57 protein-coding genes and 2 pseudogenes (2 of these 59 only partly in view) are annotated in these 55246 nt (G+C 65.9%); 22 read left to right on the top strand and 37 right to left on the bottom strand.

Annotated elements, in window-relative coordinates; translation table 11 throughout:
* The 8 genes from GGR03_RS13225 to GGR03_RS13260 form a co-directional block, all read left to right on the top strand.
* A protein-coding gene (locus GGR03_RS13225) for a branched-chain amino acid ABC transporter substrate-binding protein (protein WP_183208747.1) crosses the window boundary here: on the top strand, positions 1–415 show its 3' portion. 818 nt of this gene lie to the left of the window's left edge; the window shows 415 of its 1233 coding nt (coding positions 819–1233); its start codon lies beyond the left edge, outside the window; the stop codon is at positions 413–415.
* Between the two features lie 75 nt (positions 416–490).
* Positions 491–1432, top strand: coding sequence for a branched-chain amino acid ABC transporter permease (locus GGR03_RS13230; protein WP_183208749.1), 942 nt, complete (start codon positions 491–493; stop codon positions 1430–1432).
* A 4-nt stretch (positions 1433–1436) separates the two neighbouring features.
* Positions 1437–2720 carry a branched-chain amino acid ABC transporter permease gene (locus tag GGR03_RS13235; RefSeq protein ID WP_425486718.1) on the top strand — a complete coding sequence of 428 codons (1284 nt, stop codon included), beginning with the start codon at positions 1437–1439 and terminating at the stop codon, positions 2718–2720.
* Positions 2717–3481 (top strand): ABC transporter ATP-binding protein, encoded by a 765-nt coding sequence (locus GGR03_RS13240; protein WP_183208753.1) that lies wholly within the window; start codon positions 2717–2719, stop codon positions 3479–3481. Before GGR03_RS13235 ends, GGR03_RS13240 begins: the two co-directional genes overlap by 4 nt.
* Entirely contained in the window at positions 3478–4188 is a 711-nt protein-coding gene (locus GGR03_RS13245; RefSeq protein WP_183208755.1) for an ABC transporter ATP-binding protein, read from the top strand. Before GGR03_RS13240 ends, GGR03_RS13245 begins: the two co-directional genes overlap by 4 nt.
* A 39-nt stretch (positions 4189–4227) precedes the next feature.
* Positions 4228–5016 carry an SDR family oxidoreductase gene (locus GGR03_RS13250; protein ID WP_183208757.1) on the top strand — a complete coding sequence of 263 codons (789 nt, stop codon included), beginning with the start codon at positions 4228–4230 and terminating at the stop codon, positions 5014–5016.
* A 23-nt stretch (positions 5017–5039) separates the two neighbouring features.
* A complete protein-coding gene (kce, locus tag GGR03_RS13255) occupies positions 5040–5975 on the top strand; it encodes a 3,5-dioxohexanoate:acetyl-CoA acetone transferase (RefSeq protein ID WP_183208759.1) in 936 nt (311 codons plus the stop codon).
* Positions 5976–5998: 23 nt separating this feature from the next.
* Complete coding sequence (locus tag GGR03_RS13260) at positions 5999–6907, top strand: SDR family NAD(P)-dependent oxidoreductase (RefSeq protein WP_183208761.1); 909 nt, start codon at positions 5999–6001, stop codon at positions 6905–6907.
* A gap of 84 nt (positions 6908–6991) precedes the next feature.
* Here the strand turns inward: GGR03_RS13260 and GGR03_RS13265 are convergent, their stop codons facing one another.
* Entirely contained in the window at positions 6992–7930 is a 939-nt protein-coding gene (locus GGR03_RS13265) for a 3-hydroxyacyl-CoA dehydrogenase NAD-binding domain-containing protein (RefSeq protein WP_246367941.1), read from the bottom strand.
* 272 nt (positions 7931–8202) lie between these two features.
* On the opposite strand from GGR03_RS13265, the pseudogene GGR03_RS13270 reads away from it, so the two are divergent.
* Positions 8203–8481, top strand: a pseudogene (locus GGR03_RS13270) (ThuA domain-containing protein); the annotation flags it as partial.
* 33 nt (positions 8482–8514) lie between these two features.
* On the opposite strand, the gene GGR03_RS13275 reads toward GGR03_RS13270, so the two are convergent.
* Together GGR03_RS13275 and GGR03_RS13280 are read right to left on the bottom strand one after the other, a co-directional pair.
* Positions 8515–9300: an SDR family oxidoreductase gene (locus GGR03_RS13275; RefSeq protein ID WP_183208768.1), complete on the bottom strand. Its 786-nt coding sequence runs from the start codon at positions 9298–9300 to the stop codon at positions 8515–8517.
* Positions 9300–9623, bottom strand: a complete 324-nt coding sequence (locus GGR03_RS13280) for a nuclear transport factor 2 family protein (protein WP_183208770.1) — start codon at positions 9621–9623, stop codon at positions 9300–9302. Before GGR03_RS13280 ends, GGR03_RS13275 begins: the two co-directional genes overlap by 1 nt.
* A gap of 55 nt (positions 9624–9678) precedes the next feature.
* Between GGR03_RS13280 and GGR03_RS13285 the strand changes: the two genes are divergently transcribed.
* Positions 9679–10062, top strand: coding sequence for a winged helix-turn-helix transcriptional regulator (locus GGR03_RS13285; protein ID WP_183208772.1), 384 nt, complete (start codon positions 9679–9681; stop codon positions 10060–10062).
* A gap of 6 nt (positions 10063–10068) precedes the next feature.
* On the opposite strand, the gene GGR03_RS13290 is transcribed toward GGR03_RS13285, so the two are convergent.
* From GGR03_RS13290 to GGR03_RS13315, 6 genes are all read right to left on the bottom strand, one after another.
* The gene (locus tag GGR03_RS13290) at positions 10069–10692 is read right to left on the bottom strand and encodes a phosphatase PAP2 family protein (RefSeq protein WP_183208774.1); all 624 of its coding nucleotides are present in this window, start codon (positions 10690–10692) and stop codon (positions 10069–10071) included.
* 3 nt (positions 10693–10695) lie between these two features.
* Entirely contained in the window at positions 10696–11808 is a 1113-nt protein-coding gene (locus GGR03_RS13295; RefSeq protein WP_183208776.1) for an FAD-dependent monooxygenase, read from the bottom strand.
* 229 nt (positions 11809–12037) lie between these two features.
* On the bottom strand, positions 12038–12262 hold the full coding sequence (locus GGR03_RS24080; RefSeq protein ID WP_183209242.1) for a DoxX family protein: 225 nt from the start codon (positions 12260–12262) through the stop codon (positions 12038–12040).
* Positions 12263–12530: 268 nt separating this feature from the next.
* Positions 12531–13256 (bottom strand): response regulator, encoded by a 726-nt coding sequence (locus tag GGR03_RS13305; protein ID WP_183208778.1) that lies wholly within the window; start codon positions 13254–13256, stop codon positions 12531–12533.
* Between the two features lie 71 nt (positions 13257–13327).
* Positions 13328–15826, bottom strand: coding sequence for a two-component system VirA-like sensor kinase (locus GGR03_RS13310; protein WP_183208780.1), 2499 nt, complete (start codon positions 15824–15826; stop codon positions 13328–13330).
* Positions 15823–17133, bottom strand: a complete 1311-nt coding sequence (locus GGR03_RS13315; protein ID WP_183208782.1) for a cytochrome-c peroxidase — start codon at positions 17131–17133, stop codon at positions 15823–15825. The genes GGR03_RS13310 and GGR03_RS13315 overlap by 4 nt, the downstream gene beginning before the upstream one ends.
* An 815-nt stretch (positions 17134–17948) precedes the next feature.
* Here GGR03_RS13315 and GGR03_RS13320 point away from each other — a divergent pair.
* The gene (locus GGR03_RS13320) at positions 17949–18266 is read left to right on the top strand and encodes a DUF1127 domain-containing protein (RefSeq protein ID WP_183208784.1); all 318 of its coding nucleotides are present in this window, start codon (positions 17949–17951) and stop codon (positions 18264–18266) included.
* A gap of 108 nt (positions 18267–18374) precedes the next feature.
* On the opposite strand, the gene GGR03_RS13325 is transcribed toward GGR03_RS13320, so the two are convergent.
* The gene (locus GGR03_RS13325) at positions 18375–18914 is read right to left on the bottom strand and encodes a MarR family winged helix-turn-helix transcriptional regulator (RefSeq protein WP_183208786.1); all 540 of its coding nucleotides are present in this window, start codon (positions 18912–18914) and stop codon (positions 18375–18377) included.
* Between the two features lie 141 nt (positions 18915–19055).
* Here GGR03_RS13325 and GGR03_RS13330 point away from each other — a divergent pair, with 141 nt between their 5' ends.
* On the top strand, positions 19056–19481 hold the full coding sequence (locus GGR03_RS13330; protein ID WP_183208788.1) for an organic hydroperoxide resistance protein: 426 nt from the start codon (positions 19056–19058) through the stop codon (positions 19479–19481).
* 34 nt (positions 19482–19515) lie between these two features.
* Positions 19516–20304: an alpha/beta fold hydrolase gene (locus tag GGR03_RS13335; protein WP_183208791.1), complete on the top strand. Its 789-nt coding sequence runs from the start codon at positions 19516–19518 to the stop codon at positions 20302–20304.
* A 169-nt stretch (positions 20305–20473) separates the two neighbouring features.
* Here the strand turns inward: GGR03_RS13335 and GGR03_RS13340 are convergent, their stop codons facing one another.
* The 3 genes from GGR03_RS13340 to GGR03_RS13350 form a co-directional block, all read right to left on the bottom strand.
* A complete protein-coding gene (locus GGR03_RS13340; RefSeq protein WP_183208793.1) occupies positions 20474–21352 on the bottom strand; it encodes an alpha/beta fold hydrolase in 879 nt (292 codons plus the stop codon).
* A 58-nt stretch (positions 21353–21410) separates the two neighbouring features.
* The gene (locus GGR03_RS13345; RefSeq protein WP_183208795.1) at positions 21411–22112 is read right to left on the bottom strand and encodes a hypothetical protein; all 702 of its coding nucleotides are present in this window, start codon (positions 22110–22112) and stop codon (positions 21411–21413) included.
* A 431-nt stretch (positions 22113–22543) separates the two neighbouring features.
* The gene (locus GGR03_RS13350; RefSeq protein ID WP_183209244.1) at positions 22544–24142 is read right to left on the bottom strand and encodes a GMC family oxidoreductase; all 1599 of its coding nucleotides are present in this window, start codon (positions 24140–24142) and stop codon (positions 22544–22546) included.
* Positions 24143–24212: 70 nt separating this feature from the next.
* Here GGR03_RS13350 and GGR03_RS13355 point away from each other — a divergent pair, with 70 nt between their 5' ends.
* Positions 24213–25538 carry a GAF domain-containing protein gene (locus tag GGR03_RS13355; RefSeq protein WP_246367947.1) on the top strand — a complete coding sequence of 442 codons (1326 nt, stop codon included), beginning with the start codon at positions 24213–24215 and terminating at the stop codon, positions 25536–25538.
* A 279-nt stretch (positions 25539–25817) separates the two neighbouring features.
* Here the strand turns inward: GGR03_RS13355 and GGR03_RS13360 are convergent, their stop codons facing one another.
* The gene (locus tag GGR03_RS13360) at positions 25818–27494 is read right to left on the bottom strand and encodes a BCCT family transporter (RefSeq protein WP_183208797.1); all 1677 of its coding nucleotides are present in this window, start codon (positions 27492–27494) and stop codon (positions 25818–25820) included.
* A 446-nt stretch (positions 27495–27940) separates the two neighbouring features.
* On the opposite strand from GGR03_RS13360, the gene GGR03_RS13365 reads away from it, so the two are divergent.
* Positions 27941–28174 carry a hypothetical protein gene (locus GGR03_RS13365; RefSeq protein WP_183208799.1) on the top strand — a complete coding sequence of 78 codons (234 nt, stop codon included), beginning with the start codon at positions 27941–27943 and terminating at the stop codon, positions 28172–28174.
* Here the strand turns inward: GGR03_RS13365 and GGR03_RS13370 are convergent.
* The gene (locus GGR03_RS13370) at positions 28171–29265 is read right to left on the bottom strand and encodes a LysR family transcriptional regulator (protein WP_183208801.1); all 1095 of its coding nucleotides are present in this window, start codon (positions 29263–29265) and stop codon (positions 28171–28173) included. The genes GGR03_RS13365 and GGR03_RS13370 overlap by 4 nt on opposite strands.
* Positions 29266–29363: 98 nt before the next feature.
* On the opposite strand from GGR03_RS13370, the gene GGR03_RS13375 reads away from it, so the two are divergent.
* Positions 29364–30212 carry an alpha/beta fold hydrolase gene (locus tag GGR03_RS13375; protein ID WP_183208803.1) on the top strand — a complete coding sequence of 283 codons (849 nt, stop codon included), beginning with the start codon at positions 29364–29366 and terminating at the stop codon, positions 30210–30212.
* A gap of 110 nt (positions 30213–30322) precedes the next feature.
* On the opposite strand, the gene GGR03_RS13380 is transcribed toward GGR03_RS13375, so the two are convergent.
* From GGR03_RS13380 to GGR03_RS13395, 4 genes are all read right to left on the bottom strand, one after another.
* Positions 30323–31081 (bottom strand): amino acid ABC transporter ATP-binding protein, encoded by a 759-nt coding sequence (locus GGR03_RS13380; RefSeq protein WP_183208805.1) that lies wholly within the window; start codon positions 31079–31081, stop codon positions 30323–30325.
* Positions 31078–31737 carry an amino acid ABC transporter permease gene (locus tag GGR03_RS13385; protein ID WP_425486719.1) on the bottom strand — a complete coding sequence of 220 codons (660 nt, stop codon included), beginning with the start codon at positions 31735–31737 and terminating at the stop codon, positions 31078–31080. Before GGR03_RS13385 ends, GGR03_RS13380 begins: the two co-directional genes overlap by 4 nt.
* A gap of 142 nt (positions 31738–31879) precedes the next feature.
* A complete protein-coding gene (locus GGR03_RS13390; protein ID WP_183208808.1) occupies positions 31880–32641 on the bottom strand; it encodes an amino acid ABC transporter substrate-binding protein in 762 nt (253 codons plus the stop codon).
* Between the two features lie 375 nt (positions 32642–33016).
* Entirely contained in the window at positions 33017–33922 is a 906-nt protein-coding gene (locus GGR03_RS13395; RefSeq protein ID WP_183208810.1) for a LysR family transcriptional regulator, read from the bottom strand.
* 154 nt (positions 33923–34076) lie between these two features.
* Here GGR03_RS13395 and GGR03_RS13400 point away from each other — a divergent pair, with 154 nt between their 5' ends.
* Positions 34077–34730: a hydrolase gene (locus GGR03_RS13400; RefSeq protein ID WP_183208811.1), complete on the top strand. Its 654-nt coding sequence runs from the start codon at positions 34077–34079 to the stop codon at positions 34728–34730.
* Positions 34731–34903: 173 nt separating this feature from the next.
* Here GGR03_RS13400 and GGR03_RS13405 read toward each other — a convergent pair whose 3' ends face one another.
* A complete protein-coding gene (locus GGR03_RS13405; protein WP_183208812.1) occupies positions 34904–35302 on the bottom strand; it encodes a winged helix-turn-helix transcriptional regulator in 399 nt (132 codons plus the stop codon).
* 81 nt (positions 35303–35383) lie between these two features.
* Here GGR03_RS13405 and GGR03_RS13410 point away from each other — a divergent pair, with 81 nt between their 5' ends.
* Entirely contained in the window at positions 35384–36115 is a 732-nt protein-coding gene (locus GGR03_RS13410) for an SDR family NAD(P)-dependent oxidoreductase (RefSeq protein ID WP_183208813.1), read from the top strand.
* 54 nt (positions 36116–36169) lie between these two features.
* Here the strand turns inward: GGR03_RS13410 and GGR03_RS13415 are convergent, their stop codons facing one another.
* The 10 genes from GGR03_RS13415 to GGR03_RS13460 are packed head-to-tail and all read right to left on the bottom strand — an operon-like array spanning position 36170 to position 43851.
* Positions 36170–36871, bottom strand: coding sequence for a DUF1989 domain-containing protein (locus tag GGR03_RS13415; protein ID WP_183208814.1), 702 nt, complete (start codon positions 36869–36871; stop codon positions 36170–36172).
* A 14-nt stretch (positions 36872–36885) separates the two neighbouring features.
* Positions 36886–37503: an urea carboxylase-associated family protein gene (locus GGR03_RS13420; RefSeq protein ID WP_183208815.1), complete on the bottom strand. Its 618-nt coding sequence runs from the start codon at positions 37501–37503 to the stop codon at positions 36886–36888.
* A gap of 16 nt (positions 37504–37519) precedes the next feature.
* Positions 37520–38170, bottom strand: coding sequence for a DUF1989 domain-containing protein (locus tag GGR03_RS13425; protein ID WP_183208816.1), 651 nt, complete (start codon positions 38168–38170; stop codon positions 37520–37522).
* Entirely contained in the window at positions 38167–38772 is a 606-nt protein-coding gene (locus GGR03_RS13430; RefSeq protein WP_183208818.1) for a DUF1989 domain-containing protein, read from the bottom strand. The genes GGR03_RS13425 and GGR03_RS13430 overlap by 4 nt, the downstream gene beginning before the upstream one ends.
* A 23-nt stretch (positions 38773–38795) precedes the next feature.
* The gene (locus tag GGR03_RS13435) at positions 38796–39749 is read right to left on the bottom strand and encodes an arginase family protein (RefSeq protein WP_183208820.1); all 954 of its coding nucleotides are present in this window, start codon (positions 39747–39749) and stop codon (positions 38796–38798) included.
* Positions 39750–39784: 35 nt separating this feature from the next.
* Positions 39785–40570 carry an amino acid ABC transporter ATP-binding protein gene (locus tag GGR03_RS13440; RefSeq protein WP_183208822.1) on the bottom strand — a complete coding sequence of 262 codons (786 nt, stop codon included), beginning with the start codon at positions 40568–40570 and terminating at the stop codon, positions 39785–39787.
* Positions 40567–41289 carry an amino acid ABC transporter permease gene (locus GGR03_RS13445; protein WP_183208825.1) on the bottom strand — a complete coding sequence of 241 codons (723 nt, stop codon included), beginning with the start codon at positions 41287–41289 and terminating at the stop codon, positions 40567–40569. Before GGR03_RS13445 ends, GGR03_RS13440 begins: the two co-directional genes overlap by 4 nt.
* Positions 41290–41293: 4 nt before the next feature.
* Complete coding sequence (locus GGR03_RS13450; RefSeq protein ID WP_183208827.1) at positions 41294–41953, bottom strand: amino acid ABC transporter permease; 660 nt, start codon at positions 41951–41953, stop codon at positions 41294–41296.
* Positions 41954–41980: 27 nt separating this feature from the next.
* A complete protein-coding gene (locus GGR03_RS13455) occupies positions 41981–42838 on the bottom strand; it encodes a transporter substrate-binding domain-containing protein (RefSeq protein ID WP_183208829.1) in 858 nt (285 codons plus the stop codon).
* Between the two features lie 47 nt (positions 42839–42885).
* Positions 42886–43851, bottom strand: a complete 966-nt coding sequence (locus GGR03_RS13460) for an agmatinase (protein WP_183208831.1) — start codon at positions 43849–43851, stop codon at positions 42886–42888.
* On the opposite strand from GGR03_RS13460, the gene GGR03_RS13465 reads away from it, so the two are divergent.
* Positions 43850–44914 carry a LysR family transcriptional regulator gene (locus GGR03_RS13465; protein WP_246367949.1) on the top strand — a complete coding sequence of 355 codons (1065 nt, stop codon included), beginning with the start codon at positions 43850–43852 and terminating at the stop codon, positions 44912–44914. The genes GGR03_RS13460 and GGR03_RS13465 overlap by 2 nt on opposite strands.
* A 16-nt stretch (positions 44915–44930) precedes the next feature.
* A pseudogene (locus GGR03_RS13470) lies at positions 44931–45221 on the top strand (IS110 family transposase); the annotation flags it as partial.
* Positions 45222–45270: 49 nt separating this feature from the next.
* Here the strand turns inward: GGR03_RS13470 and GGR03_RS13475 are convergent.
* From GGR03_RS13475 to GGR03_RS13500, 6 genes are all read right to left on the bottom strand, one after another.
* Positions 45271–45744: a hypothetical protein gene (locus tag GGR03_RS13475; RefSeq protein ID WP_183208833.1), complete on the bottom strand. Its 474-nt coding sequence runs from the start codon at positions 45742–45744 to the stop codon at positions 45271–45273.
* Positions 45735–46217: a hypothetical protein gene (locus GGR03_RS13480; RefSeq protein ID WP_183208835.1), complete on the bottom strand. Its 483-nt coding sequence runs from the start codon at positions 46215–46217 to the stop codon at positions 45735–45737. The genes GGR03_RS13475 and GGR03_RS13480 overlap by 10 nt, the downstream gene beginning before the upstream one ends.
* Positions 46218–46230: 13 nt before the next feature.
* Positions 46231–48408, bottom strand: a complete 2178-nt coding sequence (locus GGR03_RS13485; protein ID WP_183208837.1) for a xanthine dehydrogenase family protein molybdopterin-binding subunit — start codon at positions 48406–48408, stop codon at positions 46231–46233.
* A 69-nt stretch (positions 48409–48477) separates the two neighbouring features.
* Positions 48478–50544 carry a molybdopterin cofactor-binding domain-containing protein gene (locus tag GGR03_RS13490; protein WP_252920249.1) on the bottom strand — a complete coding sequence of 689 codons (2067 nt, stop codon included), beginning with the start codon at positions 50542–50544 and terminating at the stop codon, positions 48478–48480.
* A 65-nt stretch (positions 50545–50609) separates the two neighbouring features.
* Complete coding sequence (locus GGR03_RS13495) at positions 50610–51623, bottom strand: FAD binding domain-containing protein (RefSeq protein WP_183208841.1); 1014 nt, start codon at positions 51621–51623, stop codon at positions 50610–50612.
* Positions 51623–52261, bottom strand: coding sequence for a (2Fe-2S)-binding protein (locus GGR03_RS13500; RefSeq protein ID WP_183208843.1), 639 nt, complete (start codon positions 52259–52261; stop codon positions 51623–51625). The genes GGR03_RS13495 and GGR03_RS13500 overlap by 1 nt, the downstream gene beginning before the upstream one ends.
* A gap of 134 nt (positions 52262–52395) precedes the next feature.
* On the opposite strand from GGR03_RS13500, the gene GGR03_RS13505 reads away from it, so the two are divergent.
* Entirely contained in the window at positions 52396–52977 is a 582-nt protein-coding gene (locus GGR03_RS13505; protein ID WP_183208845.1) for a TetR/AcrR family transcriptional regulator, read from the top strand.
* 494 nt (positions 52978–53471) lie between these two features.
* Here the strand turns inward: GGR03_RS13505 and GGR03_RS13510 are convergent, their stop codons facing one another.
* Complete coding sequence (locus GGR03_RS13510) at positions 53472–54389, bottom strand: AraC family transcriptional regulator (protein ID WP_183208847.1); 918 nt, start codon at positions 54387–54389, stop codon at positions 53472–53474.
* Between the two features lie 369 nt (positions 54390–54758).
* On the opposite strand from GGR03_RS13510, the gene GGR03_RS13515 reads away from it, so the two are divergent.
* On the top strand, positions 54759–55246 hold the 5' end (the start) of the coding sequence (locus GGR03_RS13515; RefSeq protein WP_183208849.1) for a Gfo/Idh/MocA family protein. 616 nt of this gene lie beyond the right edge of the window; 488 of the gene's 1104 nt are visible here — the first part of the coding sequence; its start codon is at positions 54759–54761; the stop codon falls past the right edge of the window.

Consider the following 55246-nt stretch of genomic DNA (forward strand, 5'->3'; position numbering starts at 1 on the left):
CGGTCACTACATCGCCAACAATTACGACAATGCCGCCGGCAGCGAGGAATTCGCCGAGGCCTACAAGGCCGCGACCGGCCACTACCCGGTCTTCGTCGAGGCCCATACGGTCTTCGCCGTGGCCGCGCTGCAGCAGGCGCTCGGCACGCTCGACTTCGGCGGCGGCGACATCGACGTCACGGACATCGCGCTCGCCCTGGAAGACACGACCTACGAAACCCCTGTCGGGCCGGTCTCGGTCCGCAAGGAGGATCACCAGACGATCCGTCCGGTGGTTGTGTCGAAGGTCGTCGAGAATGCGAAATATCCGGCCGACGGCACGAGCATGGGCTTTGAGACGGTGAAGATCGTCCCGGCCGAGGAAGCGATCTATCCGGTGCAGGACAGCTGCGAGATGGAACGTCCGGAAGGCTGACCGCCACCGTCCCCGGGTCCGGCCGGCGCCTGTCGCCAGCCGGGCCATCCCTGCCGTTCCTGTGCCGGAAGCCCCATGGAATTCGCGATCATCTCCGCGCTCAACGGCGTGACCTACGGACTCCTGCTGTTCATGGTGTCCGCCGGCCTCACGCTGATCTTCGGCATGATGGGCGTGCTCAACTTCGCCCACGCCTCCTTCTACATGCTGGGCGCCTACGTGGCCTATGCCGTCTCGTCGGTCTTCGGCTTCTGGGTCGGCCTCCTCGTCGCGCCGATCTTCGTCGGTATCGTCGGCATGGGCGTCGAGCGGTTCCTGCTGCCGCGGGTCCATGCCCACGGCCACGCGCACGAGCTGCTGCTGACCTTCGGCCTGGCGCTGATCATCGAGGAGCTGATCAAGCTGTTCTTCGGCGACTTCCCCGTGAATTACCAGATGCCGGATGAGCTGCGCTTTTCCGCCTTCAGCATCTTCGGCTCCGACTACCCGTTCTACCGGCTGTTCATCGGCGGCATCGCGGTGGTGATGTTCACCGTGCTGTGGCTGCTGCTGACGCGGACCCGCACCGGCATCGTCGTGCGCGCCGCCGAGCGGCTGCCTGCCATGGCCGAGGCGCTCGGGCACAACATCCCGATGGTCTTCATGTTCGTCTTCGGCACCGGCGCAGCGTTGGCCGGGCTCGCCGGCGCGGTGGCGGGCGCCTTCTATCCGACCAATCCCAACATGGGCCTCGAACTCGGCGTGATCGTCTTCGTGGTGGTGGTCGTCGGCGGGCTCGGCTCGCTCAAGGGCTCGCTCGCGGCCTCGCTGCTGATCGGCCTGTTCTCCTCCTTTGCGGTGGGCCTCGACTGGTCGCTGGCCAGCCTCTTCGGCCTCGTCGGGCTCGGCGACTGGGCCCGGTCGCTCGGCGGGCTGATGACGCTGGAGCTGTCCTCGGTCAGCGCCACCATCCCCTTCGCGCTGATGCTGATCGTCCTGCTGGTCCGCCCGGCAGGCCTCATGGGCGAGCGCAACTGACATGATCCCGATGCGAAACCTCCTCGTCCTTGCCGCCATTTTGGCGCTGCTGGTCGCCGTCCCGCCCTTCCTCGACATCAGCTGGCAGAACGCGCTGGTGAACGTCCTGATCGCCAGCCTCTTCGCGCTCGCCTTCAACCTTTTGATCGGCCAGGCGGGGCTCTTGTCCTTCGGCCATGCCGCCTATTTCGGCGTCGGCGCCTTCGCGGCCCTGCACCTGATGATCGCCGTCGAGGACGGGCTGCCCTTCCCGACGCCGCTCCTGCCGCTCGCCGGCGCCGCCGCCGGGCTCCTCGTCGGGCTGGTCGCCGGCTATTTCGCGACGATGCGCTCGGGGGTCTATTTCGCCCTCGTCACACTGGCGATCGCCGAGCTCTTCCATTCGCTGGCGCCGCGCCTGCAGGATCTGTTCGGCGGCGAATCCGGTATCGCCTCGATGCGCATGCCCTGGCAGGGCCTGACCTTCGGCTCGATGCTCGAGGTCTACTACCTGACCTTGTTCTGGGTGGTGGCCTGCGGGCTGGGGCTGTGGGCCTACACCCGGACGCCGTTCGGCCGGCTGACGCTGGCGCTGCGCGACAACGAGCAGCGCGTCCGCTTCCTCGGCTACAACGCCCATGCCTCGAAGGTGGTCATCTTCGCCGTCTCGGCGATGGTCACCGGCGTCGCCGGGTCGCTCCAGGCGATCTCGAACGAGACCGCGAACTACTCGCTGTTCGCCACCGACGTCTCGGCGCAGGTGGTGCTGCAGACCTTCGTCGGCGGCTCCACCGTGTTCTTCGGCCCGGTCATCGGCGCGACGGCCTTCACGCTGTTCTCCTTCCTGGTCTCTGACCTCACCCGCTCCTGGGTCTTCTACCAGGGCCTGATCTTCGTCCTGGTGATGCTCTACATGCCGACAGGCATCGGCGGCGTGGCGTACCACCACATCCGCAACCGCAGGCGGCTCGACTGGTCGCTTCTGGCCGGCCCCTATCTCCTGGCGCTCGTGGGCGGGCTGCTGATCACCGCCGGCATCGTCTTCCTGACCGAGACCGTGGCCGTACTCTTCGGCGAGGATTACGCCCGCAGCCGCGAGGCCGCCGAGGGTGGGCTGCCGGCCTTCGAACTCTTCGGCAGCAGCTGGGACCCGGCCGGCATCGTGACGTGGCTCATCCCGCTCCTCCTACTCCTGGTGGGCGGCGCGATCCTGGTGCGTGCCCGCCGCCGGATCGATGCGATCTGGAGCCGACCGGACCGGCGCAAAGCCGGGGCGGGCGAGCCCGCCCTGCTGGGAGGTGTGGAATGAGCGCGACGACAGACCGGCCGGCGCTGCGCCTGGCGGGCGTGAGCAAGTCGTTCGGCCCGATCGAGGTCCTCAAGAGCCTCGACCTCGACATCAGGCCAGGCGAGCGCCACGCGGTGATCGGCCCGAACGGCGCCGGCAAGTCCACCCTGTTCAACCTGATCTCGGGCCTGTTCCCGCCGTCCTCCGGCGAGATATACCTCAACGGGCGGAGCATCGCGGGCCTGTCGCCGCACCGGATCAACCGGGCCGGCCTCGCCCGGTCCTTCCAGATCACCAACATCTTCCACCGGCTCAGCGTCTTCGAGAATCTGCGCATCGGCGTGCTCGCGCGTCACGGCGTCCGTTTCGGCCTGTTCCGCTCCGTCGCGGCGATGCGGCGGGTGAACGAGGAGACGGCGGAGGTGCTGGGCCGGGTCGGCCTTGCGGCACGGGGCGACGACCTCGCCGGGGATCTCAGCTACTCCGAACAGCGCGCACTGGAGATCGGCATGACGCTGACCACCGGCGCCGAGGTGATCCTGCTCGACGAGCCCACCGCCGGCATGTCGCGGGAGGAAACCGCGCAGGCGGTCGAGCTCATCCGCTCGGTCACCGTAGGCAAGACGCTGCTGATGGTCGAGCACGACATGAGCGTCGTCTTCAGCCTCTGCGACCGGGTCTCGGTCTTGGTCTACGGCAACATTCTGGCGACCGACATTCCCACGCGCATCAGCGCCAACCGCGCGGTCCAGGAAGCCTATCTCGGCGTGGAGGCGGCATGAGCCTGCTCGAGGTGAAGGGCCTGCACGCCCACTACGGCAAGAGCCACATCCTGCACGGCATCGACATGGAGGTGCCGGAAGCCGCCATCGTCTCGCTGCTCGGCCGCAACGGCTCGGGCCGGTCGACCCTGCTGAAGGCGATGATGGGGCTGGTGCCGCCCACCGCCGGCACGGTGACACTGGACGGGCGGCCGCTCGCCGGCAAGCGCCCCTACGACATCTGCCGGCAGGGCATTGGCTACGTACCGGAGGAACGGCTGGTCTTCCCCAACCTGACGGTCGAGGAAAACCTCGCGATGGGCGGCCAGAAGGGTGCGCCGGGCGCGCATCGCTGGTCGGTCGCGGAGATGTACGACTACTTCCCCCGGCTGAAGGAGCGGCGGGCGATCCGCGCCGGCTATCTCTCCGGCGGCGAGCAGCAGATGCTGACGATCTGCCGCTCGCTGCTCGGCAATCCCCGCGTGCTGCTGATCGACGAGCCGACCGAAGGCCTGGCGCCGAAGATCGTCGAGGTGGTGATGGCGGTGATCCTCGACATCGGCCGTCGCGGCGTCGCGGTGGTGCTGGTCGAGCAGAAGCTGACCATCGCCCTCAAGGTCGCCCAGAAGGTCATGGTCATGGGTCATGGCGAGCTGGTCTTCCACGGCACCCCCGCCGAACTCGAGGCGGCGCCGGACGTGCGCCGCAACTGGCTCGAAGTGGCCTGACATGGCCGCCCCTTTCCGACCCCTGCGACGAGACGAAGCATGAGCATGATCGAACGGATGCGGCCGCGGCCCGGCCTGCGGGTGCTGGTCACCGCCGGTGCCTCGGGAATCGGCGCCGCCATCACCCGGGCGTTTCTCGAGGCCGGCGCCAGCGTGCTGATCTGCGACATCGACGCGGATGCGCTCGCAGCCTTCGCAGGCGAGCACCCCGCGGTGACGACGCTGCGCGCCGACGTCTCCAGCGAGGCCGAGGTGGACGCGCTGCTGGATGCCGCCGCCGAACGGCTCGGCGGTCTCGACGTGCTGGTGAACAATGCCGGCATCGCCGGGCCCACCGGCGCCATCGACGAGATCCCGCTGGAGGAGATCCGCCGCACGCTCGACGTCGACCTGATGGGCCAGTTCCTGGTGCTGCGCCGGGCCGCCCCGCTGCTGCGCCAAAGCGAGGCCGGCGCGATCATCAACATCTCCTCGGTCGCCGGGCGGCTCGGCTATGGGCTCCGCACGCCCTATTCGGCGGCGAAATGGGGGATCGTCGGCCTGACGGCGAGCCTTGCCAAGGAAATGGGCCCGGACGGCATCCGCGTGAACGCGATCCTGCCGGGCGTCGTCCGCGGCGCCCGCATCGAGGGCGTCATCCGCGACCGCGCCGAGGCCTCGGGCGTCAGCTACGCGGCGATGGAGGCGCAGTATCTCGCCAACATCTCTCTGCGCCGCATGGTCGAACCCGAGGACGTCGCCGGCATGGCGCTGTTCCTCTGCTCGCCCGCCGGGGCCAACATCTCCGGCCAGGCGATCAGCGTCTGCGGCAACCTCGAAACCATCTGATCCTCCGAAGAGCGACAAGACCCATGGCAAAGCCGTCCCGCAAGGTCATCATCACCTGCGCCATCACCGGCGGCATCCACACGCCCAGCATGTCGCCGCATCTGCCGGTGACCCCCGACCAGATCGCCGAGCACGCGATCGGCGCGGCCGAGGCGGGCGCCGCGATCCTGCATCTGCACGCCCGCAACCCGGAGGACGGTCGGCCGACGCAGGACCCCGAGGCCTTCGCCCGCTTCCTGCCGCGCATCAAGCAGAGCACCGACGCGGTGCTCAACCTCACCACCGGCGGCAGCCCCGTCATGCAGGTCGAGGAGCGCCTGCAACCGGCGCTGAAATTCGCGCCCGAAGTCGCGTCGCTGAACATGGGGTCGATGAATTTCGGCCTGTTCCCGATGCTCGGCCGCTACGAGAAGTTCCAGCACGCCTGGGAGCCGGAATATCTGGAGAAGACCCGCGACGTGGTCTTCCGCAACACCTTCAAGGACATCGAGTACATCCTCCAATCCTGCTCGGACAACGGCACCCGCTTCGAGTTCGAGTGCTACGACACCAGCCATCTCTACAATCTCGCGCATTTCCTCGACCGCGGACTGGTCACCGGGCCGCTCTTCGTGCAGTCGGTGTTCGGCATCCTCGGCGGCATCGGCACGCATGCCGAGGACGTCGCGCATATGCGCCGCACCGCCGATCGCCTGTTCGGCACGGACTATGTCTGGTCGGTGCTGGGGGCCGGCCGCCACCAGATGCCGGTCACCACGCTCGCCGCGGCGATGGGCGGCAATGTCCGGGTCGGGCTCGAGGACTCGCTCTGGGACGGTCCCGGGCGGCTCGCCGAGACGAACGCCGCGCAGGTCCGCCGCGTCAGGCAGGTGCTCGAAGGGCTGGGTCTCGAGGTCGCGACGCCGACGGAGGCCCGCGCCATGCTGGCGCTGAAGGGCGGCGACCAGGTGAACTTCTGAGCCGCACGACACGGGAAACGAACATGACGAGCGAATTCGACGGACGCGTGGCCCTCGTGACGGGGGCCGGGACCGGCCTCGGCCGGTGCCATGCGCTGGCGCTGGCCCGCGCCGGCGCCCGCGTGGTGGTCAACGACATCGCCGGCCCGGACGGTACGGCCGGCGTCGCGGCACTGGCGGTGGTGGCGGAGATTGAGGCGCTGGGCGGCGAAGCGGTGGCGGAACCGGCTGACGTTTCTTACTTCGCCGATGTCGAGGCGATGGTGGCGCGCGTCGCGGAGCGCTGGGGCCGCATCGACATCCTCGTCAACAACGCCGGCATCCTGCGCGACCGCACCTTCGCCAAGATGGACATGGCGGATTTCGAGACGGTCGTGGCGGTGCATCTCACCGGCTCGGCCCATTGCTGCCGCGCGGTGTGGGCGCTGATGCGCGAGCAGGGCTACGGGCGCATCGTGCTGACCACCTCCAGCTCCGGCCTCTACGGCAATTTCGGCCAGGCCAACTACGCCGCCGCCAAAGCGGGGATGATCGGCCTGATGACGACGCTGCAGCAGGAGGGGGCGAAATACGACATCCGCGTCAACTGCCTCTCCCCCATCGCCGCCACCGGCATGACCGAGGGCCTGCTCGCCCCGGCCGACGCCGCCCAGCTGACGCCGGAATCCGTGTCACCGGCCGTCGTCTTCATGGCTTCCGAAGCCGCACCCCGGAAGACGATCATCGGCGCCGGAGCGGGGGTCTTCTCGGTGGTGCACGTCGTCGAGTCCGAGGGCATCTATTTGCCGCCCGAGGCCCGAAGCCCGGCGGACTTCGCCAAGGCCTTCGCCCGGATGTCGGACCTCTCGACCGCGCGCCCGATCGATACCGGCTTCGACCAGGCCAAGCGGTTCACCGCGACGGCGAACCGCACCCGCTCGGTCCCCGCCTGAGCGCCAAGCATCTCTGGGCCGCGGATCTTCACCGACGAGTTGAACCTTGCCGGTGCTTAAAAGCCACTACCCGCGTGAGAGCAGTCAGCCTTTCGCTCCGGTGTCCCGGGCAGCCAGTACCCGTCTCAGGCGCCTGTCGCGATCTTCCGCTACCGCGCGAACCGAACGGCCGGCATAGGACCGCTCGACCGCCTCGGTGACCCGCGCCTGCAGGGCAGCATCCGGCACGGGATTGCCCAACTCGCTCCAGAGCTTTTCCTGCATCGGCGCGAACATGTCCCAGAAGCCTTCCATGCCCCTGTCGCCCCCGGCGAGGCGATAGGTCAGGAGCGGACCCATCAACGCCCATCGCGGCCCGGGTCCCTCGCTGACCGCCCGGTCGATGTCCTCCGCCGTCGCGACGCCGCTCTCCAGCAGGTGGACCGCCTCGCGGAAGATCGCGGCCTGAAGCCGGTTGGCTATGTGCCCGTAGATTTCCTTCTGCAGCCGGACCGGGACCTTGCCCAGGCTCGTGTAGAAGCGCTCCGCCGTTGCCAGGGCAGCGTCGGCGGTCTGCGCGCCGCCTGCCAGCTCGACCAGCGGCACCAGATGCGGCGGGTTGAAGGGATGGCCGAGCACGACGCGTTCGGGGTGGGCGCAGGCGCTCTGCATATCGGTGACCGAAATCGCCGAGGAACTCGATGCGATGACCACTTGGTCCGGCGCTGCGGCGTCGATGCGGCGCATCAGTTCGATCTTGGCGTCCTGCCGCTCGACGGCGTTCTCCTGAACGAAGTCGGCGCCTTTGCACGCCGCCTCCAGTTCGGGCGAGAAGCGCAAGGTCCCGCGCCGGGCGTTCTGCAGCACGGGATCCGGAAGCGAAGGCCAGAAACGTTCGACGGCTTCATGCAATTCGGCTTCGGCGCCCTCGCGAATGTCGGTCGCGACCACGTCCAGCCCGTGCGCCAGGAACAGGCATGTCCAGCTGGCCCCGATGGTCCCGGTGCCGACCACCGTGACCGTTTCGATCGCTTTCTGTTCCAAGGACTTCCCCACGGATGCGCCGGCGATCGCGCAGCGACCTCTGCCTGCGTCGCGGCCCGCCGGCCGATGCATGGGTTGGTACCACGCGGAACGACGACATCGAAGCCTTCGAGGAGAGCGCCGACCGGTTGTCGCGCCATTCAGTCGGCGTTGGCGGCGCCGCGAGGCGGTGACCGGTTGTCTGGTTGAAAAGATGGATCTTGTCGCGTTGCAGCCGGAAGCCATTTTCTCGCCCGGAGACCGGATCGGCTAATCTACCGTGTCGAGGTGACCGGCCGGACGATGCGATCATGAGCGGGATCGAGAGCTTCGACTACCGTTGCGAGCAGTATTTCATGCATGTCGACCCTGCGATCGAGGTTCTGGCGAAGAAGCACTTTCCCGGCGATCACGCCGAGTGGATCGACGGCGTCGTCATGCCGGTCGTCTGGAAGACCCGCTTCGGCGAGGGTCGGGTCTTCTATTCCTCGCTCGGCCATGTCGTCTCGGAATTTGCCGTGCCGCAGATGAAGGAGATCCTGCGCCGCGGCCTTGTCTGGGCAGCGGCCTGACTGCAGCGGCGTGTCCTGGTGCCCGGGCGCGCATCAGACCGTCGGCACCGTTCCTCCATCGATCACGTATTCCGTTCCGCTGATGGCGGCAGCTCTCGGCGAAACGAGAAAGGCCACGAGATCCGCGACCTCCTGCGGCTTGGCGGGACGACCGAGCGGAATGCCGCCGAGACCGTCCATGATGATGCGCTTGCCACCCTCGTAATCGGTACCCGCCTGCTCCGCGAGGCGCTTGGCGAGGCGAACGGCCGCCTCGGTCTCCACCCAACCCGGGGAGACGCGAACGACGCGAACGCCCTTCGGCGTGATCTCCTTCGAAAGGGCCTTGCTGTAAGTGGCGAGAGCACCTTTGGCGGCAGCATAGGCGATCGTGGACTCCGGCAGGGGCAGCTCGTGCTGGATCGAGGTGACGTGGATCACGACGCCGGATCCGCGCTGAACCATTCCCGGCACCAGCGCCCTGTCGATGCGCACGGCCGCCATCAGGTTCTGGTTGATCTCGTTCATCCAGATCTCGTCGTCCAGGGCCGCGAAGCCGCCGCCCGGGGCGCTCGATCCGCCCAGCACGTTGACGAGAATGTCGACACCCCCCAGCTCCGATTCGGCGAAGCGCGCGAGCTCGGCGCAGCCCTTGGCCGACATCAGGTCGGCCGGGACGAACCGCACCGCGTCAGGCAGGCTGTCCGGCCTCGCGCGGGCCCCGGTCACGACGCGGGCTCCGGCATCGACGAGCGCGGCAACAACGGCTCCGCCCACGCCCTTCGTGCCGCCCGTGACGACGGCACGCCGGCCTGCCAGGTCGATCCAGCCGGCGCCCATTACCCGATCTCCAGTGCCGCGATGCGGCCGTCGCGAACGGTGAAGCGATGGGTGAGCGTCAGCGGGCTTCCGGGAAAGGATCCCGTGACCTCTGCCGGGACGACGAGAACACCGTCCTCGTCCTTGAGGGACAAGGGCCGAGCCGTGAACGGCGTGCGCGCCATCGTGTCAACGCGCCAGTCGCGGATCGCCGGAATACCCTGATGTTGCTTGGCCTCGTCCCGGACGACCGCATCGTCCGTGAACACCGTGCTCAGTTCTGCGATAGAAGCATTCGCGTCCAGATCGAAGTAAAGGGCGAGTGGGTCAGGCATGGTCAGCATGTCGTCTCCGTGCGCTGCTGTTGCGTTCCCAACGATATCTATCTAGCCTCTGGGAATGGCAAGTACGCACGAAAAAGTAGGGTACGCACCCGAAGGTAAGCCCCCTGAACATACGCCGTTCACCGCCGCATCAGGCGTCGAGAGCGTCGTGCGGATGCTGGAGGGGCGCTGGAAGCTCGTCATCCTCTTCCATCTCTTCGGCGGCAAGCTCCTGCGCTTCTCTGATCTGGAACGGGCGATCCCCGCCATCTCGCAAAAGATGCTGATCCAGCAACTCCGCCAGATGGAATCTGACGGCATCGTCACCCGCCTCGTGCACCATCAGGTGCCACCGAAGGTCGAGTACGGGCTCACGGCGTGGGGCCAGTCGCTCTGTCCGGCGCTCGACGCGCTCTTGCAGTGGGCGGAAGCCAGGCCCGCGGATCCGGACGCGCCATGAGACGCTTCAGCTGTGGCGGCCGTGGAGGCGGCGTTGCCGCCTGGCAAGGCCTAGCCGCGTCACGATAACTGCCGTAGCGCCCAACGCCCAACCGGCCATGACGTCGCTCGGCCAATGATCTCCGGCCACGACGCGCGCCAGACAGGCCGCGGCTCCGGCAAGGACGAGCGGCACGCGCAGGCGCGGAAATGACATCGCCAGGCTGAGAGCGACTGCGGCGATGCAGGCTGCCTGCGCCGACGGCAGAGCGGCGAAGCGGTCGTCGAAGGCGAGCGGCTCGAAGCGCCACGGATCGGCGCCGATAGTAGAAGGTCGGATGCGGCCGATCAGGTGCTTGAGAAGCCCCGCGGCACCGAACGATGCTGCGGCGGAGACGAGGACCAGCGTCGCAACTCGGCCGGAAGACGGGCTCGGTGCCATCGGTTGGACAATGGCGGGCCTCGCTAGCGCCATCAGCCCCGCCACGACAGCGACGGCAACGCCGAGAGAGGCGAGCGTGATCGAGAATGCGGCAGCGCCGCTGGCGAGCCGGACCGACCAGGTCGCCACCCATTCAGCCAAAGGCTCGTCGACCCAGATCATGACCGGGATGATCATCAGGACGAGGGCGATCAGGCTGCGGCGCTGCATGGATCAGGCCTCCGCCAGCAGCGGCGTATAGCTGCGCCGGTAAAGCGAGCCACCGGCATACCGGAGCAGGCCGCCGCTGATCGCCAAAGGCAGCCGGCGAAGGCGGTCGCGGGCTTCGGACTGTTTCTGGACCCAGGACACGCGCGGATTTCGCCGTGCCGCATAGCCCTCCAGCGCGGCGCCGAGATCATCCGTCGCGGTGATCGCGTCGGCCAGCAGGACCGCGTCCTCGAAGGCCATCCCGGCACCCTCGGCCATGCTGGGAGACGTCGCATGGGCCGCATCGCCGATCAACACGACACGGCCGCTGAAGTCCGCCTTCGGCCGCACCGTCTCGATCCGGCTGAAATGCAGCGGCGTCGCGGGCAGCAGCTGCTCGAGCAGCGGCCCAAGCGGCGCGGCGAAGTCGGCGAAGATCGCCTGCAGCTCCGCGCCGGTCGCAAGCTCTCGCGGATCGTTCGCCGCCTGCGTGATGTCGATGTAGACATAGAGCGTCGACCGGTCGATCGGTTCCGCCAGCATTGTCCGCCCTTTGGCGACCATCACCGTCCAGGCATCGATGCCCGGAACATTGGCGGCGAAGAACCGCCAGCATCCGTTGCCGGTATAGGTCGGCGGAGCGGGATCGATTGCCATCTGCCGGACCCGGGAATTGAGACCATCCGCACCTACGACGAGGTCGTAGGTTTCGGTGCTGTCATCGTCGAACGTCACGAGGCAGCCTTCCGCGACCTGCCGAAGCTTCGCGATGGTCCGGCCGGTGCGGATGGGCAATTCGGCGACGGATTCCCGCAGGATCGCGTGCATCACCGCACGGGGCATCCCGAGGCAGGGTCCGCAATCTGCCCAGAACGCCTCGGAATCGATCGTACTGAGGTACGTGCCCCGATAGTCATAGAAGTCCTGCCGCCGGATCGGCACGGCCGAGTGTGTGGCCTTGGACAACAGACCGAGGTCGGCCAGGGCACGGGACGCGTTGCCGGGCAGGAACAGCCCGAAGCCCGGCGTGTTCCAGTCGGGCCGCCGCTCGATGATGTCGGCATGTATGCCCCTGTTCAGGAGCGCGCGCGCCAGGGAAAGCCCGGCCAGCCCGGCGCCGACGATGAGTATTTTCACGATGATGGTCCTCGTTTGTGCCGGTTTCGGCTGCGAACGTCCACGCGCGCCGTCAGATCGCGCGCGTTCGGGAGGGTTTCTGCGGAGGCAGGCGGCACGGCTTCGGGACGCGGCGTCGCCACCGGTCGCGGAGCGCTCCGGTGACCGCCACGACGAAAGGCGATGCTGGCGATCTTCTATCGTGGGCCAGCGGTCTGCCGCGCCGGGAAGCTCAGCCGGGATAGTCTTTTCAGGACAGCGCGAGGCAGATCAATTGCGGCGGGGAGCCGACCTGCCCGACCCGGAAAAGCGCGATGATCGCGCCGCCGAAGAAGCCTGTGGCCAGGATCGCGCCGAGCGACGCCGATCGCGGGAAGCGTCCAATGATCAGCAACGCGGCGCAGGCCAATGTCGCGATCGCGATGCGCGGCCCGGCCTCGTCCGGGAAGCCCCCATGCGTCGACGCCTCGACGATTCATGGGCCGCGGAGCGATCTGTAGCGATCCATCCAGGAACAGCAGCAAAGCGATGATCGTCACGATCAGACGTCCAGACGTGGCGGTGCGCATACGAGCGGCTCTTCCAGTCGGTAGTGGGAATTCCCGCTGCTGGGCAACGCCTGCGCGGGGTGATCGGAAGTCGACGTAGCTGGCGCCTGTTTGCTGGATGTTTCAGCGCCCGCGCACTCCGTTACATCGGCAATCCTTTGCCCACATCGCGAATGCGCGTCTTGCCGGCCTCGGCTACCGGACGGTCTCCACTTCGGCGGTCAGCATGTATCCGACTCCGCGTTCGGTCTTGATGAACCTTGGATTGCTGGGGTCGGCCTCCAGCTTGCGCCTCAGCCGCAGGATCAGCACGTCGATGCTGCGGTCGAACACTTCCTCGTCGTGCATGCGCGTCGCCGCGATCAGCTGCTCGCGGGTCAGGATCTGCTGCGGCGCGCGCAGGAAGGCGGTCAGCAGGTTGAACTCCCCCGCCGTCAGCTTCACCAGCGTCTGGTCCGGGGACGTCAGCCGGCGCATCCGGACGCTGAGCTCGAACCCCGCAAAACGATAGCGGATCCGCTGCTGGAAATCCCGCGAACGCCCGTCGTTGCGTTCCGAGCGTCGCAGCACCGCTCTCGCCCGGGCCATCAGCTCCCGCAGGCTGAAAGGCTTGGTGACGTAGTCGTCCGCCCCCAGTTCGAGTGCGACCACCCGGTCCGGCTCGTCCCTTCGCTGCCCCGTGATGATGATCACCGGCACCTGGCTGTCGGCCGAAATGCTGCGCATCAGATCGAGCCCGTTCTCCTTCGACAGTTGCAGGTCGAGGATGATCAGGTCGGCCGGGCGCGCATTGAGCACGCGTTTCAATGATGGCCCGTCAGGAGCCGTGCTGACCTCGTAGCCGTGATTGTTGAAGTAGGTGCCGATCAGGTCCCGCATGGCGGGATCGTCATCGACGACCAGAATGTGTCTGCCGATCATGGGTCTCGACCTTTCTTGGACACAGGGTTGGGCGGCCTGATGCACGTGCCGTCGGTTGATGAAGGGTGATGTCAGCTGGCAGCCGGCGCGGGAATCTGCCGGGCAAGCGCGAGCGCCAGTGTCTCCATTCGCAGCGGCTTCTCGAGGCGCTCTTCGAGGCGATCCGGCCCTCCCTCCCGGCCGGAGCCGCGTTCGGCAAGGATGAGAATCGGCAGGTCCTGGCGCATTTCACGCAGACGCCTTCGAAGGCTCTGCGGGCCGGATCCGACGAGTTTTTCGTCCAGCAACGCAAGATCGAAGCGATCGAGACTTTCGCCCACGGCGTTCAATGCCGCTTCCTTTTGCTCGAAACCGACCGCCTCGTAGCCCAGATTCGCCAGCATTTCCTCCAGCAGCATGCGTCGTTGCTCGGCCGGATCGACGACCAGGATGGTCTGGCCGGATCCCCGCGGCACCTCCTGGCTCAGGGCCGCGGCATCCTGGTCCTCGACCGGCAAGACGTCGCCGCGCGGGAAATAGGCCTCGATCGTCGTCCCCTTGCCCGTGGCGCTGTTCACGTTCAGCGCGCCCTTATGGGCCGTAACGATGCCATGAACGGCGGAGAGCCCGAGCCCCGTGCCCTCTCCGACCGTCTTGGTGGTAAAGAACGGCTCGAACATCCGCCTGAGGGTCTGGGAGTTCATTCCATGACCGCAGTCGCTGACGGCGAGCCGGACATAGCGACCGGCGGGCAATCGGCCGTGCGAAAGGTCGCGGCCGCGTTTCAAGGCGATCTCGTCGAGGACCACCTCGACGACACCGGCCCGGTCCATCGCATGCACCGCGTTGACGCAGAGATTGACGACAACCTGCTGCAGTTCCGCCGGGTCGCCCATGATGACGCCTTCGTCCTCTTCGAACCGGGTGATTATCTCGAGCGTATCGGGGAAGGAGGCGCGGACGAGATCGAGCGCCTCGCTCACGGCGGGCGCCATCCGCATGGGACGATACTGCCTCTCCCGGCGCCGGCTGAATGCGAGGATCTGGTCGGTGATGTTCTGGGCCCGCATCCCGGCGCGCACGATCTGCTGGACCTGCCGATGGGTGGGGCTGCCGGCATCCAGATCGGTCAGGGCGAGCTCCCCGTATCCGAGGATCGCGCCCAGCATGTTGTTGTATTCATGCGCGATTCCGCCGGCCAGCGTGCCCAGGGACTCCAGCCTCTGGGCCTCTGACAGACGCGTCTGCAGGGTCTCGCGCTCGCGATCGCTGTGCGCACGCTGCAGCGCGTTGGTGAAGATCTCGGCGGCGGTGCGCAGCAGCGCGACTTCGTCGGCCGGCCATTTCCGCTCCTTCGAACGCGTCGCGAAGCTCAGATAACCGAACTGCTGCTCGCCGTTGCGGACCGGCAGGACCAGCCAGGAGCGGTAGCCCAGTCGCGACAGGCGATGTCGGACGGAGCCGATGGGAAGCGCGGAGATTCGGGGCACTTCGACCCCGCCGTGAGGCTCGCGCTTGCCCTGCCAGTCTTCGGCTATGGCCAGCAGCGAGGACGAAACGACGTCGTCGGGTTCCCTCTCTCCACGGGCGGAACCCTCGGGCGCCGCTTCATCCTGCTTGCGCAGGAGCCGGGCTTCCTCGATCCCCGCGAACCCGACCAGCGTCGACAGGCCCGCCTTGATCTCCTGGCAGAGATCATCGAGCTTGAGATCGATGAATCCCGTTGAGACGGTGGCGATCGCGGCCTCAAGGGCCAGGCGATCCCGCAGCACCGACGCGTTCTGCTGAAGCCGCAGGAAGAGGTACGTCACATAGGCCGCCAGCACCACGGCGGCCGAGTAGAGGATGAGCCGAAACAGCGCGGCGCGTTCCGAAGCCTCCGCGTAGAGATCAAGATACCGAGCCTGATAGCGCTGGACGAGGTTGGCGATGGGGATGCGCTGAAGATCGGCCGTGATCTCGTCCACGACGGGAAGCGCGCTCGCCAGGACTCGACCGTGAATGGTGAGCGTGCGGGTGATCGGCCCCTGCAACTCGGCGGCGAACGGAAACAGGAGCCGGTTCAGCGCCAGGTTCAACCTGGTCCGGTTATCGTCGCTCGGCTCGCGCGTGAAGCGCGAGACCGATCCTGCCACACCGGTCAATCTTATATGCGCCTCGCCGTTGTCCGCCGGGAGATCTCCCTTCAGGGTCTCCAGTGCATCGTTGAAGATGATCTGCGAATTCTGCATGATCGCGTTCCGGGACTTGAACCGCTCGACCAGTTCGCCGGCAAGGCCGGTCGCCGAGATGAGCTCGAGGGCAACCTGCTCGAGCTGCGTATCCGCCGCGAACGCATGTCGGGGAAGCCTGATGACCGACTGCTGCATCGTCGCCAGGTTGCGGACCAGCGGGTCGTAGTTCTGCAGGATCGCGCTTCTCGCCTGGATCACGTCGCGCTGGAGCGAGGCGTTGCTCATGTCGATCGACCGAAGGACCTCCAATGTCTGCTGATGCTCGGCGTCGTCGGGATTCATGCTGAGCCGGAGAAGGATGGTCAGTATGACCAGCATTCCCGTCGTAGCAGCAAGAAACAGCGGGAACTTGGTCAATAGCGTTTGTCCTGGGCCGCGGGCCGCACACCCATGTCGGTCCTGCCGCTCAGCGTCGCCAGAAATTTCACGATCAGATCCACGCTGGCTCTCGGCAGGCGCCGCCCGAGTTGGCTTGCTGCCATCTCGTCGACCGCGTCATGGAGGGAAGCTGACCTGCCGTCGTGAAAATACGGCGCCGTCAGGGCGACGTTGCGAAGGCTGGGGACCCGGAAGAGGTAGCGGTCTTCGGGCCTCTCCGTGATGGTATAGCGGCCGAGGTCCGCCCTCCGTGACGCCTGGCTCTCGTGCTGCCTCTCCTGCGCGAAGCGAGGGGAGAACACCGGGAAGCGTTGCATGAGATTGCCGCCGATATTCTCGCCCTGATGGCAGGACACGCAGCCGAACGCCTTGAACAGCACGTATCCCTGCTCCTCTTCCGCCGTGATGGCCGCCGCGTCGCCCCGCAGATAGCGATCGAAGCGACTGTCCGGGGTCGTCAGCGAGCGCTGGAACGCCCCGAGCGCATCAAGGACGCCGCGTCGCGTCGGACGCTCGCCAAGAACCTGTTGGAAGCGTTCGACGTAATCCGGATTGTCGCCAAGCGTCCGAAGGATCCGGGGCCAGGTGGCTCCCATGACGTTGGGATCCAGGAGAATGGCCTCGTTCTGCTCTTCCAGTGTCGTAAAGTTGCCCCGCCAGTTGAAGCGATAGTTCTTAGCGGCATTGAAAATGCTCGGGACGTTGAAAAGAAGTTCCTCTCCGTCGATCCCGATCGCTCTGCGCTTGCCGTCTTCCCCACCACCGTCGAGCTTGTGACAGGTCGCGCAGGAGCGACCCGCACCGCCGGACAGGTCCTGATCCGTGAACAGCAGGCCACCAAGTTCCACCAGTCCCGCATCGAGGCCAGTGACGGACAGCAAGGGGGTGATGGGCTCCGGGAGACCCGTCTGCGGCCCGGAAGCCGCTCCGCTCCAGCGATCATAGGGCGCCGGGAACTGCCGCTCGATGGCGTAGGCGAGGATTGGAAGCGGCGCGACCGCCGCGCAGACGACGGCGAGGATCGCCAGACGGGACCGCGGCGCGGACAGGCCGCGCTTCTGCTTCAGCCCCGGCGATGAAGCGCCCCGCCGTATCCGCGACGTCATGCGCCCGCCGAACCGGATGAAATAGCCGCTACTCTTGTACAACGTCGTTCGCTTCAAGCAGATTGTCCGGGACCTTGCGCTCGATGACGTAGGGAGCTCCCCAGAATGCACGAGGCCCTGATGCACCGCAACATTTCGTGAACGAGCCGAAGCAGCAGTAAACCGAACTGCAACCGGCATGATTTCGGGCGTATTTCATGTCGAACGCTCTGCGTTTCAGATGTAGCTGCTATGGGCGTTTCCGATGGTGGCTTGTCGCGGGGGTGTTGCGCCATGCTCGCAAGTGCCTGTCGATTGCGCCGGCCCCCAATGGACGCCGTCCCCGGGGCCAATCGACTTTGCGACGATTGGCGAAAACTTGCGCCGGGCAGCGTCTACAACGCGCCCCGCTGCAGGCCGAATTCGCCCATTACAATTGTAGGCGCCCATTCGCGATCTGAAACAGGCAAGCAACTCTTCCGGACCAGAACCTGCCTCGTATCAAAACCTGCTTTATTTTGGCACCAATTCCAGCAGGAAAATGAGGTAGTATACATGAGATTTCTTCCCGTACTCGCCGTATTTCGCAGTCTTGCAGGATCAATACAGCTTGCAGGCGCCGTCGAGATCCCTGGATCGGATGCTAGCCGCCGGGCCAAGGACGAAGCCGCACGCCGGTCGACCGCGCTCGGGATCCAGGGTGGTCCGCTGCTAGGCGGCAGCTCGGCTACGATGTCGGGCTACACATCCGTTTCGCCCTCGACCGGTGGCGCCAGCTCAAGCGGCGTCCCGAGCCGCAGGCCGGCGGCGCCACGCCTGCAGCACCAACCGTCGAGCACGGCGCCATCAAACAACGGCTTCCCGTTCTGACGACAGGCAGTGCAGTCGGCGCTTGAGATCGAGCGCCGCCTGCGATCGCCGACACGACTCCTGCGGCTTTCGCTTCTCCGGCGCCCGTTCATCATCTGGTCCGGACGCGCTTGAAACCAGACAATCGCTCATCCGAGGACGAAACGATGTTTCACAATGCCCAGCGCAGCAAGAATACGGCTCCCGCCGTGCACCGGCTGGCTCCATCCCCGAGGTGGCCGTCCGGTCAAAAGTCGGCCCGCCGTCCGTCGCGGCTGCTCCAGCAGTTCCTCGTCCAGGCAAGAGGGATGGTGGCAGCTCTGAACGAGATGCTCCGTCGTCATCGTGACGAAGAGCGGCTGCGGGAAATGCCTGATCACCAACTCCGCGACATCGGCCTGCAACGCCTGTCGGGCGGCCATTTCGTCCGGATAAGCCCTATTCCGTGGCAGCAGGATCGGCGCAATTCGCGCGGGCCGAGATGAGGCCTCGCGCCGACCTTTAACGCCGGAAGATCTGCGCATGACGGGGCACCGTCATGCGCGTTACCATCCCGACGCGGGTTCTGTCGGAGTCCGCGCCGCCGATCCGGCTCAGCCTTTCCGGATCGCCTGCTCCGGCGAGTGGGGAATGTCGCCAGTCTTCGCACTTCCGGCTTCCGCCTGTGCGCCGATGCTCCATCCGCCGACCTGGCTGTAGATGGCGTCGCGGAGTTGCTTGACCTCGCCGTTGAGCTTGCCCAGTTCCTCCGGCGACTGCCCCGACGCTGCCAGCAGCGACTCGCCGAGGCACCCGGCCTGCGATCGCAGCGCCCGCCCCTGCTCGCTCAACGCGACGAGCACCTGGCGCTCGTCCTCGCGACTGCGGGTGCGCTCCACCAGCCCCGCGGCCTCGAGCCGCTTCAGCAGGGGCGTGACCGTGCTCGATTCCAGCGCCAGCTGCGCCGCGATCCCACCGACGGTCTGGCGGTCCTGGCGCCACAGCACGTTCAGCACGAGATATTGCGGATAGGTCAGTCCCAGCCCGTCCAGCAGCGGTTTGTAGATGCGCTGGATGGCCATGGCCGCCGAGTAGATCGAATAGCAGATCTGGTCCTCCAGCGGCACGGGCGGCGTCGTCTTGGTCTCGGTCATGGCAGGCTCCTTGGCCTGCATATAACGACTCTGCGACGGAAAATGAATATCGCGATAAATATTTTGGTTGACAGGGTTCAGGGATGAGCCTAAATGTTCATTATCGCGATAACGATTATCGTGCCACCCCGGAGAAACCCGATGAACGTTCTCTACCAGACCCAAGCCACCGCCACGGGCGGACGCACAGGCAAGGCCTTCACGGCCGATGGCGCCTTCAGCGTCACCCTCGTTACGCCGAAGGAACTCGGCGGTCCCGGCGGCGACGGCAACAACCCCGAGCAGCTGTTCGCCTCGGGCTATGCCGCCTGCTTCCTCGGCGCGCTGAAATTCGTTGCCGGCCAGCGCAAGGTGAAGGTCAGCGACGACAGCACCGTCACCGCGACGGTCGGCATCGGCAAGCGCGACGACGGTCAGGGTTTCGGCCTCGACGTCGCCCTCGCGGTCGCCTTGCCCGGCGTCGATTCGGACATCGCACGGGAACTTGTCGACCAGGCGCATGTCGTCTGCCCCTACTCGCACCTTGCCCGCAACGGGCTTGATGTGCGGCTATCGCTTGCCGCCTGAACCTATTCCTCATTCCAACAAACGGAGAACCACGATGAATACTCGGATCCGCAACATCATCGCCGCCGCGGCTGCCGCCGTCATCACCGCCGGCCCCGCCCATGCGCAACAGCCGGCGGACGCCTCCCAGCCTGCGAAGAATGTCGTGCTGGTGCACGGTGCCTTTGCCGATGGCTCGGGCTGGCGCGGCGTCTATGACGAGCTGACGGCCCGCGGCTACAATGTCAGCATCGTCCAGAACCCGCTGACCTCGCTGGCCGACGACGTCGCCGCGACGAACCGGATACTCGCCCGCCAGGACGGCCCGACGATCCTGGTCGGCCACTCCTGGGGCGGCACCGTGATCACGGAAGCCGGCGTGGACGAGAAGGTCGTCGGGCTGGTCTACGTGTCCGCCCTCTCGCCCGACGCCGGCGAGACGACGGCCGACCAGTATACCGGCTTCACGACCCCCCCGGAGTTCGTCATCGATGCCGGAGCGGACGGGTTCGGCTTCCTAGATCTGGAGAAGTTCAAGGCCGCTTTCGCCGCAGATACGACGGACGCCGATGCGGCGTTCATGCGGGACTCGCAGGTGCCGATCGCCATGTCGTCCTTCGGCACCACGCTGGAGAACGCGGCGTGGCGCAGCAAGCCGAGCTGGGCGGTGATCGCCACCGACGACAAGGCCTTCGACCAGGCCATGCTGCAGCACATGGCCGAGCGGATCGGCGCCGAAGTCACCGAGGTCGCGGCCAGCCACGCGGTCTTCATGACCCAGCCCAAGGTGGTTGCCGACGTCATCGATCGCGCGGCGCAGGAAGCAGGCGGCGAGGCACGCTGACCGCCGTTACGACCCTCACCAAGACATCGATAGGCGGAGCCCGAACGGCTCCGCCTATCACTGCGTCTCGCTTGCCATCCAGGCTTGAGCGCCGCCAGCTGCACGGCCGTCTCACGCAAGAGCGGCTGCCAGGTTTCAGCCTGTCATCAGCCTTCCTTCCGCCGACACCTCACTGCCGACCTTGCATCCGGTAGTCGCGTGATGCCGCTCCCGCCACAGCCCAGCCTGGATGAGCCACGTCCCTGACGAAGCGCTCTATCAGCAAGTTGTAGTCCGTCGGGGCCTGCCAGAAGGGGGCGTGCCCGACGCCGCGGATGCGATAGCATCGGCCGCTCCACAAATTGCCGTAGGGGACGGTCTCAACATATTCCAGGTTGATCAGCGGGTCGGTGGCACCGTTCACCACCAGAGTGGGAACCTTAGTGTCCTCCACGGCGGCGCGCTGGTCGATTCCGGCCCCTGACCGGCTGGCCTCGAACAGCCTGTGCCGGAACCGCCCATCGGCCCGGGCCATCGCGTCCAGCACAAAGCCCTCCATCGGCTCGCCGAAGACGGCACCGGCGAAGACATCGATGTCGGCAGCGGAGAGTACGGAACGGCCAGCGGACTGGAAGTGCGGCGAGTTAAGGAATCCTTCGGCGAAACCACCCGGCCTGATCGGCGGCGTCCCTGTCAGGATGAGCCCCAGCATCCCCGGAAATCGCGGGATCATCTCGATGCCGATATGACCGCCGAGCGACCAGCCCATGATCACCGCTTCGGTGATACCGAGCTTGGCCAGCAGTTCCACGACGGCGTCGGCGAGGCCCGGCAGCGTGTAGCTGCGCATCGGATCAGCCGCGTCCGCAGATTGTCCGTGGCCCGGCAGATCGAAGGTGATCAGCCGGAATCGGGACGAAAGCTGGCTCTGGACCTGTCTCTGGAAGACGCGGCGGCACGTGGAATTGCCGTGGATCAGGATGAGGGGGGTTCCGTGTTCGCCGCTTTCCTCGACGACGAGGGGGCCGTGCGACGTTGCCACAACACGGACACGAGAAGTGTCTGTCATCTGCAGGATCTTTCCGGTTTTATGGGCGGTGGGGACGGGCGTCGATTCCGTCCGATGATCATCCGATCGAATTCGGCAACGCGCCTATCGGGGCACGTGACGGCGCGGCTGTCGGCGCGCGGCCACGATCCAGCGCAGCGATGTCGCTCGGGTTGGTGCAGTCGTTCAGCGGCTGCAGCCGAAGCTCCAGCCGGCTGATGATGCCGATTTCGGGCGTCCCGGCGCAAAGCAACTCCAGCATCTCGGGCTCTCCACGCAAATCCAGCCACTGCACATTGCCGCACAGACTGACTCTCTGCAGGCGCGATAGCGGGGTGGGATCGCACAGCAACACCGACAGCAGAGGGTCGGCATGGACGTGGTGAGGGAACTGGCCGGCGAAGCGCGGCATCATCTGCTGATCGCGACATGACCGCATCAGGTTCTCGTAGGTTGCCCCCGGCCCGACCCAGGCAATCCCCGCGTCTCTGCTGACATCGACGGCACACGCCAGCGAGAGGTCCGCACAGACCATGGAGGCGAACTCCGCCTCGAGCATCGCCTGGTCGGCAGAGACAAGGCCCATGTCGATCACGACATCGCCCTCGCCCACAGCACGCAGCGGACTGGCAGATCCGTAGAAGCAGGCCGCTTGTGCCGGTGAACGGCTTGCGACGCGAGCGAACTTGACGATGTCCGGCAGGTCGCGGCAGCAGCAGATGAGCCGGGGCAGCCATTCCGCTTCGCCCCATGTTCTGCTGGCATCTTGCTGATGAGTCATCACGCTTCCTCGGCTTTCGGGGGGTGGCCGGTGGCGCCGGGTCAGGCGACACGGGCCGTATGGCCGGTGTTGCAGGTGGCACGGCCATCCGCGCCTGTCTGGCGCTGGCGAACATGCCGGTGTCGAAGATCCGCCTGGGAAAGCCGATCTTGCCGCACTTTCCGGTGTCTCCAGGGTCGGACGGCCGGATGAAGTCTGTGTTTCCGAACGGCGGAACCTGCTTACGGCTGTAGCCTGATGTTCGCCGCTGCGATCGGGCCTCCTCCGGGTGAAACGCCGGTGAGGTCGTTTGCGGGATGCGCCGGCCGCTCAGGATCGCAGGAGGCGCCACCAGCCGCGGCGCTGCGACCATCTTCCGCTGGTGCAGTGCGTCGGCAGCCGTGTCGATACGGCGGTGGCCCTCGGCATTACCACCGCCGCATCGTCATTGCTCAGGCGGCATGCGCCGTCCGGAGCAGTTCAGCCGCCCGCTCGCCGATGATCGCGCACGGTGCCTGGGTGTTGCCGGTGGTGACCCGGGGCATGATCGACCCGTCGGCCACCCGCAGCCCATCGATCCCGTAGACCTTCAGCGACGCGTCGACCACGGACATGGCATCGCGTCCCATCTTGGCCGTGCAGGACTGGTGCCAGTAGGTGACCGCCGCGTCGCGGATGTAGTCGTCGAGCGCAGCGCCCTTCACCTCGCCCGGCATGACTTCGGCGCGGACGAACGGCCGGAATGCCTTCGCATTGCCGAGTTCACGACAGAGCTCGACGCAGGCACGGGCGGTCGCCACATCGGCGGGATCGCTCATCATGTTCGCGTCGATCATCAGCGGGCTCAGCGGATCGGCGCTCTGGAGGCGCAAGCGGCCGCGGCTCGCCGGCTGGGCAAGCCCGGCGAACATCGTCCAGCCGTGCTGGGGCACGCCCCGAGCCGCCGTGCGGTCGCTCGGCACCGGAAACTCCACCTGGCAGAACAAGAGGTCGGGCGCGTCGAGTTCCGGCCGACTCTTCCAGTAGAGCGTCGCTTCGCTGCCGCTATTGCAGGGCGCGATTGGCTCCGAATACTCCCAGGTGCAGCCGAACGAGACATGGTCCTGAAGATTCTGCCCCACGCCCGGCAGGTGCTGCACGACGGGAATGCCGTAGCGGCCCAGTTCGGCCTCGTCGCCGATACCCGAGTGCATCAGCACCTTGGGCGACTGGATCGCGCCGAGCGACAACACCACTTCGGCCCGCGCGCCGATCGTGACGACCTGCCCCGCGCGGAGCACCTCGACGCCCGTTGCCCGTTTCCCCTCGAGCACCACACGAAGCACCGTCGTCTCCGTGAGCACCGTCAGGTTCGGCCGATCGCTCCACGGCTGGACGTAGGCGCGATACAGGGAGTGCCGCCGCCCGTCCCGCACCAGCATGTCGGACAGGGCGGCGCCGCCCGCACCCTCCATCATCCGGCCGTTCGGGTGCTCGTATGTCGGGATGCCGATCTCCCGCGCCGCGTCGAGCATCGCATGTGCGACCGGGCTGGGTTCGGACGCCGGCTGGACCCACACCGGCCCCGACGAACCCCGGTATTCGGGATCAGGTTTTCCCTGCCAGTTTTCGATCCGGCGATAGATGTCGAGCACGTTGTCGTATCCCCACGCGGGATCGCCGGCTTCCGCGGCGAAGAAGTCCCAGTCGCGGCGATGCCCACGGGCCCACACCATCACGTTGATGCTGGAGCCACCGCCGAGCCCCTTGCCCATCGACATCGACAGGGACCGGCCGTTCAGATGCGGGTTCGGCTGCGCCTGGAAGCCCCAGTCCCGCTCGCTGCCCAGGTTGAGGGGCCACGAGGCAGGATCGAGCACGGTTTCGGAAGCGTCGCTGCTGCCGGCCTCGATCAGGAGAACCTGAATGTCGGGGTTTTCGGCAAGCCGCCTTGCAATGACCGAGCCGGAGGCACCCGCGCCGCAGACAATGAAGTCGTAGGCCGGCTTCGGCTCGTCGGTCGGTCCCCTCCGGCTCTCGCGACCGCCTGGTTCAGGGGCGTGATCGTCCATATCGGCCTGGATCGTCATCTGGGATTTCCTTCTTGAATCGAGCGCTCATCGCTCGGACCAGGGCGCCCCGATGCTTCGGCTCGTGCTGCCGCCGGCTGGCGTCGGCACCCAATCATCCGGGCTTCGACGGCTAAGTATCAATTCTATCATTTACATCAATTCACGACGAAGTTATCATTTCTGTTTCTTCTTGCAATTGAAACACGAGCCGTCTCCTCGTACTGCTCGCTGCACGGCGCAGGCTGGCTGCGCAAAGGTTCCGGATGCCATGCTCAAAACGGACAAGGACATTCTGACGACGGCCGACGCGGCCAGGCTGGTGGGCGTTTCCGTGCGCACGGCCCAGCTTCTGATCGAGGGCGGTTCGATCCCCTCGTGGAAGACGCCGGGCGGGCACCGCCGCGTCTACCGGTCGGACGTCGAGGCGCTCATCGAGGGACGCGAGACCGCCGCGCCCGTGGCCTCGGCGATGGTGGTGGTCATCGCCGCGACCGAGCGGCTTTCGCTCTACGAAAACCTGTTCGCCGAAATTCCCGAATGTACGGTCCGGACGTTCGGCGATCCCCACGCCGCGCTTTTCGCGATCGGCGAAATGCATCCTTCCGCCGTGGTGGTCGACCTTCAGGACGCGGATCCGGTCCGCCTGGCGCTGCTGCCGAGCCTCCTGGACAATCCGGCACTGGGCCACAGTCGCATTCTGGCCGTTGCCGCCCCCACGCCTGCCCCCGGCGACCATCGGCTCGTCCATGTCGGCACCCCGGATGCGGCGGTGACCGGGCTGCGCATGTTCATGGCGGACGGGCGGGAGGCAGCCTCGCTACCGGCCGACGCGTGTTTTCCGATTGCCCTCAACGAGCGGCAGCGGCTGGCGGCGCTCGAGCGCTCCGGCCTGGTGGACACCGCGCCGGAGGAGGCCTTCGATCGGCTGACCTGGCTGGCCGCCCACACGCTCGAGGCGCCGATCGCGCTGCTGACCCTGCTGACGCCGACGCGGCAATGGTTCAAGTCGCGCATCGGGTTCGACCTGCCCGAGACGCCGCGCAGCTGGGCCTTCTGCAACCATACGATCCTGCAGAAGCGCGTCTTCTCGGTCGAGGACCTGTCGATCGATTCCCGTTTCGCGGAGAACCCGGCCGTCGTCGACCCGCCGAGCTTCCGCTTCTACGCCGGAGCGCCCGTCCTCGACGGCGACGGCTATCCCGTGGGATCGCTGTGCGTCATCGATCACCAGCCGCGTTCGCTGAACCCGACGCAGGAACGCGCGCTTGCCTCCCTGGCTGGCCTGGCGTCCGGGGAATTCCGGCTGCGATCCGCAGAACGACAGTTGCGCGAGGCGCTTCGGCGGGCCCCCAACCAATCCCCCGTCGACACCCAAGATCGGCGTCGTCGGTCCTGAGGGCCGACCGGCGCAGGATCCGAGCGCTCGATCGCCAAGTGCGCCGTCACCTCCGAACGTTGGCACCGCTCGCGACAGCCGTCAGGCGGGCGCAAGGACCGGATCGATCGGTGCCGGCAGTCGTCGAACATCCGGACATTGGCTGTTCGAGAAAGCGATCTCGGCAGCCCCTGAAGTCCAGGCCGCTGGCGCAGACGCGACCTTCGTCGGTCGTGACGAAACGCGGAACGCCAGCCTTCGGCGATCAGACGAACGGGTCCGGACCGAGACGCTCGCCGGTCATTTTGCGAGCGCTGGACCGACTGCAGGCTGCTGGTCCGTCGCTTCCGGCTCGTCCGACACCTTGTCGAACTCGCTCAGCGACGGGCGCTTGCCGATCGTGACATGGTCGATGTCCTCATTGGCAAATCCCCGGATCAACGCCGGGATCATCAGACAGACCAGCAGGAAGATCGGCAGGCCGACCACCGTGATCACCTGCTGCAGGGCGGTCAGGCCGGCCTCCCCGGCGAGGAGGATCAGGGTCGCCGCGATCATGCCCTCGGCGAGGCCCCAGAACACCCGCTGGCGGACCGGACCCGGTTCCGCAGTGCCGGAGCACAGCATGTCCACGACCAGAGACGCCGAATCCGAGGATGTCGCAAAGAAGATCGCCACGACCAGCACGGCAATCCCCTGCATCAGCGTGGCCCAGGGCAGTTCCGCGAAGAACGCGAACATCGCCAGCGGAACGGATTCGGTGACGGCCTCGCTGATGGCTCCGGCTGCCGGCCCCATGGCGGAACGCGCGTCGACGCCCAGCCCGTCGAGAGCCATTGCCTGCCAGCCGAAGACGGCGAACCAGATCACCGTGAACAGCGAAGGCGCAAGCAGCACGCCGAAGACGAATTCGCGGATTGTCCGCCCGCGGGAAATGCGGGCGACGAACAGGCCGATGAAGGGCGACCAGGTGACGGTCCAGGCCCAGTAGAACGCGGTCCAGTCGCCCTGCCAGCCCCAGGGCCCGGTGCCCATGCCGCCGCCATGCAGCATGTCGTTCCAGAACGCCAGCCGGGGCAGGTTGGACAGATAGAGGCCGAACGTCTCGACGATGCCGCGCAGCAGGAAGAGCGTCGACCCGGTAAACAGCACGAACAGCAACAGGCCGACCGCCATGCCGATATTGATGTTCGAGAGGATCTTCACGCCCTTGTCGAGGCCGGCGACGATCGACACCGTCGCGACCACGGTCAGGCCGCCGAGGATGGCAAGCCGCAGGAGCGTATCGTCGGTCCACCCGAAAAGCGCCGACAAGCCCGCCGCCACCTGCGAGGAGCCGAGCCCGAGCGACACCGCAACCCCGAACAAGGTGCCGAGGATCGCGACGATGTCGATCGCCTTGCCGATCGGGCCGTGGATGCCCTCGCGCAGCAGCGGGTAGAACACCGAGCTGACCCGCACCGGCAGATCGTAGCGATTGATGAAATAGCCCAGCGCCAGGCCCGGCAGCGCGAAGATCGTCCAGGTGTGCAGCGCCAGATGATAGAGCGAGATCGAGATCGCATCCTGTGCGGCCTCGAACGAAAACGGCTCGACACCGGGCAGCGGTGGAGACTTGTAGTGACTGATCGGTTCAGCCACGCCCCAGAACATCAGCACCGTGCCGATGCCGCCGGCGAACAGCATCGTGAACCAGGACAGGTTGGTGTATTCGGGGCGCGAATCCTTGGGGCCGAGGCGGATATGCCCGTGGCGCGACATCGCGGCGTAGATCAGGAATCCCAGCCAGACATTCACGCCGAGAATGAAGAACCAGCCGAGATTGGTCACGATCCAGGCACGTCCGTCGGCGAAGGCGTCGCCGATCGGTCCGGGCGCTATCACTAGCAGCAGGACGAAGACCAGACTGAGACCCGCGGACGTGAAGAAGATCGTCGGATCGACCCGCAGTCCCAACCTTTTCGCCCATGTTTTCACGCGTCTGCTCCGGTTACGCCTGCGTCAGACCTGCTTGCCGCCGATCTGCTCCCTGCCCGCATGCGGCAATGGTGCGACGCGCGAGCGATCGGACTGAACTATAGGGACAATGACCCGGCAGGCGATGCCGCAGCCGCATTCAATGGCCGAATCTTTACGCTTGCGGCCAGGTAGCGTGGCTGCTGGCTCGTCAGAATGGACTGCCAGCACAGGTCAGCGGGAATCTTTCAGATCACGCTTTTCGGCGGGCTCCTGACGATTGCCGCAGCGCGGACGACGGTTGTGATCACCACGCGGAGCACCACGCCCGTCGTCAGCTTCTGCCCCTGTGACCGCTCGCCCTGTCGAGGTTCAGACAGCAGCCGGACCACCCTCCTGGTGGCGCTCACCTCGCCCGATTGCGCCTGACGACCCATATGACGTCGTCACCAACCGCGGAGCTAGCGATGACCGATGAAGAGGCTGCAATCCAGGAGCGCAACGAGACGCTGATCGCAGAGCGTGGCGAACGTGCGATCTACCGGTTCGAACGCAAGAAGCCGGATGGCATATGGCTGACGCTGTATCGGGGCCAGGACCGGGTCCGCATGCCGGACGGCAGGGACATCGAGGCTCCTGCACATCCGACCTTCCCGGACGAGGAGCAAGCGCGCGAATGGCTGGAGGCGCGGGACAGCTAGCTGCACCGGAAAGCCACCGTTGCCAGCAATCCCGTCTTTGGGCTGCGTGTTCCGACGAGATCAGCGCATATCTGGCCAGGAGGGGACCGCCGAACGCGATCTGCGGATGACCCGCGGAGTTCAGCCTGTGCGAGGTACACTTCCGACCAGGGATCGGAGCGAACCGAAAGTGACTTAGGAGGATGGCGGAACGATCCCGCCGGGGCGTTTCGCAGCAGGGGCACCGCATAGTCGATGAAGGCACGCACGGCGCCGCCGACGTTCCGACGCGGCTGGAAAACCAGATGCACCGGAATCGACGCCGGCTCGTAATCCTGGAGAAGGGTAACCAGTGACCCGTCGGCAATCTGCCGCTCAACCTGATACGACAGGGGGCGCACGACGCCCATGCCGCGTTCGGCCGCCTGGATCGCCGCACCGGCGCTGTTCAGCGACAGCCGGCAGTTGACCCGAACGGAGCGGACGCGGCGCGCGGCACCGCTCTCACGAAAACGCCAAAGCTCCCGGCTTCCGGCATCATTCAGACCGATACACCAATGGTCGGCGAGGTCCGCGGGGTGATCCGGCGGCGGGTGGCGGGCGAGATAGCCGGGCGCTGCGCAGGTCAGCCTGCGCACCTCACCGATGCGCACCGCCGTCATCGACGAGTCCGGCAACTCGGCGAGGCGAACGGCCACGTCCACCCCCTCCCCCACGAGGTCGACGACGCGGTTCAGGAGCAGCACGCGAACCTGGGCGAGGGGGTGGCGCGCCAGGAAACCCTCGACCACCGGCATCACCTTCAGCCGGCCGAACAGCTCCGGTGCCGTCACCACGACGCTGCCGCTTATCTCCAGGTCCGCCGATGGCTTCTCCAGGCGAGCGAGTTCCGCGAGCATCTGCCGATAGGTCGCGAGATGGCGGGAGCCAGCTTCCGTGACCGCGAAGCGGCGCGTCGTGCGCTCGAGGAGCCGCGTACCGGCACTCGCCTCAAGGCCCGCGACAGCCCGGGTCACCGAAGCCGGTGAACAGCCGAGCCTGCGGGCCGCGGCCGCGAGCGAGCCCGCTTCCACCACCGTGATGAATATCGACATCGCCTCCAGGCGATCCATCCGCGTTCCCGATCCTGAAATCGAACCTTGCAATATCAGCCTATTATGTCGTGTCCCGAAACGCACTAGCTGTGTCGAACAGACGAAAGGAGTTCGCCATGACGACACGCTACGGGTTCCGACAGGTCGGCGACGTCGACGTATTCTACCGCGAGGCCGGGCCGAGCGACGGGCCGGTGATCCTGCTGCTGCACGGCTTTCCGACGGCCAGCCACATGTTCCGGGACCTGATCCCGCTGCTTGCGGACCGCTTCCGGCTCATTGCGCCGGACCTGCCCGGTTTCGGCCAGACCAAGGCGCCGCCGCGGGGGACGTTCGACTACACGTTCGACCGCATCGCCGACGTCATCGAGGGTTTCACCGAAGCCATGTCGCTTGATCGATACGCGCTCTACATCTTCGACTACGGGGCGCCGGTGGGCCTGCGCCTCGCAATGCGCCATCCCGAACGGGTGTCCGGGATCATCTCGCAGAACGGCAACGCCTATGTCGAAGGGTTCAGCGACGAATGGGGGCCGTGGGAGGCCTATTGGCGTGAGCCGAGCCCGGCGAACCGGGAAGCCTGTCGACCCTCGCTCGCGCCGGACACGATCCGGAACTGGCAGTACGGCACAGGCGCCGACCCCGAACTCTTGTCGCCCGATGGTTACGAACTCGACATAGCGTACATGGCCAGACCGGGAGCGGAGGATATCCAGCTCGACCTGATCCTCGACTACCGCAGCAATGTCGCGCTCTACCCGGCCTTCCAGTCGTATTTCCGCGAGCACCGTCCGCCGCTGCTTGCCGTCTGGGGACGCCATGATCCGGCATTCCTGCCAGCTGGCGCCGAGGCCTATCGGCGTGACCTGCCGGACGCGGAGATCCACCTGCTCGATGCCGGACATTTCGCGTTGGAAACGCATGCCGGCGAAATAGCGGCCCTGATACGTCGCTTCGCCTCGTAGCGCGGATAGGAGAAAGAGCGTGCAGGTTCAAAACTTCGCGCTCGCCGACGCGTGGTTCGAGCGCTCACCGGGTCAGGACGGCGACTTCTTTGCTGGCAACCCGGTGTCATTCATCGAGATTCCGTCGCCCCCGTAAGGGTCCTGACGAAACGCACCGTCCTCGCATCCGATGGATGGCGGAACATTTGATCGGGCGGTCCCTGCTCGACGATTTCGCCGTCTTCGAGATACGCGACCTGATGGGCGATCCGGTCGGCGAGACGAAGGTCATGGGTCGCCATCAGCATCGTCATGCCCTCCGCGGCAAGGGCGCTCAACACCTCCACGACCTCCGCAGCGAGTTCGGGATCGAGCGCCGATGTCGGTTCGTCGCAGAGGAGCAGCGTCGGCGAGGCGGCGATGGCCCGCGCGATCGCGACCCGCTGCTGCTGTCCGCCGGAGAGGGTCGCAGGCCACGCCTCTGCCTTGTTCGCCATGCCGACCTTCTCCAGGAGCTCCATCGCGTGCCGCCTCGCTTTTTCCGCGGGCCATTTCCAGACGGTGACCAAGCCCTCCATGACGTTCGCGACGACGCTCCTGTGGGGAAAGAGCTGGAAGTTTTGGAACACCATGCCGGTCTGTCGCCGTATGGCGAGAATGTCGGCCTGCGGAGGTCTCACCCCCTTCTCGAAGACGAGTCGATGGTTTCCGATCTCGATCGCGCCGGCGTCGGGAATCTCCAGAAGGTTGGCGATGCGCAGGAGCGTGCTCTTGCCGCTACCGGACGGGCCGATCAGCGCGGTGACGTGCCCTTCGGAAATGCCGAGGTCGACGCCGCGCAAGACCAGATTGTCGCCGAAGCGCTTGTGAATGCCGCTGAGACCGATCACGAGCCCCCCTCCAGATAGCCGCCGTAGCGACCGAAGCGCTTTTCCAGCTTCGCCTGGAGCGCCGACAGGACGGACGACAGGACGAGATAGAGCAGCGCCGCCTCGACGTAGAGGATCAACGGTTCGTAGGTGGTCGCGACGATGCGTTGGGCCTGCTGGAAGAGCTCCGGCACGGTGATCGCGGCCGCCAGCGAGGTGTCCTTTACCAGCGAAATGAACGAGTTCGACAGCGGTGGAATGGAGACGCGCACGGCCTGGGGCACGACGGTTCGGACCATGGCCTGGCGTTGGGTCATGCCGATCGCGTAGGCCGCCTCCCATTGCCCCTTGGGGATCGAGGAAAGCGCCGCCCGGATGATCTCCGACGTGTAGGCGCCAACGCTCAAGGTGAAGCCGATGAGCGCCGCCGGAAAGGCGTCGATCAGGATGCCGACGCTCGGCAGTCCGTAGAAGATCACGAAGAGCTGGACGAGAAGCGGCGTGCCGCGGATGAACCAGACGTAGAAGCGCGCAACGAGCGCGAGAGGGCGCGGTCCGAACAGGCGGATGACGGCGACGGCGAAGCCGAGCGAAAGCCCGAAAGCGAATGACAGGATCGCAAGCGGGACGGTGAAGAGGATGCCCGCCCTGACCAGTGGCCAGAGCGAGTCGAGCATCAATTGCAGGGTGGGATGCAAGGGCAGGTCCGTTTCAGTGGCGGCGCGGCGACGTCGGGTGCGGGATCGCTGATGGTCGAGGCCGGTGGGGCATCAACTAGTGCGACGACGTCGCTGTGCATCCTGCCGAAGCTCGTAACGGCTACGAGGACACGTCTGCGCCGAAATACCTGTGCGAGATGGACGCGTAGGTGCCGTCTGCCTTCATTGCCTCGAGCGCCCGGTCGATCTCGGCGACGAGTTCGGGATTGCCCTTCTGGACGATGATGCCGGACGCTGCCGCCTCTTCCTGCGTGGCGACGATCTTCACCGGCGCGTCGGGCTTCTGCTTCTTGAAGTCGAGATAGGACAGATTGTCGTTGATCGTGGCATCCGCCCGTCCGGTCAGGACGAGCTGGATCGACTGGTCGAAGCCGTCCGTGCCGACGAGCGAGGCACCGGCCTCTTCCGCGAGCCTGCCGTAGTTCGACGTCAGCGACTGTGCCGCGCGCTTGCCTGCCAGGTCCGCGAACCCGGCGATCTCGTCGTTGTCGGCCTGCACGATGAGAACCGCCTTGGAGACGATGTAGGGCTGGGAGAAGTCAAATCGCGCCTGGCGCTCCTCGGTGATCCCGACCTGGTTGATGACCGCATCGTAACGGTCGGCGGCAAGGCCCGCGATCAACCCGTCCCATTTGCCTTCGACGAACTCCGCCTCCACGCCGAGCCGTTTAGCAACTTCCCGCCCGATCTCGACGTCGAAGCCGACGAGCGCGCCCGAGGCGTCATGGAACGTGAAGGGCGCGTAAGTGCCTTCCGTCCCGATACGCAAGGTGCCCGATGACCTCACGTCTTCGAGGCTTCCCGCAGACACGGCGCCGGAAAGCGCGAGGATGGCGGTGATGGTTGCTAGGATGCGCTTCATTGCGTGGTTTCCTTCGAAGACGGGCGCTTTCGCGCGGTACCTCGAAGGTCGGAGTTCGTCAGACCATCCTCAAGGAATGGTTTGGCGTGTATGGGCGCATCCGGGGTTTTCCGATCCAAAGCAGAGGCCAAGGTCGCGCGCGAAGCAGGCCGCAGCTTCCTGCCGTCGGCGCGCGGTCCATTCGCTTCTCGGAACTGCCGACCCTTGCACTCACCGGGAGAAGCGCGAAGGCCCGCCGTGGAGCCGTCGGGCACGGATGGATCCAGGTGCCGGTCGGCGATGCCGCGAGCTATCAGAGGAGCCTGCCCCCGCACGACAAACGCGCAACCGCATCGCATCGCGGGGAACACGAGAAGGAACGCGCGCGACGCCGGGTTATTGCCGGGCGGCTAGGTCGATCGCCCCGAAATGCGGATCGTTCGCAAAGAGGTCCGTCATCAGATCCGCAAGCACCTGGACCTTCCGCTCGGAATGTCGGCCCGGCGGACGCACGACATAGGCCCCGGCGGGGGGCGGCGGATGATCCGTCATGATCGGGACCAGCGCGCCGTCGGCCACGTAGTCGTAGACGATGCAGTTGGGAAGCCAGGCGATGCCAAGGCCCGCCGCGGCGGCGGCCGCAAGCGCCGCCGCGCTGTCGGCCTTGAAGCGGCCTTGCGGTTTGATCGTGACGATCTCGTTGCCATCCGTGAATTGCCACGCCTCGGTGCCCTGCATGAGGGCCTGATGGGCGGCAATCTCTCCGGGCTTGCGGGGGGCTCCATGCGCCTTGATGTAGTCCGGGCTGGCGACGAGCGTCCCGTAGATCGGCCCCACCCGGCGGGCGAGCAGCTCGGAGTCCGGCAGGTACCCGACACGGACGGCGCAGTCGAAACCCTCCGCGACGAGATCGACGAAGCGGTCGCTGTAGGCGGCATGGACGTGGAGATGGGGATGGCGCCGTGCCATGTCCGCGAGCACGGGGGCGAAGTGGGTCGGGCCGAAGGTCAGCGGCATCGCGACCCGTAGGCGTCCGCGCAGGTCGCCGGCCGGCCGGAGTGTCTCCTTTGCAGCCTCGATCTCGGCTCCGATCCTGCCTGCGTGTTCCCTGAAGATCGCGCCGGCCTCGGTCAGCGCAGCCCCGCGCGTGGTTCGCGCCAGGAGCTGGGCGCCGAGTTCCTCCTCCAGCCGGAGCAGCCTGCGGCTCACGATCGACTTAGACACTCCGAGCCGACGTGCGGCGGCCGAGACTCCTTCCGCCTCCGCCACCTCGACGAAGGTCAGGATGTCCTCGATGTCCATTCACGTTCCCCTTTTTGCGACACAGCTACGCGCCAAGCCGCGCTACCCGCCCGACAGGTCCGCTGGCAAGGTTGCCGCGTTCCGGACGACGCACCGAGATCGACGTCGGTCCGCTTCGAAGTCAACTAAAGTCTTGATGGCACAGGAATTATCGATGACGTTTCGTAACGGCCTTTCCTCACTTCTTCGTCCTGAGGACTCTGTCCTCGTCCTGATCGATCATCAGGCCTTTCAGCTTGCGAATGTGAACAGCCATGATCCTCAGGCTGTGGTCAACAACGTGACCGCGCTGGCGAAGCTGGCAAAAGCTTTCAAGGTTCCGACCATTCTCACCACCGTGCTTGCGGCTCGTGGCGGCCTTCTCTTCAAGCAGATCACCGACGTCTTCCCGGAGCAGGAGGTGATCGACCGCACCTGGGTGAACACCTGGGAGGACGAGAAGGTGGTCGACCTGGTCAAGGCGACCGGGCGCAAGCAACTGATCATCGCGGGCCTGTGGACGGAGGTCTGCGTGGCGATGCCTGTCATCCAGGCCCTCGGCGAAGGCTGGGACGTGACCGTGATCACCGACGCGTCTGGCGGGGTGTCCACCGAGGCCCACGAGGTTGCCATCCAGCGGATGATTGCTGCTGGGGCGAACATGATGACCTGGATGGCATTGGCCGGCGAATGGCAGCGGGACTGGGCGCGCACCGAGCACGTCGAAGAGTTGACCGAGGTGCTTGTCTCCCATCTCGGCGGCACGGGGATCGCCTATCTGTGGGAGCAGCAGCTCTTGAACACGCCGGTGCCCGAGATCGCAGGCTGATCCGAGAGGGTCGGCCATCCGCAGCCCGGTCGCAGAGGGCGGCCGGGCTGGTGCTGCCTGATCGGCGGAGCAAGGCTGGGCTGGTGCGGCACTAGCCAGCACTAGTCACTAACGACTGCAGTTTTCGACCCCCTTCTGCGGTCCGCGACGAGAAGCAGCGTGCCGAATAGCGGTCATCCTGAACCCGCTGCCTTCGCGCGATCATGCGCTGCCTTGGCTTCTTCGATCTCGTCGCCATGGGCGAGCGCCCAGGCACAGAGGGCCTCGAAGGGCTGGCGCAGCGAATGGCCAAGCGGCGTGATCGCGTATTCGACGCCGATCGGCGCCGTCGGCAACACGGTCCGCGTCACGAGACCATTGCGCTCCAGCCGCTTCAGCGCATCGGCCAACGCCTTATGGGTAATGCCATCGAGGCGTCGCTTGATCTCGTTGAAGCGCGACGGCTTCGGGCACAGCACCGTCAGGATCAGGATCGTCCACTTGTCGGCGATCTTGTCGAGAACCGGACGCACGCGTGCCATGTCGTCGAGCGCGCACTGCGATAGAGCCTCGAGGTCGATATCATCGGGCATATCTAGGCTATTCCAGGTGCGTTATTGCTATCAGATACACAGCGTATACCTCTGCGCCATCACCGACGAAAGGACATCGTGATGGTTGGAATGAGGGATAGGGTCGCACTCGTGGTGGGCGGCGCGAAGGGGATCGGTCTCGCCGTTTCGGAACGGCTGGCGGCCGAAGGCGCAATCGTGTTTCTCACCGGCCGACGCGCCGATGAGGTGGAACGGGCCGCCGCTTCGATCGGCCGGGGAGCGACAGGTATCGTCGCGGACGCGAGTCGCCCGGAAGAGATGGTGCGGGTCGTGGACGAGGTTCGGGCGGCGCAGGGCCGCATCGACGCGCTGGTACTGAATGCCGGCATCTCGGAACCCGCGTCCATCGCCGAGATGACGCCCGACCATGTAGATCGTCACTTCACTGTCAACGTCCGGGGCGCCGCCTTCGGCTTGCAGGCTGCGCTCGGCGCGATGAGCGAGGGCGGATCCGTGGTGCTGATGGGATCGATCGCAGGTGTGGCGGGAATCGCCTCCTACGGCACTTACGCGGCGACGAAGGCGGCGCTGCGCTCCTATGCGCGCACATGGACGGCGGAACTCGCACCGCGGGGTATTCGCGTCAACGTCGTGGCGCCGGGCCCGACCGATACGGACATGATGGCAGCCGTGCCGGAAGACGTCCGTGCCACGTTGATCGCGCCGATCCCGATGGGCCGCATGGCGCGCCCCGAGGAGGTGGCCTCGGCGACGCTCTTCCTGCTTAGCGACGAGGCGAGCTTCATCGCCGGAGCCGAACTCTGTGTCGACGGCGGCATGCGGCAGGTCTGACGCCCTCGTCATGAACCGACGGCAGCCTTCGGGGGGTGCGAGACCCGAAAGCTGTCAGTCCGGTTTCCCGCCCAGATCGGAAACAGTTCCAGATAGGCGGGAGGGTACCCAACTGGACGAAGCCGGAATGAAAGCAAAATCGTCTTCCAGCAGCACGAAATGCGCATCGCAAGGCGTGTTGGTGCCGCCGCCCTGAATAGGCACGATGTCCTGCGGGCAGGCCGAGAAGGCGACAACGCAGTCCATTTCCGCTCGCAGGCTGACATAGTCACCCGCCCGGCAGGGCGTTGGTCCGGTCAACAGGCTGCGGCCGTCCGCTCCGACTGCGATGTTCATGAAGATGTTGAACGAGGCGAGGATCGACGCGGGCGCCTCCAGGCCAAGATCGCGCACCGCCTCGTGCATGTTGTCGAGGCAATTGCGATGGTAGCCTTCGACACCGAGCAGCCGATAGCGGTGGCAATCGCAAGCCGCCATGAACGTATCGTGGATCCCGGGCGACGTGTCCTCGACCAGCGTCAGGATCGGGCGTCGCCGCGTGGTGACGAAGCTGTCCCCGACCAGCGGATTGAGCCGCTGGTTCCAGACGCGGCTCGCCTCCATCGACATGTGTTCGGACAGGTCTGCCGCGTTCCAGGCCCAGCAATCGACCACCTGCGTGCCATGGGTGTTGATCAGGCGCACGGTCTGACCGGCGGCAAGCACCACCGCCTTGCCATGGCCGGCGGGGATCGTCACCCGCCGCGCCGCCGTCATCGTATCCGGGGCCATCACAAGGCATTCCCGACCAGGGCCCGAAGCGGACCCCTGCCATCGGCGATGCCCAGGTCGTTTGGGCCGGCGATCACGACGAAGCGGCAGTCGATGAGGACCCGGCAGGTGATCGAGCGGCCGGGCTTCGCGATGGCCGCAGTCGGGACCAGCCTGCCGTCGCGCTCTACCACGACGTCGAGGAAGAGGTTCACCGGGTCGGGGATCTTGGGCATGTCGAGCCGCGCCGCGCCAAGGGTTTCCATCAGGATCTCGCGGGTGCCCTGCCCGTCGGGCCGTCCCGCCTGCGCCAGCGAGGCCCGGGTGGAGGCCGGCATCAGGAGGTCGTGCGCGCCGGCGCTGTCACGGCCGAGCACCATCAGCGGGCGCCGGCGGTTGGTCACCAGACGCATTCCCAGCCCGAGCCGGTAGGAATTGCTGAACACCCGCGTATGGTGTGGCGACAGGAACTCGGCCGGATCCGCACGGGTGAAGGCGTAGAGCTGCGCGGCGCGGTCGCCGTCCATGTCCTCGATCGTCAGGAGCTGGCCCTGCCAGGCCTCGATCACGGCCGCCGTCCCATGGGCGATCTCGACCGTGGTTTCGGCCGGCAGTTCCGCCGGGATCGGCGTTTTCATCAGCAGCGGCATCGTCTCAGCCTTCCAACGACGTCGGGGGATCGTCCGAGACGGCGATCCGCATGTCGGTCACCACCAATCCGTTGCCGGGAATGATGTCCTGTGGGCAGGGGGACAGCGCGCAGGCAACGTCCATCAAGGCCCGCAGCACCAGATGATCGCCCGGTCGGCTGATCGGATCGGTCACCGCCATGCGGCCGTCCGCGGTGACCGGGCCGTTCTGGAAGAAGTTGAACGGCTCTGGCACGTGCAGGGCATCGATCCCGTAGGGCGTCAGCGCCTCTGCCATGTTGTCGAGGCAGTTGCGATGCCCCGGTACGCCGAAATCGACGGCGTAGCGGGTCGGGTCGCAGGCCGGGACGTTGGAATCGTGGATGCCGACACTGTCGGCCACCACCTCGAACATCTCCCGCCCTTCGGACGACATCAGATGGTCCCCCAGAGCGAAGAACAGCGACAGGTTGCGCCGCCGGGTCTCGACGGGAGACAGAACCTCCCCGGGATCGGCGCGGCTGATCGCCACGAAATCGCCGGCCTGGCGTCCGTGCAGGTCGATGAGGGTGATGTACTGGCCGGCCCTGGCCTCGAAGCCGTGGCCGAAGCCGCCCGGCACGACGGCGTCGTGGGCGAGCGCGGGCAAGCGCAGCGTCGCGGGCCCGGCGTTCATTTGCCCACCGTGAAATGCGCTTCCGTCGGCGGATGCCCGACGCCGTTGATCGGCAGGATGTCCTGCGGGCAGGCCGAGAAGGCAATGACGAGGTCCATCTCGGCGCGCAGCGCGACGTAGCTGCCCGGTGTCGAGACCGGCGCCTCGAAGGAAATCGTCCGGTCCGGCTTCACCGGGATGTTCATGAAGAGATTGAGCGGGCTCGGCGTCTCCGGCGCCTCCAGGCCCAGTTCGTGCATCGCCGCATGCAGATTGTCGGTGCAGTTGTCGTGATAGCCCTCGACGCCGAGAAAGGCGTAGCGGTATCTGTCGCAGGCTGCCACGATCGTGTCGTGGATGCCGCCGGACGTGTCCTCTACGAAGGTCAGGATCGGGCGCCGCTGGTTGGTCAGCATCGTGTCCCCGACCACCGGGATGATCTTCAGTATGTGCGCCCGGCTGTGCTCCATCGACATGAACTCGCCGAGGTCGTCCGCATTGAACGCCCAGGTGTCGACCACCTGGTCGCCATGGGTGTTGATCACCTTGACGATCTGCCCCTTCTTGACGGCATGCGCCTTGCCCCTGCGGGCGGGGATGGTCAGCATCGTGTTGTCCGACATGGTCGTTGCTCCTTGCTGAATGGTCATGATCGGGCTGGATGGGCTTCGCGCCAGCGGGGCTGGGCGCAGATCTCGCCCAGGAAGCCGATGACGATCGTCGCCGCCAGATAGGCTGTCGCCCCGGTGCCGACGTCGAGCGGCGGATTGACCTCGACAAGGTCGAAACCGGCGATCTCGTTACGCTCGGCGACCGCCTGCAGCGTATCGCGCAGCTCCGGATAGGTCATCCCGTCCGGCTCGCCCGACACGCAGCCCGGCACCAGCGACATGTCGAGCGCATCGATGTCGATCGAGACATAGACCGGCTCGCCCGCCGGCAGGAGGGCCGCGATCCCGGCCGCGCCGAGGCGGCGAAACTCGGGCATCGGCACGACGCGGTTGCCGGCGGCCTCGATCGCCTCGTGCTGGCTGCGCTCGCTGCGCAGGCTCCGGATGCCGACCTGGGTGAGGCTCAGCGCCGTGTCGAGGCCGGCCATGTGCCGGAAGGCGTGGCCGTTGGTGAAGCGCAGCCCGTCCGCCTCGTCGGCATAGTCCATATGCGCGTCGAAATGCAGGATGTGCAGCGGCTGGTCGAAGGCGCGGAAGATCGGATAGGTGATGGAATGGTCGCCGCCGAGCCCGACGGGCAGCGCGCCGCGATCGAGGATGGCGCGCACCGTGCGCGTGATGTTCTCGAAGCTCTTCTCGACATTGGTCGGCGCGATGTCGACGTCGCCGATATCGGCGATCATCCCGCCGGCCATCTCGGTGGCGAGGAGGTCGCGCCGCGTCGCCGGGTCGTAGAGGCCGCCGGTGAAGCGCAGCGAATGCTCGCGCAGCGCCCTCGGCCCCATGCGGCTGCCCGGCAGGAAGGGCGATCCCTCGTCGAACGGGACGCCATAGACGGCGATGGCCGCATCGAGCCTGGCGAGATCCTCGCAGATCGGGGCGCGCAGGAAGGAAGGGATGCCGACATAGGGGCGGTCGATGCGGGTCATGGCAATCTCTGGCAAGGGTCGGGTGCGGCGGCCGTTCAGCCGGCCGGCGGGGAGCGCTGGATGAGGCTGAGGAAGCTGGCGAGGCGCGGGTCCGACGGGCTGTCCAGCACCTTTCGCGCCGGGCCGTCCTCGACGATGCGGCCGGCATCCATGAAGACGATGCGGTCGGCCACCTGCCGGGCGAATCCGATCTCGTGGGTCACGACGATCATCGTCATGCCGGTGGCGGCGAGATCGCGCAGCAGCGCCAGCACCTCGCCGATCAGTTCCGGGTCGAGCGCGGAGGTCGGCTCGTCGAACAGCATCAGCGCAGGATCCATTGCCAGCGCACGGGCGATGGCGACGCGCTGCTTCTGCCCGCCGGACAGGGCATAGGGGTAGCGCTCGGCCAAGTCCGCCAGGCCAAGCCCGGCAAGCTGGGCGGCGGCGCGGGCTTCCGCCGCCTCGCGGGTCCGCCGCAGCACCACCATCTGCGGTCGCACGATGTTCTCGCGCACGCTCATATGCGGCCAGAGATTGAGCTGCTGGAACACCATGCCGATGCGCGGGCGCATCGCGTCGATGGCCCGCCGGCTCTGGTGCCGGACCGTATCGCCGGTCAACGCTCGGCCGAACGGCTTGCCGTCCACCTCGATGAAGCCTTGGTCCGGCTGCTCCAACCAGGTCAGACAGCGTAGCAATGTGCTCTTGCCGCAGCCGCTGGGGCCGATGACGGCGACCACCTCGCCTTTAGAGACGTCAAGATAGATGTCGTCGAGGACGCGGTCGCGTCGGAACGACTTGGCAAGACCGCTCACCGAGAGGGCGAGATCCTGCTTCATGCCGCGCTCCGCTTGTCGAAGGAGAGGAAGCTTGCCGCCAGCGCGCTGCGTCCGACGTTCTCGCGCTCGGCCTGTCCGACGCGTGCTTCGAACAGGGCGGCAGCGCGGGCAAAGACGATGGAGATGGCCCAGTAGATCACCGTCACTGCCGCGAAGGCCTCGAAGGGCGCGAAGGTGTTCCCCTGCACGACGAGGCTCTGATAGGTCAGCTCGGCCACGGTGATCGAGCTCAGCACCGCCGATTCCTTGATCATCGTCAGCGTCATGTTGGTCGACGGCGGCACCAGGCCGCGCAGGATCTGCGGGAAGATCACGTGGCGCATCGCCTGGAGCGGCGACATGCCGATGACGCGGGCGGATTCGAACTGGCCGCGCGGCAGCGCCAGGATCGCGGCGCGGACGATCTCGGCGTAGTAGGCGCTTGCGAAGACCGCGAGGGCGAGCGTGCCGGTCACGACGGCCGGCATCCGCACGCCGGCGAAGGGCAGGCCGTAATAGACCAGGAACAGTATGATGATGAACGGGATCGCCCTGATCACCGCGACATAGGCGGCGACGAGGAAGCGCACGACGGGGTTCGGCACGAGCGCCAGCAGGGCGAGGACGATGCCAGCCGCATAGCCGAGCACGAAGGCGGCGGCGGTGATGCGGATGGTCAGCCAGGCCCCTTCGAGGAACAACGGCCAGTATTGCGCCAGGATGCCGAGGTCGAAGGTCATGGAGTCAGGCCCTCGCCATGCGCGTGCGGCGCTCGATGATCGTTCCGACGGCCATCACCGCGAGGTTGATGACGAGAAAGCAGAGCGCGGCGCCGACCAACGTCTCGAAGGGACGGTAGGTGGAGCTGGCGATCTGCTGCGCCGTGCGCAGCACTTCGACGACGGTGATGACCGACAGCAGCGCCGTTCCCTTCACGACGATGGTGATCTCGCTGACCAGCACCGGCGCGATGCGGCGGAAGAGCTGGGGCAGCACGATCCGCTGCCAGATCGCCCGTCGGGACAGGGCCAGCGCGCTCGCGGCCTCGATCTGGCCCGGATCGATGGTCTGGAGCCCGCCGCGCATGATCTCGGTGACGAAGATCGCGCTGTTGATGGAGATCGCGGCGATCCCCGCGGCCTCGGGCCGAAGATCGAGGCCGAAAGCGGGGGCGACATAATAGAAGGCGAAGATCTGGATCAGCAGGGGGGTGCCACGGATGAAGGAGATCAGGACGTTCAGCACCAGGTTGACCGGGCCGATCTTCATGACCCGGATGATGGTCAGCGCGGTCCCGCCAATGATCGACAGGGCCACGATGATCGCGGCGAGCCGCAGATTGACAAGCGCCGCCTCGGCGAGCGCCGGCATGACGGAGAAAAGGGTCGGGAACTGAAACGTCATGGCACCCTTGCTCCGTCCTGGGCCAGATCAGAGCGCGTCCGGCGGCAGGTAGCCGGTATCCGGGATGTCCATGCGGAAGCCGAACCACTTGTCCTGGAGCTCGCCGAGGCGGCCGTCGTCGCGCATCTCGCGGATCACGCCGCTGATGAAGTCGCGGAGGTCGGTGTCCTCGGGCCGGGTGACCCAGGCGAGATAGGTATAGGCCGAACCCGCCTGGACCGGACCGACGAGCTCGAATGTCTCCGGCCGCTGCTTGACGAGGACGGCGAGGTTCGGCAGCGACTGGATGACCGCGTCGATCTCGCCATTGGCGAGCGCAACGTAGGACTCGGTGAAGGCGGTATAGAGCTTCAGCTCGGAAAAGCCCTCGCCGCCGGCTTCCTTCAGCTTGGCGTCGAAATCGCGCGCCACCGGTTCGGTGGACGACGCGAGCTGCGTGCCGACCACTTTGCCCTCGAGATCCTCGGCGCTGGCGAGATCGTCGCCGACGCGCTTCATCGCGTAGGGTTCGCCGTTGGCGATGGGCAGCGTGTAGGCGTAGCGGGCCGCCCGCTCCTCGTTGATGCCGACGGTGGTGGCGACGAAGTCGAACTTGCCGGCAAGGACGCCCGGCAGGATGCCCTGCCACGGCACGTCGAGCTGCTCGACCTCGACGTCCAGCGCCTTGACGACTTCGGCAAGGATGTCGCTGCCGTAACCGACGATCTTGCCGTCCTCGACGAACTCGAAGGGCGGGAAGGCGGCTTCCGTGCCCACCGTTACCTTGCCGGTGCGCTTGATCTTCTCGAGCGTCGTCTCAGCCGAAGCGAGGTTGGGCGACAGGGCGCTGGCGAGAACCGCCGCGCCGGCAATGACGGCGAAGAATTTGCGGCTGATGAAGGACATGCAAGGCTCCTGTCTCGGTTGAGGGGGCTGGCGGAACCGCGTTTCGTCTACGCGGCGGGGGCTTCGAAATAGCCGGCGCGGACGGCGGCACCGACAAGGTTCACGACGAGGCGGCCGGCAGTAATGCTGGTGATGTCGTTGACGTCGGCGGACGGCGTGATCTCGACGATATCCATGCCGAGGACGCGGCCCTTGCGGACCAGGCCGTGGATCAGCTTGCGAACCTGGTGGAAGGTGAGGCCGCCCGGCGCGGGGCCCTCGACGCCGGGCATGACCGAGGGGTCGAGGCCGTCCGCATCGATGGTGATGTAGTAGCGGCCGCCGTCGGGGATGCGGTCGATGATCGCGTCGATCCCCAGATCGTGGACCTCGAAAGCCGGGATGATATGCGCGCCGTAGGCGGCAGCGGCCTCGACCTCCTCCGGCCGGGCACTGCCCTGAGCACGGATGCCGATCTGGAAGATCTCGCCGACATGGGCAAGCTCGGATGCCCGGCGCATCGGGCTCGACAGCCCGTCGCGCACGCCGTTGACGTGGTCGCGCCAGTCTATGTGCGCGTCGACCTGGATCACCGTGACCGGCCCTTCGCCATCGAGGGCACGCAGGATCGGGATCGGGATGCCATGGTCGCCGCCGATGGTGATCGGCATGGCGCCAGCAGCGAGGATCTTGCGGATCGCCGCCTCGGCCCTGGCGAAATGGCTGTGGTGATCGGCGATATCGAAGGGCACGTTGCCGACATCGACGGCCTTGACGGGCCGGTTGTCGTAGATCGGCCCGCCTACGTCGTAATCGTAACGCTCGAGCCCGCGGGTCACGCGATCGGTGACGCGTCGAACGGCGTCCGGCGCCTTGATCTGATCGTTGGATACGGCGTGCGGCTCATAGGCGTTGCCGTAGGGCATGCCGATGAAGACGATATCAGCATCGAGACCGTCAAGATCGTCGGAGAACGGCGCGAACAGGAGCGTCTCATGCGTCTTCGACGGCGGGACGGTAAGAGGGAGCGTCATGGCCTGCCTTCCGATGGGGCCCACCTTTGAACCGAGGTGGCTTTTTTTTGATCACTTCGCGATCGTGTTCTTTCGGAAGGCACTTCGCAATTGCAAAGTCGGAAACCATGCTTGTAAGCTCCGCAACATGAGCCTTGCGCAGATCAAGCCGATCGACACGCTGACGGAGAACGATCTTCGGCTGATGCGGATATTCCGGGTCGTCGCCGAAAGCGGCGGGCTGAGCGCTGCGGAATTGCGGCTCAACATGGAGCGCTCGACGATCAGCCGGCACATCAAGGCGCTGGAGCTGCGGCTCGGCGGCTGCATATGCCTTCGCGGCCCATCAGGATTTGAACTGACCGAGCTTGGCCAGACTGTCCTCCAGGCTGCCATTTCAGCCTGTGATACGCTCGACACGGTGCGCGACCGTCTCAATCAGGCTCGCAACATCCTCACAGGCGACCTGGTTGTCGGTATCGCCGACAATTGCCTCAGCAACCCGCGCTGCCGCGTTGCGATGGCGCTGGCCGAACTCAGCCGGGAAGCGCCGGCGCTGCGCCTCCACGTGGTCGTCCAGACCCCCGCCAATCTGGTGCGCGAGCTGCACGATCGCCGCGTGCACCTTTGCATCAACGGCGCCGTGTCGCACGACGAGGATTTCGTCCGGCACGAACTTTTCGATGAAGAATTCCGTCTCTACGTGAACCGGAGCGCACACCGCGATCCGGTCGGCCTCAGCGATCTTCGCAACCTTGGGATCGGCGTCGTCACGCGCGTCGGAGATCCCTACAGCGAACGGCTGGCGGCCCGGCTCGGACTGCCCAATGATGCCGTCGCGGTCGGGCTGGAAGCGGTGGCGACCCTCATCGCAAGCGGCAGCTATGTCGGATTTCTACCAAAGCACTACGTCGATGTCCTTGCCTCGCGGTTCGTCTTCGAAGAAGTGCAGCAAGGCGAGACGCAACGCTACCGATCGCGCTTCTATCTCAATTACGAACGCAGCCGGCCGCTCACCGCATCCGGGCGCCGCTTCCGTGATCTCCTGCAAGCCTGCCATCCAGAGCAGGCTCTCCCGGCCTGATCGAGTTCTGGAATAGAGCACTGCGCTGCCTGCATGCGTCATCGCCATGGAGGCTTGTTGCGGCGCGCACTTCCTGGGACGCACCTTCGCCGGTCACGGCCACGAGGTGCGGCTGATGTTGCCCGAGTACGTGCAGCCCGACGTCAAGGTGCAGAAGACCGATGACCGGGATGCGAAGGCGATCGCCGAGGCGGCCACGCGGCCGACCATGCGGTTCATGTCGCTGAATTCCGAGGCGCAGCTCGACGTGCAGGTACTGCACCGTGCGCGCGAGCGGCTGGTGCGGTCTGTACTCCTCGAACGCGGGCTCTCTGCCCCGAGCGTCGGCGATGCAGCGGATCGAGCGAATGGTCGCGTCAGACGAAGGCGATCCAACGGCCTGCGAAGACGGCCGCCAGCCAGAGAACGAGGGAGGTCGCCGCGGCGACCGACCCCCGCCCTCTCCGAACCATGCCGGCCAGATCGCTGCCATGGGCGAACAGACGCAGTGCCCCCGCGTTGCCGCCTGCTACGGCAAGGATGGCAAGCTTGGAGAGAAACGCCGGGTTCTGTGCGTAGCTTCCGATGCGGACCGACGCGAGCAGAAGGCCGCTCGCGGCGGCTAGCCCAAACCCCGCCAGCGCCATTCGGATCAGTGTGGGCATCACCGCGTCGAATTTCGGTCCGAGAATGCCCAGAAGACGGAAGTCCACCGGAGCGATCGATCCGACCAGGATGCCGATACCGAGGACGTGAAGGGCCGAGATCGTGGGGTATGCTCCCGGCACCGTAGCGATCAGACGAACGATCTGCAGTCCCTCGACCCACTCGAAGACAACCGTCAGCTGCATCCGTCGATGCCTGGAGCCCAGTCTCCCGTGTAGGAGACGACGGCGCCATCCTCGAGTCGGACCCAGCTGCTGCGCAGCTGGTGCGGCGGAAGGCAGTTCCGCAAGGCGACGACGACGACCCTGTCTCCGACGCTGAGACGATCGGCGAGGTCGTAGAACATGCGGACCGGCGAAAGCTCAATCTTGCGCACCTCCCCGACGTCTTCGGTTCTGACCACCGATGGGCCGAAATACTCCGCCGGTCGGCCGACCTCGAACGGGGGAAGCTCGGGCGCATCAACCTGAACCGTAATTACAGGATGCGGCGGCGAGAACGTGGCATCGGTCACGATCCCGGAGAGAACGATCGGTGTGGCCGCGTCGTACTGTCCCGTTACGCCATGATGGGCGAGGACTCCCCCTGCCAAGCTCAACATCGTGACGGCCACCCCACAGACGTAGCCGAATGCTTTGAACGTGCGACGTTCCTTCATTGGTTGCGATAGCTCACAGGAGATCCTCAGTTCGGATGGGCATTCGGCGCAGCCGCTTTCCCGTGGCGTGGAAGATCGCGTTTGCAATTGCCGGCGAGGCGCCTGCCATCGCGATCTCGGCAACACCTTTGGCACCCACCGAATTAAGCAGCGGATCGGGCTGATCGATGAAGCCAACCTCGATCTCGCCGATATCCGCGTTGACCGGTACGACGTAGTCCGCGAAGTCGTTGTTCAACCAACCGCCGTAGCGCCCGTCGACCTCAGTTGCTTCGCGCAGCGCCCCGCCGAAAGCCCACACGACAGCGCCCTGCACTTGGCTGATCGCAGTGCGCGGGCTGATCACCCGGCCGCAGTCGACGATGCTGACGGTGCGGGGAACCCGGACGCGTCGCGTCCTGGGTTCGACGTGCACTTCCACAAAATGGGCGACATAGGCGTAGGTAGAAAACTCGGGGTATACCGGACCTGATATGATGTCGCCGGTACGCCGCAACGCATCGAGAGCGGTGCCGTCGCGTCCCGGAGGGACATGAGACACCTCGATCGTCAGGGATGGCCGACGGATTGTGGCCAGTTGTCGATGCAAGTTGCCCTCGATCTGGCGGCCGTCCAGCAACTCGGACATGGCGGCGCGCATCCGAGCAACGACCTTTGCTGTGACGGGGGCGACGCTGGTTGTCCCCCAGGAACCCGCCGTGGTGTGCTGTGGCGCGACAGTGGTGTCTCCGATCAGGATCTCCAACTGCTCGGGATCGATGGCGAGGCCCTCAAGGAGGATTGAAGCGATTGCGGTTCGTATGCCCTGACCCATCTCGTGCCCGCCGACCGCGAAGCGTGTGCTGCCATCGGCACCGATCCGCAACGTTGCGATCGTCGGCGAACTGAGGACCGGATAGGATCCGCACGCCATTCCCCAGCCGATCTGGGTGCCATCGGAAAGGGTCGTGGAGGCGGGTCGCGGATCGCGTCGCGCCCATCCGAAGCGACTCGCGCCTTCACGAATGCATTCGTGAAGGAAGCGGGAGGACAATGGCCGACCGGTAACGATGTCTATCCGGGTGTCATGGGCGAGCCGGAACGCGACCGGATCCCGATCCAGTCCGATGGCCAACTCGTCCACAGCACTTTCAAATGCGAAGCATCCCGCCTGGGGGTGTGGGCAACGCATTGAACCAGGAGACTGGGTGTCGATGCGGATGTGAGCGGCGGTGCCAAGATAGTCCGAGATACCGTAAAGCTGGACCGGCGCTGTATGATAGAATGGAGCGAAGCCGCCGGTGCGCGACTGCTGGTGTTCGGCATCGTAGTTGACCGCGATCATCTTACCAGCAGCGTCCGCCCCGAGCTTGATCCGATGGCGGCTGTGGGGTCGGAATGTCGCGACGTGGAAGATTTGCCCGCGCGGCATGACCAGCTTCACCGGCCTGCCGATCAGCATCGCTGCGTGTGCAACCAGGGCGGTCTGCCGCTGAAGCCCGTTCTTCTGGCCGAAGGCTCCTCCGATCGAAGGGCTCTTGACGTCGATGAGTTGGGGATCGAGTTGCAGCGCCTGGGCAACTACGTCCTTGATCCCGCGGCTATGCTGAGTTCCCTCGTGGATCGTCAGCCGTCCGCCGTCCCACACGGCTGTGGTGGAGATCAACTCGATGGGATTGTGGTGCTGCGGGGGCGACTCGTACTCGGCCTCAACGGTGGTCACTGCGCGGGTCATGGCTTGGCGCGCGTCTCCGACGGCAAGATCGGCCACCGCTTCTTGGATCCCCCCGTCGCTCTCGATCAGGGGAGAGAAGTCCTCGAGGGTAAAGGTCGCGCGGACCGATTCCGCGCCCTCGATCGCGGCTTCCAAAGTTTCGGCCAGCACAAGCGCGACGGGCTGGCCCCGATGGGCGATCTGTCGTTCCAGGGTCGGCGGCGGCGCAGCCAGTTCCCCGCCGTCGCTCCCAAGAACCGAGGTGGCGGCCGGAGGCGGCGGTGGAAAGTCGTCCGGCGTCAGCACCCGTACGACGCCTTTTATGCGGAGGGCAGCCTCGGTCGAGAGCGACGTCATGCGGCCTTTTGCGACAGTCGCGGGGACGATCATGGCATGCAGGAGGTTGGAGAAGGGAAGGTCCGCGGCATACCGGATGGTGCCGGTCACCTTTTCTCGCGCGTCGACCCGTTCACGGTCGGGGAATGGTCCCGTGGGCATCGGCGTTTCCTTGGCTATGGGACAAGCCGGCTGCGGCGAACGCCGGAGCTTGGCAGAGATCGGGCAGGTCTAAAGAAGATCCTCCACGCGGATGGGCAGCTTGCGCACCCGTATCCCGGTGGCATGAAAGACGGCGTTCGCAACGGCCGCGCTCACGCCGACCATGGCCGATTGGCCAAGGCCCTTCACGCCCACCGAGTTCGCCATGGGATCGGGCTCATCGAGCAGCCCTACATCGATCTCGCCGATATCGGCGTTCACCGCGACGACATAGTCGGCGAGGTCGTTGTTCAGATAGCCGCCGTAGCGGGGGTCTATCTCCGTGGCTTCGAGCAGCGCATGGCTCACGCCCCATACGACCTGCCCGTAGACCTGACTGGCCGCCGTACGAGGGCTGACGACCCGGCCGCAATCGGCGATGGTCACAACGCGCGGAATCCGCAGGCGCCGGGTCCGCGGCTCGACGTGCACCTCTACGAAGTGGGCACTGTAGCTGTGGCTCGTGAAGCCGGGATACTCGGGTCCGATGGCAGCAAATCCGCCCTGGCGAAGGCTTTCGAGCGCATCCACCGTCTGCCCGGGAGCGAGCTGCGACACCTCCACCTGCAGGAACGGACGACGGAGGGTGGCGAGCTGGCGATGAAGGTTGCCGGCGACGGCCCGCCCGTCGAGCAACCGGGCGAAGGCGGATTGCATCGTTTCGACGGCGGACGCAGCAGCAGGAGCGACGCTCGCCGTGCCCCACGAACCCGCCGTCATGTGCTGCGGCGCAACGGTGGTGTCCGCGATCGCGATCTCGAGCCTTTCCTCGTCCAGATCAAGACCGCTGAGCAGTATGGCGACGATGACGTTGCGCATGCCCTGGCCCATCTCGTGACCGGAGACCGTAAAGCGGCTGCTGCCGTCCGCGCCGATCCGCAGCGTGGCGATGGCTGGTGTTGCCGCGGATTGGAAAATCCCGGAGGCCACACCCCAGCCGACCAATGCTCCGTTTGTTGCGCGCATCGATAACGGCTCGGGCGTGCGACGCGACCAGCCGAAGCGGCGCGTGCCTTCGGTCAAGCAAGCGTCAAGGGACCGGGAGGAAAGCGTACGGCCGTTCTGTGGATCGACCGTCGTGCCGTTCGCAAGCCGAAGCTGCACCGGATCCATGCCCAGCTCGTACGACAGTTCGTCGATGGCGCTTTCCATCGCGAACACCGACGGCTGTGAATGGGTCCCGCGCATATAGCCCGGTGCATTGCGGTCCAGCACGAGGTTGGCTGCGGTGCCGTGGTAGTTGCCGATGCCATAAAGACGGGTCGCATCCTTGTGATGCTCTTCCGCCGGATAGTACCCGCCCTCGGATTGCTCCTGCACCACATCGTGAAGCAGAGCGACGATGCGGCCAGCAGGATCGGCACCAACCCGTATGTGGTGGAGACTGTTCGGGCGATAGGTCGCGGTATGGAAGATCTGCCCTCGCGTCTGCACGAGCTTGACGGGACGCCCGGTCAGCATGGCGGCGTGGGCTACCAGAGCGGTCTGGCGCTGCGTTTCCTTCTGGCCGAAGCTGCCGCCGATCGTTGATCCTTTCACATCCACGCGCGTCGGATCGATCCCGAGTGCCGCGGAGACTGCATTCTTGACACCTTGGGTGTCTTGGGAGCTTTCATGGATAACGAGTTGTCCGCCGGTGAATACAGCGATGGTGGCAATGAGCTCGATCGGATTATGGTGCTGCGTGGGCGACTCATAGGTCGCTTCAATCGTGCGAGTAGCACTTGCCAAAACTGAATCGGCACTGCCGAAGGTCACCGCTTCGGCTGGGATTCTCCTTGCGCCAGCGCTATCGAGGACCGAGGCGAACGGCACAGGCTCGTAGAGGGGCCGGATCGCCTCGGCCCCCTCGATGGCCGCTTCAAGCGTTTGTGCGATGACCAGCGCAACCGGCTGACCGCGGTAGGCGACTTCGAATTCCAGCGTCGGCGGCGATGCAGGCGTTGGGAAATCGCTGGGCGTGAGCACCCGGACGACGCCGGGGACTCGCATCGCGGCGTCCGTAGGGACTGACGATATCCTACCCTTGGCAATACCGGCGGGCACCGTCATTGCGTAGAGCATGCCGGTAAATTGCAGATCCGCGGCATATCGCACGATGCCCGTGACCTTGTCGTGAGCGTCTACTCTCGGTCGATCGGGGAAGGGAGCCGGAGGCACAATCAGCTCCTTTCGGCAGCGATGGTGATCGCATCGGCGACCGTCCGCGCGCCGAGCTCGGTCTTGAAGCTGTTGTGCCGACCGGCGGTAGCGTTCGAGAAGGCCGCCCGTCCTGCAGCGAGAGCCGTCTCCGCTGTCAGGGTTTGACCAGTCAGCTGCTTTTCGGCAGCGCTCGCACGCCATGGACGCGTGGCAACGCCGCCTAGGGCGATGTGAGCTCGCCCGACCCGTTCGCCGTTCATCTCCAACGCGACGGCCGCCGAAGTGAGCGCGAAAGCGTAAGACTCCCGGTCACGGATCTTGTGATATGTCGAACGGACACCCGCCGCGTTTTTCGGCACGATGATCGCCGTGATGATCTCGCCCGGTGCGAGCGTAAATTCCAGATCCGGCGTGTCGCCCGGCAAGCGGTACAGGTCGTCGACTGGCAGCGAGCGGGAGCCGGAAGGACCGAGAACTTCCAGGGATGCGTCCATCGCGAGCAGTGCGACGGGCCAGTCACCCGGCGAGACCGCGGTGCAGGCTTCACTCGTGCCTAACACGGCCTGGCCACGATCCAGTCCGCCGATGGCAGCGCAGCCGCTACCCGCTTCTCGCTTGTTACACGGGTAGACACCGACATTGCTGGTGCCGCCCGAGCCGTTCCGGAAGTACAGGCAACGGGTGCGCTGCAGAAGATTGCCTCCTACGGTCGCCATGTTCCGCAATTGCTGCGAGGCTGCCTTCGTCAGGGACTCAGCGAGGATCGGATATTCACGCGCGACCACCGGGTCTCCGGCCACCGCACTCATCAGCGCGAGCGCCCCGAACCGGAGTTCTTCACCGTCGGTCTCGATCCGGTCGAGCCCGTCGATGGACGCGATGTCGATCAGATGGCTGGGACGCTCGATGTTCAGCTTCATCAAATCGTACATCGAGGTTCCACCGGCGATGTAGCGCGCGCCTTCCCCGGAGTTCATGAACGCGCTCACGGCCTCTTCGGCTGAAGCTGGTCGCATGTAATGGAACGGGCGCATCAGCTTCGCTCCATCACGGCTGCGGCATCCTCGATGGCCGCGACAATGCCGACATAGGCCCCGCATCGGCAGATGTTGCCGCTCATGTACTCGCGGATGCGTTCCCTAGAAGTCGCGTTGCCCTCCGCCACGCAGGCAACCGCCGCCATGATCTGGCCGGGCGTACAGTAGCCGCACTGGAGCGCATCGTGGTCGATGAAGGCCTGTTGCATCGGATGCAGCGCATCGCCCTGCGTAAGCCCCTCGATCGTTAGAATTTCCCGACCTTCCATCTTCGCGGCCAGGGTCAGGCACGAGGCGACACGCTGTCCGTCGACATGCACGGTGCAGGCCCCGCACTGTCCGTGATCGCACCCCTTTTTCGCCCCCGTCAACGCGAGACGCTCGCGCAGCAGATCAAGGAGGGATGTGCGCGCGTCGACCTCAAGGTCGAAAGTTTCGCCGTTGATAGTCGTGTGCACGGCAATTGCGTGCTCGGCAGCAACAGGGAGGGCTGGCGAGGCTGCGACCTCTTGCCCCCCCGCCCGTCCAATGAGCGGTGCGACGGAGGCCGTCGCCCCGGCGATTATAGCTGAGCGGCGCGTAAGCACGAGGGCGCCGTTTGTGACCGGTGCTCCTTGGTTCGGTTTATCCGACATAAGGACTCTCCCTTGCATGGCCGGGGACGCGGGGCGGCTTTGCCGAACACATGCCGCCCTGTATAAGGACGGCTGGTACGCATATATGTACCGATCGTATCTATGAGTCAATTGCCCAGCGGTGACGTTGTTCGATGAGTTCTGAGGTCAGCCGTCGCTCCATTGGCGCTCGTCCCAACCCCGACGCTGCGGACGCGATCCTCGACGCCGCGGCCTCTCTCCTGCAGCGCAAGGGCTTGCGGGGTCTGACCACCGACGCGATCGCGCGGGAGGCTCGTGCGAGCAAGACGACGCTCTATCGCTGGTGGCCTAACAGAGGGGCATTGCTTCTGGCCCTTTACGTTCGGCGTAAGGGCAGCAGCGTGCATGAGGACACGGGATCTTTAATCCAGGACGTTGCACGAACATACGAGCGAGTGTTTCGCACTTGGCAGAACGAAGGCCAGCTGTTCTCGCTCATCATCGCAGAGGCTCAACACGACGATGGTGTCGCAGAAGCGTTGGTTGCCTTCCGGAAAGAGCGTGTAGACGATTGGCTACCTGTACTGCGACGTGCGGAGGAGCGCTCAGAACTCGTAGATGGCGCTGATCTCGAGGCGTTGGCCGAGTCGATCGTCGCGCATGCGTGGTTCTATCTGATCACAAGGCGCTTGGGATCGGATCCAGCAATTTTGGCAGCCAGAGTGATCGGTCCGTGGCTACGGAAGAACAGATGACGCTTAATACGATTTTCTGGGCCGGCCGCCGGAATCCCATCGCAAATACCAGGATCGAGCGCAGCATCGAACCCCGACGATGGATCCGTTTAGTGGGGGAGGATCACGAAACTGATTGGCCAGGAATGAGCCCAGTCAATCGGTAGCTTTGAATAACACGATCGAACAGCGAAATGTCGTCCCTGCTCCGAGCCGCAAGCTGAGCCCCAACGACGGCAGCATAGATCGCCAATGCTCTCTCTTGCGTCGGCTGTCCATCTTGGGGGTCTAACTTCTCGAGAACCTTCGTCAACCACCTTACATTTACATCGACGAAGGCGCCAACCTCTACCTTTACTGGCTCAGGCAATACATCGTACTCGGCACCCATGATCCCGCAGAGAGGCATACAGCGGGTCGCGCGGCAACGACGACGCAGGATAGATGTCCCGCAGATGCAAAGGCTCCGGCGCCGCGGCCATCAAAACGGCGACGCTCAGCGGTTGCTGCGCGGATCACGCGGAAGCCGATTGCCTGGTCTGGCCGAGTTCGCGCCTCAGCGTGGCGCGCAGCGTCGCCGCATCGTCGCTCGGCGTCAGGTTGAAGAGCCGGCGATAGTCGCGGTTGAACTGCGACAGGCTTTCGTAGCCGACATTGTAGGCGACCGCCGCGATGGTACTCGACCCGGAAAGTCCCCGGCGCGCCTCCTGCAAGCGGACGCGCTTCTGGAACTGGATGGGCGACATCGACGTCACCGCCTTGAAGTGTCGATGGAAGGTCGGAACGCTCATCCCGGCCTCGGCAGCGAGATCGGGAATGCTCAGCGCCTCGGCATAGTTTTCCCGGATCCAGGCCGTCGTCCGCCCGATCCGGGCGGCATGTCCGTTGGAGAACGCCAGCTGGCTGAGAAGCGGTCCATGCTCGGTGTGAAGCAGACGCCAGACGATTTCCCGCCGGATCAACGGCGCCATGACCTCGATGTCCCGCGGCCGATCCAGCAGCGAAAGCAACCGTATCAGCGGATCGAACAGTTCGGCGTCCAGCGTGTACTTGGCTGCCACGAGATTGTCCGGCGCCTTCGGACGAAAACCGGACTGCTCGCGCAGCAGGTCTGCGACCACCACGGGATCGATCTCGAGATGGATCGCGAGATAGGGCGCGGACGGGCTGGCTTCGGTGACCTGCGACGTCACAGGGACGTCGACGGCACAGAGCAGGGATTCCCCCGCGGCGTAGCAAAACGGATTCTCGCCGACCATCATCTCCTTCACGCCTCGCGCCACCAGCCCGAAAGAGGGTTGGTAGATGGAATGACCAACCTCCGACGGCATGTCCGTCCGGCCGACTTTCAACCCGTCGATCGGGGTCACGTAGTCATACCGGGCATGACGCTCGATGATGGCAAGCAAATCGGAGAATGTCGCTTTCGTCATGGGGCCAAACCTCCTGCATCAGGTGATCGGATCTCGGAAATCGCGCAGGGAACGAGCCGCAGCGGTGTTTCCGTCGCCAAGCAGTCCGGCCCGACGCTCGGCAAGTTCGTCAGTTAACCCTGCCGAACACTATGCACATCCTATCAGGAGTGCGCCCGATCCTCTCAAACACCGCAAGTTGACCCGGAATTCTGACAGCGCCTTTCGGCCTCTTCACCCAGTCCGGTGTCGTTCCGAGCGGCTCGGGACGAATGAGAGGAACGGGCCGGCCGCTGATCGGATCCGCATAGCTCGCGCCGACACCCCCCGCCTATGTTCCGGCGCCGGCGCCGAGCGGCGCCCGATCACAGCGATGCCGGAGCATGGGACATGTCGGACAGGAATTTTCGCGTCGGGATCATCGGAGCGGATACGCAGGCCAGTTGGGCAGGCGCATCCCATATCCCCGCACTGCAGTCGCAGCCGTCGCTGGTCCTGGCCGCGGTTGCTACCCGGCGGGAGAAGAGCGCCAGGGCCGCCGCGGCAGCGTTCGGCGCCGAACGCTGGTTCGCCGACCCGTTCGCGATGATCCGGGACGACGCGATCGACGTGGTCACGGTCGCGGTCAAGGTTCCGGCACATCGGGACCTGGTGATCGCAGCGCTTGAGGCCGGCAAGGCCGTCTATTGCGAGTCGCCTCTCGGCGCGACGCTCGCGGAGACCGAGGAAATGGCCGCCGCCGCCGGATCGCTGCACACTGCGATCGGCCTGCAGGGTCGTTACAATCCCGCGGTCCGGCGTGCTGCCGAGCTGGTTTCGTCCGGAGCGCTTGGCCGGCTGATGTCGGCGCGGGTCGGCGCCACGACCTTCGGCTACGG

Origin of the sequence: Aurantimonas endophytica (genome assembly GCF_014196845.1) — a bacterium.
In the GTDB taxonomy this organism is placed as follows: Bacteria; Pseudomonadota; Alphaproteobacteria; order Rhizobiales; family Rhizobiaceae; genus Aurantimonas; species Aurantimonas endophytica.

Excerpts from the sequence above, each read along its gene's own strand:
- GGR03_RS13230 (WP_183208749.1), top strand. The coding sequence starts at position 491 with ATGGAATTCGCGATCATCTCCGCGCTCAACGGCGTGACCTACGGACTC.
- GGR03_RS13240 (WP_183208753.1), top strand. The coding sequence starts at position 2,717 with ATGAGCGCGACGACAGACCGGCCGGCGCTGCGCCTGGCGGGCGTGAGC.
- GGR03_RS13245 (WP_183208755.1), top strand. The coding sequence starts at position 3,478 with ATGAGCCTGCTCGAGGTGAAGGGCCTGCACGCCCACTACGGCAAGAGC.
- GGR03_RS13250 (WP_183208757.1), top strand. The coding sequence starts at position 4,228 with ATGAGCATGATCGAACGGATGCGGCCGCGGCCCGGCCTGCGGGTGCTG.
- kce (WP_183208759.1), top strand. The coding sequence starts at position 5,040 with ATGGCAAAGCCGTCCCGCAAGGTCATCATCACCTGCGCCATCACCGGC.
- GGR03_RS13260 (WP_183208761.1), top strand. The coding sequence starts at position 5,999 with ATGACGAGCGAATTCGACGGACGCGTGGCCCTCGTGACGGGGGCCGGG.
- GGR03_RS13275 (WP_183208768.1), bottom strand. The coding sequence starts at position 9,300 with ATGGGCGCCGGCTGGATCGACCTGGCAGGCCGGCGTGCCGTCGTCACG.
- GGR03_RS13280 (WP_183208770.1), bottom strand. The coding sequence starts at position 9,623 with ATGCTGACCATGCCTGACCCACTCGCCCTTTACTTCGATCTGGACGCG.
- GGR03_RS13285 (WP_183208772.1), top strand. The coding sequence starts at position 9,679 with ATGGCAAGTACGCACGAAAAAGTAGGGTACGCACCCGAAGGTAAGCCC.
- GGR03_RS13290 (WP_183208774.1), bottom strand. The coding sequence starts at position 10,692 with ATGCAGCGCCGCAGCCTGATCGCCCTCGTCCTGATGATCATCCCGGTC.
- GGR03_RS13305 (WP_183208778.1), bottom strand. The coding sequence starts at position 13,256 with ATGATCGGCAGACACATTCTGGTCGTCGATGACGATCCCGCCATGCGG.
- GGR03_RS13315 (WP_183208782.1), bottom strand. The coding sequence starts at position 17,133 with ATGCCGGTTGCAGTTCGGTTTACTGCTGCTTCGGCTCGTTCACGAAAT.
- GGR03_RS13320 (WP_183208784.1), top strand. The coding sequence starts at position 17,949 with ATGTTTCACAATGCCCAGCGCAGCAAGAATACGGCTCCCGCCGTGCAC.
- GGR03_RS13325 (WP_183208786.1), bottom strand. The coding sequence starts at position 18,914 with ATGACCGAGACCAAGACGACGCCGCCCGTGCCGCTGGAGGACCAGATC.
- GGR03_RS13330 (WP_183208788.1), top strand. The coding sequence starts at position 19,056 with ATGAACGTTCTCTACCAGACCCAAGCCACCGCCACGGGCGGACGCACA.
- GGR03_RS13335 (WP_183208791.1), top strand. The coding sequence starts at position 19,516 with ATGAATACTCGGATCCGCAACATCATCGCCGCCGCGGCTGCCGCCGTC.
- GGR03_RS13340 (WP_183208793.1), bottom strand. The coding sequence starts at position 21,352 with ATGACAGACACTTCTCGTGTCCGTGTTGTGGCAACGTCGCACGGCCCC.
- GGR03_RS13345 (WP_183208795.1), bottom strand. The coding sequence starts at position 22,112 with ATGACTCATCAGCAAGATGCCAGCAGAACATGGGGCGAAGCGGAATGG.
- GGR03_RS13350 (WP_183209244.1), bottom strand. The coding sequence starts at position 24,142 with ATGGACGATCACGCCCCTGAACCAGGCGGTCGCGAGAGCCGGAGGGGA.
- GGR03_RS13355 (WP_246367947.1), top strand. The coding sequence starts at position 24,213 with ATGCTTCGGCTCGTGCTGCCGCCGGCTGGCGTCGGCACCCAATCATCC.
- GGR03_RS13365 (WP_183208799.1), top strand. The coding sequence starts at position 27,941 with ATGACCGATGAAGAGGCTGCAATCCAGGAGCGCAACGAGACGCTGATC.
- GGR03_RS13370 (WP_183208801.1), bottom strand. The coding sequence starts at position 29,265 with ATGGATCGCCTGGAGGCGATGTCGATATTCATCACGGTGGTGGAAGCG.
- GGR03_RS13375 (WP_183208803.1), top strand. The coding sequence starts at position 29,364 with ATGACGACACGCTACGGGTTCCGACAGGTCGGCGACGTCGACGTATTC.
- GGR03_RS13385 (WP_425486719.1), bottom strand. The coding sequence starts at position 31,737 with ATGCTCGACTCGCTCTGGCCACTGGTCAGGGCGGGCATCCTCTTCACC.
- GGR03_RS13390 (WP_183208808.1), bottom strand. The coding sequence starts at position 32,641 with ATGAAGCGCATCCTAGCAACCATCACCGCCATCCTCGCGCTTTCCGGC.
- GGR03_RS13395 (WP_183208810.1), bottom strand. The coding sequence starts at position 33,922 with ATGGACATCGAGGACATCCTGACCTTCGTCGAGGTGGCGGAGGCGGAA.
- GGR03_RS13400 (WP_183208811.1), top strand. The coding sequence starts at position 34,077 with ATGACGTTTCGTAACGGCCTTTCCTCACTTCTTCGTCCTGAGGACTCT.
- GGR03_RS13405 (WP_183208812.1), bottom strand. The coding sequence starts at position 35,302 with ATGCCCGATGATATCGACCTCGAGGCTCTATCGCAGTGCGCGCTCGAC.
- GGR03_RS13410 (WP_183208813.1), top strand. The coding sequence starts at position 35,384 with ATGGTTGGAATGAGGGATAGGGTCGCACTCGTGGTGGGCGGCGCGAAG.
- GGR03_RS13415 (WP_183208814.1), bottom strand. The coding sequence starts at position 36,871 with ATGACGGCGGCGCGGCGGGTGACGATCCCCGCCGGCCATGGCAAGGCG.
- GGR03_RS13420 (WP_183208815.1), bottom strand. The coding sequence starts at position 37,503 with ATGAAAACGCCGATCCCGGCGGAACTGCCGGCCGAAACCACGGTCGAG.
- GGR03_RS13425 (WP_183208816.1), bottom strand. The coding sequence starts at position 38,170 with ATGAACGCCGGGCCCGCGACGCTGCGCTTGCCCGCGCTCGCCCACGAC.
- GGR03_RS13430 (WP_183208818.1), bottom strand. The coding sequence starts at position 38,772 with ATGTCGGACAACACGATGCTGACCATCCCCGCCCGCAGGGGCAAGGCG.
- GGR03_RS13435 (WP_183208820.1), bottom strand. The coding sequence starts at position 39,749 with ATGACCCGCATCGACCGCCCCTATGTCGGCATCCCTTCCTTCCTGCGC.
- GGR03_RS13440 (WP_183208822.1), bottom strand. The coding sequence starts at position 40,570 with ATGAAGCAGGATCTCGCCCTCTCGGTGAGCGGTCTTGCCAAGTCGTTC.
- GGR03_RS13445 (WP_183208825.1), bottom strand. The coding sequence starts at position 41,289 with ATGACCTTCGACCTCGGCATCCTGGCGCAATACTGGCCGTTGTTCCTC.
- GGR03_RS13450 (WP_183208827.1), bottom strand. The coding sequence starts at position 41,953 with ATGACGTTTCAGTTCCCGACCCTTTTCTCCGTCATGCCGGCGCTCGCC.
- GGR03_RS13455 (WP_183208829.1), bottom strand. The coding sequence starts at position 42,838 with ATGTCCTTCATCAGCCGCAAATTCTTCGCCGTCATTGCCGGCGCGGCG.
- GGR03_RS13465 (WP_246367949.1), top strand. The coding sequence starts at position 43,850 with ATGGCCTGCCTTCCGATGGGGCCCACCTTTGAACCGAGGTGGCTTTTT.
- GGR03_RS13460 (WP_183208831.1), bottom strand. The coding sequence starts at position 43,851 with ATGACGCTCCCTCTTACCGTCCCGCCGTCGAAGACGCATGAGACGCTC.
- GGR03_RS13475 (WP_183208833.1), bottom strand. The coding sequence starts at position 45,744 with ATGCAGCTGACGGTTGTCTTCGAGTGGGTCGAGGGACTGCAGATCGTT.
- GGR03_RS13480 (WP_183208835.1), bottom strand. The coding sequence starts at position 46,217 with ATGAAGGAACGTCGCACGTTCAAAGCATTCGGCTACGTCTGTGGGGTG.
- GGR03_RS13485 (WP_183208837.1), bottom strand. The coding sequence starts at position 48,408 with ATGCCCACGGGACCATTCCCCGACCGTGAACGGGTCGACGCGCGAGAA.
- GGR03_RS13495 (WP_183208841.1), bottom strand. The coding sequence starts at position 51,623 with ATGCGCCCGTTCCATTACATGCGACCAGCTTCAGCCGAAGAGGCCGTG.
- GGR03_RS13500 (WP_183208843.1), bottom strand. The coding sequence starts at position 52,261 with ATGTCGGATAAACCGAACCAAGGAGCACCGGTCACAAACGGCGCCCTC.
- GGR03_RS13505 (WP_183208845.1), top strand. The coding sequence starts at position 52,396 with ATGAGTTCTGAGGTCAGCCGTCGCTCCATTGGCGCTCGTCCCAACCCC.
- GGR03_RS13510 (WP_183208847.1), bottom strand. The coding sequence starts at position 54,389 with ATGACGAAAGCGACATTCTCCGATTTGCTTGCCATCATCGAGCGTCAT.